We start from the raw sequence: 56108 nt of genomic DNA on the forward strand, positions 1-56108 counted from the left end.
CATCGACGGCCGCCAGGCCGGTGAGTTCAGCCTCGAGGAGGCCATCCACCACTCCTTCCGGTTCAGCCTCGCCCGCCAGATCGTCGGCGAGGTCCGCGGCCCCGAGGTCTGGAACATGCTCAAGGCCATGGAGTCCGGCCCGGGCTCGATCAGCACCACCCACGCCCGCAGCGCCGAGCACACCATCGAGAAGCTCGTCTCCTGCGCCATGGAGAAGGGCCCCCAGGTCACCCGCGATCTGGCGATCAGCAAGCTCGCCGCCGCGATCGACATCGTGATGTACCTGCGCTCGGAGGTCATCCCCAACCCCGACGGCACCTTCCGCAAGCAGCGCTGGGTCGAGGAGGTCCTGGTCGTCCAGCCCAGCATCGACGCCGCCAGGGGATACGCCACCACCCCGATCTTCGCCCCCAACCAGCTCGGCCAGGCTGTCGCGACAGGCAAGCTCGACAACTTCCTCGCCCAGGAGCTGGCGAGGCATGGGTTCGACCTCGAGGCGTACAAGGCCGAGTCCCTGGCCAACCCGGGGGTGGCCACCTCATGAGCACCGTGTTCCTGCCCGCCGTCTTCGGGGCCCTTATCGTCATCGGCCTGATCGGGATGGTCTACGCAATGATCCCGGCACCGCCCAAGCCGCAGCGGCCCGCCCGGAGCGTCACCCCGTTCGGACGGCTCGGGAGCTGGTTCGCCCGGCTCGACCGCCGCACCCGGATGCTGATGGTCGGCGGTGCCGTGGCCGGCCTCCTGGTCGCGCTGGTGACCGGCTGGGTGATCGCGATCGTGCTCGTCCCGGCCGGTATCATCGGTATCCCGCTGCTGCTCACGCCCCCGCCGGCGGCCGCGAGCATCGAGAAGCTCGAGTCGCTCGAGGAGTGGACGCGGTCCCTCTCAGGCAAGCTGACCGCCGGCCAGTCCCTGCGCTCGGCGCTCATCAGGTCCCTGCAGTCCGCGCCGGCGCCGATCGAACGCGAGGTCGGGCTGATGGTCTCCCGGCTGTGGAATAGCACCGCCAGCACCGAGGACGTGCTGCGCGCCTTCGCCGAGGACCTCAACGACTCCACCGGCGATGTCGTGGCCAGCCAGCTGATCTTGGCCGCCAGCGGCCGCGGCCAGGCCGGACTGTCGAAGGCGCTGGACGCCCTCGCCGAGACCGTCGCCTCCGATGTGCGCGCTCGCCGCCAGATCGCCGCCGACCAGGCCAAGCCCCGCACCACCGCCCGCACCGTCACCGTGATCACCCTCGGTGTGCTCGGCATGCTCGCGTTCACCGGCGACTACATCGAGCCCTACGGGTCCCCGCTCGGCCAGGTCATCCTCGCCGTCCTGCTCTCGGCCTACGTGGCGACCTTGCTGTGGATGCGCCGGATGGCGGTCGCCAAGCCGCTCCCGCGGTTCCTCGACCTCCAGGCCCGCAACGCGCACCGCGCCGCCCAGCGCACGGCACCGAGCGAGAACCAAGGCGCGCTCGCATGACCGGCCTGCAGATCGCCCTCGCAAGCGGCGCCCTCCTCGGGCTGGCCCTCGCCCTGCTCGTGTGGCGCCTCGCGCGGTCGGACCCTGATCTGGTCGACGCCCTGGACCGTCTCTCGCCCGACCACGTCGTGCCCCGACGTAGCGCCCACGGCCTCGACGACGCCGGCACCGACACCGGATCGGCGGTCGATCGGATCGGCCTGTGGGCGTTGAAGAACCTGCCCGGCGGTGCCTGGGCACACACGCCCCGCAAGGACCTGGCGCTCCTGCAGATCAGTGAGACCCGGTTCTACGGCGAGAAGGTCGTCTGGGCGATGCTCGGGCTGATCATGCCGCCGCTGCTGGCTGGGTTCTTCAGTCTGATCGGGCTCCCGCTACCGTTCGCGATCCCCACCCTCGGGTCGCTGGCCCTGGCCGCGCTGTTCTGGTTCATGCCCAACTACAACGCCGCCGACGACGCCAAGAAGGCCCGCATCGAGTTCAGCCGAGCGCTGGGCGCCTACATCGACATGGTCGCCACCGGCGTACGCGACGGATCCAGTGGCCAGCAGGCGCTGCGCTCCGCGGCCGAGGTTGGCGACACCTGGGTGTTCAAGCGGATCGAGAGCGAGCTGCGCCGCGCCCGCTACATGACCCGCGCACCGTGGGACTCCCTGCACGGTCTGGCCGACGAGCTCGGCGTCCCCGAGCTCGACGACCTCGCCGACATCATGCAGCAATCCGGCCAGGACGGCGCTCAGATCTACAACAACCTCCGAGCCCGCGCCGCTGCACTCCGCTCGGCGATGCTCAGCGCCGAGGTCGGCAAGGCCAACGCCACCTCTGAGCGCATGTACATCCCCGCCAGCCTGCTCGGCGTCGTCTTCTTGGCGATCCTCGTCGCCCCCTCGATGCTCCGCTTCACCACCTGACCGACCTAACACCGACCCCAAAGAACCCGGGTCACCCAAACCGCAACACCCGAACAACCAGGAAGGAAGAACCCCGATGTTGAAGCTCTTCATCGCCCTCCAGCTGGCGGCGCTGACCACGCTCGCCTCCCTCGAGGACCGCGTCACCAGGCAGCGCGACGAGCGCGGCTCCGTCACGATCGAGCAGGTCATCTGGGCGGGCGCGGTGATCGTCATCGTCGGCATCGTCGTCGCGGCCATCAAGTTCTTCGTGACCAGCGAGTCCGCCAAGATCAAGTAGGCCGCCATGTTCGCCAGCCTCCATCGCCGCAGCCGGGACGAGCGCGGGTCAGTGACCATCCAGATGGTCTTCCTGATGCCCGCGCTCTTCCTGCTGATGTTCCTCGGCCTCCAGGGCGCCCTGTACTACCACGCGAAGCAGGTAGCGCTCGCGGCCGCGCAAGAGGGCGCCCGCGAGGCAGGCAGCGAGACCGGCAGCCGCGACGCCGGTGTGGCCACGGCGAACACGTTCCTCCAGGACGCCGGCGGATCCGACGTGATGAGCTCCACCACCGTCTCCGGATCACGGACCACGACCACCGCCACGGTCACCGTCACCGGCAAGTCCATGAGCGTGATCCCCGGCTGGCACGTCACCGTCACCCAGAGCGCCAGCGTCCCGGTCGAAAGGCTGACGGAATGACCCCGTGGGTTCACGATTCCCAACGACGGCGCCGGGACGAGCGCGGATCGGTGGCCATCGAGGCCGCGATCGGCGTCCCGGCCTTCGGGCTTTTCGTGGCGATGATCATTCTCGGCGGCCGCGTGGAGATCGCCAACCAGGCAGTGGACGCAGCCGCCTACGAGGCAGCCCGCGCGGCCTCGATCGAGCGGACCCAGAGTGAGGCGATCAGCTCCGGAAAGTCCGCGGCCACCAGCAGCCTGAACGACCAGGGTCTGCAGTGCACGACCACCAACATCACGGTCAACGCCGCGGCGTTCAACGCCCCGTTGGGAACCACCGGTCAAGTGACCGCCACCGTGACCTGCAAGGTCGACGTCGCGGACCTGAGCATCCCCGGCCTCCGCGGCACTCGGACGATCACCGCGACCGCCAGCAGCCCCGTCGACGCCTACCGGGAGCGCCGATGATGAGCCACCGCATCCGAAGCCTCACGACGCGGCGCTCGCGCGATGAGCGCGGCTCCATCAGCGTCTGGTTCGCGACTGCGTCCTTCGCGATGATCATCCTCGTCGGGATGGCCGTCGACCTCGGTGGCAAGGTCCACACCCAGCAGCAGGCCCGCAGCGCGGCATCCCAGGCCGCCCGCACCGGCGCCCAGGAGGTCCAGGGCTCGACTGCGGTGCGCGGCGAGGACCTCCGCGTCGACATCTACGCAGCCAAGGCGGCTGCCTTGGACTACCTCCACGCCGCCGGCGTGGAGGGAACCGCGCGCGTCGTCGACGGCGACACCCTGATCGTCACCACCACCGACACCTACACCAGCAAGTTCCTCGGGATCATCGGCCTGGACACCATGCAGGTCACCGGGGAGGCGTCCGCGCGGCTCATCCGCGCCGAAGGAGGCATCGAGAGATGACTACGCCCACCCATCCCTCCCTGGGCCAGCGACTCACCGGCCTCGCGGCCTCGGTCGCCGTGCTCGGCATCGTCCTCGGGCTGCCCGCACTGTTCCTCGCGATCGGTGCCAGCCCCATCCCGGACCAGATCCCCACCCTGGACGGCATCAAGAACGCGCTTCTGGCGCCCGACGACGGCACGCTCGTCCTCGGCCTGTTCAAGGTGATCGGCTGGGTCGCGTGGGCCTTCATGGCGCTGAGCCTGGTCGTGGAGGCCATGGCACGGCTCCGCAAGGTCCAGGCGCCCCAGCTGCCGGGCCTGGGTCGGCCGCAGGCCGCAGCCCGTGGCCTGATCGGCTTTGCGGCGTTGCTGTTCATCGCCGCACCCATCGCCGCGCAGGCATCCACGATCAGCTCGGCCGCTGCGGCCCCGGTGGCGGTGGGACACGTCACCGCCGGTGCCGTCGACCAGGCGCCTGCCCAGCAGGATGTCAAGGTCGAGACGAAGCAGGAGCGCAAGGGCCCCAAGACCGTCGACCACGCGGTGAAGGCGGGGGAGAGCCTTTGGTCGATCGCCGAGGACCACTTCGGCGACGGCGCCCGCTACAAGGAGCTCGTCGAGCTCAATCGCGATCTCCTCGGCGAGCAGCCGAGCTTCCTCGAGCCCGGATGGGTCCTCAATCTGCCCGCGCTCAACGACGGGGGTCCGGCGCACGACTACACCGTGCAGCCCACTGACACTCTCAGCGAGATCGCCCAAGAGCAGCTCGGCGACGCCGACCGCTGGCCCGAGATCTACCAGGCCTCCACCGGCATCACCCAGCCCGGCGGGGCCCAGCTGACCGACCCCGACGTCATCGACATCGGCTGGAAGCTCAACATCCCCGGCGCCGAGACACCCGCTAGCCCCGAGGACCAGCAGCCGGTCGACCCGCCGGCCGAAGAGAAGCCTCCGGTCGACCCACCGGCCGAGGAGGAGCCTCCCGTCGTCCCGGAGTCCGAGGTGCCCGAGACGGCCGTGCCCGACGTCGCACCCCCCCAGGCCGAGGAGCCCACTGCACCGGCCGCGGAAGTCGACCAGGTCGACGACGCTGACGACTCGATCCTCGACGCGCCGTGGGTCCTCGCTGGTCTGACCGGCGGGGGCGTCCTGCTGTCCGGAGCACTGCTCATGGCCCTGCGGTCTCGTCGCCGCGCCGGATACCGGAACCGGCCGCCCGGCCGCGCGATCGCCGCCCCGCCTCCGGAGCTCGCGCCGGTCGAGATGACCCTGAACGCAACCGGTGCCGCGGCCGCGGCAACCGTGGAGTTCGCCGACGAAGCGCTGCGCCGGCTCGCGGCCGCCGTCGGCGCGCAGGGCACCACGATGCCGCCGCTCGCGGCCGTAGAGCTCGCGGACGGCAAGCTGACCCTGCATCTCAGCGCGCCGGCCGCCGTCCCGGCCCCCTGGGTAGGCAGCCCGGACCAGACCCACTGGCACGTCAGCACGGACACCGCCGTCGACGAGCTCGGCCCCGACACCGGCAACGTTGAGCCGCCTTATCCGCTCCTGGCCACCATCGGCATGAGCGACACCGGCGAGACGTGGCTGCTCAACTGCGAGGAGCTGTCCACCCTCACCATCAGCGGCGACCCGACCTACAGCCGGGACTTCGCCCGCCACCTCGCCGCGCAGCTGGCCTTCAACCCGTGGTCGCGGCGCGTGCAGGTCGACTGCATCGGTGTGGCTGAGGAAGCCGTCGCCATGGACGAGCGGATCAGCTACTACCCGACCGGAGCAGCCGGGTCGCCCGCGACCGCCGAAGCCCTCGCGGCCGCCGTCACCACGGTCGACCGAGCCAAGCGACACAACACCGACGTGTCCACGGCACGCACCGGTACCGTCGACGACGACACCTGGCCCGCCCGGATGCTGCTGCTCGACGCGGCAGCCGGAGAACCCGATGACCTCGAGCAGCTGCTGCAGCTGGTCAACGACCACGTCGGGCAGTCCGCCACCTCCATCGTCGTCGCCGGCGAACGCCCCAACACGCTGGGCGCCGTCCTGCACATGACGAACACCGGCCGCGTCGTCCTCGAACACGCCGGCCTTAACCTCATCGCCGTCGGCCTCACCAGCGACGAGGCCCGCGGCTGCGCCCTGGTCTACGCACATAGCGACACCCCGGAGTACGTCGACATGCCCGTGGACGAGACTGCCACCGACGGCTGGGAGGCCTACACCGACTCTTCTGGCGCCCTGCGCCGCGAGTACACCCTGCCCCGCAGCACCCCCGCCGGCGCCGTCGACGAGCCACTGGCCTCCCTCCTGGATGGCGACGACGAGGACTACATTCGCGAGAGCCCGGTCGTCCAGGAGGACCTCGACGCGCTCGCGCCCAAGGTCCCCGACCACGTCCGCGCCGAGGTCGAGAAGAAGGATCCCACCCTCGACCAGGACATCGCCGACTGGTTCTCCACCGACTGCAAACGGCCCCGACTCACCCTGCTCGGCCCCGTCACGGCCCGCGCCTACGGCAAGCCCCTGGCCAAGCGCAAGGACTACTTCATCGAGCTCCTCGCCTACCTCGCGCTGCACCGCGAGAACGGTGCTACCCGCGAGCAGATCGAAACGGCCTTCTCCATCTCCGATGGCAAGGTGCGCGACTACACCAACATCGTCCGCGACTGGCTCGGCACCAACCCCCAAACCGGTGAGAAGCACCTGCCCTACGCCGACAAGGCACCCGCCAAGAAGCTCACCGGCGTCAACGTCTACCAGGTCGACGACGGCCTGCTCGTCGACCTCGACCTGTTCAGGCGGCTCCGCAAGCGCGGCCAGGCACGAGGAGGAGCCGAAGGTCTCGCGGACCTCTGCGCCGCCCTCGAGCTCGTCGGAGAGGCCCCGCCGTTCAGCCAGAAGCGGGTAGACGGCTGGGAGTGGTTGATCCAGGAGAACAACCGCGTTGATCAGATGGCCCCGCGCTGGATCGCCGACGTCGCGCTCATCGTCGTCACAGAGGCGCTGGCCGCCGACGACCTGGTCAAGGCCCGCTCCGCGGCCTACGTCGTCAACCGGGTCGACTCCGACGCAGAGAGCACCCGCCTGTGCCTGGCGCACGTCTTGAAGGCCGAGGGCGACCAACTTGAGGCCGACCGGATCCTCCGCGAGGAGATCTGCAACCGGTCCGACGACGGCGACGCCCCGTTGGAACTGTCGGAGCGTACGAAGACCATCATCAGTACCCACGGCTGGCTCGCGAGCTGACTCGGGAAGGGAGCACCCAGCACATGACCACGTTCAACCAGGAACTCACCGGCCGCTACGTCGCGGCCGGCGGCGACCGACCCGACCTCGACGCCCGCCGCGTAGCCCGGGCCGTCTTCGTCCGCGACACCGTCCGCGCCCTCTACAACGCCGACAAGAAGTTCGGCATCGACCCAGCCGACAACGGCTCGCTGGCCGAGCTCGTCGACGCCGCCGAAGAACACCTCGAGCACATCGCCGACGACGTCAGCCAGCGATCCGTCATGGCGCCACCCAACACAGGAGGAGACACCGAATGAGGAAGCACCACTCCGTACTTGGGGGAGTGGCCCTCGCCCTCTCCCTGACCCTCACGGGCTGCTCGGACGACGGCACCGAACCCGACGCCACCGACACGCCCACCGCGACACCGAGCGAGACGCCCACCAGCGCCTCGCCCACGCCGAAGACCACCGAGGAGAAGGCAGCGGCCCAGCTGCAGACCTACCTCGAGGTCCGCGACGTTGCCTATGCGAAGCGGACCATCGACTTCAAGACCCTCAATCCCGTCGCGACCGGAGGGGAGTTCCTTGAACTGCAGGAGGCGGTCGTGGACATGACGATGGCTGACGTCACCAAGACCGGGAACTACGTCCACACGATCGGGGAACCGCGCAATCGCGGCAACTCGATCGAGATCACGGACTGCGAGGACCGCTCGGGAGTCACCGTGAAGGTCAAGGGCAAGGTCCGCACGCCCGACTACAAGGCACCGGACGGCAACCCTCTCCGCAACCCGGCGCCGGTGAAGTACACGCTGGTCAAGGACAAGGGCACATGGAAGGTGTCCGAATCTGATCTGCTCTGGGACCAGTCATGCTGAGGCGCCTTCTTGCGCTGCTGGCGATGCTGGGCGCGTCGTTCGTAGTCGTAGTCGCCGTGGCGCCCTCTGCGATCGCTGACTGTGACGTCGACGAAGAGACCGGCGAAGTCGTGTGCGAAGACGAAGACGATGGCAACGACGGGGGCACCCACACGGGCGGCTCCTCGACCTGCAAGTACGACGGGAAAGAGATTCCGTGCACAGGTCCTGAGGGGTCGGTGTGGAGCAGCAAGTACGGGTGCTGGATCGGGGAGAGGGGCCCGGACGACTTGGTCCCACCCGAGGGTCAGACCAAGGAGGACGGCTGGTGGCATGTCTGCTACTTCCCGCCGCCGGGATCGTCGTGGGAGTACATGTGGATCTTGACCGGCGAGGTCGGCATCGACCCGGTGGTCCTCGCCCAGCGAGCGATCGCCTCGATGAACCTGGACCCGATCGAGATCGGCATCGTTCCCGAGTCCGCAGCTAACCGCGCCGGCCTGGTCGGCCTGCCGGTGTGGATGTGGGTCGACCAGCCGACTGACGTCACGTTCGGTCCGATCAGTGCGTCCGCGAGCGAAGGAACGGTCTCGGTCAGCGCAACGGCCAACGTCTCCAGCATCGTGTGGGACATGGGGGACGGGACGAAGGTGAACTGCACCGGCAAGGGCACGCCGTACGCCGATCACTACGGCAAGCAGGCCTCCCCGACCTGCGGGCACCGCTACGCGAAGATGTCGGACGACCAGCCCGACGGGGCGTACCAGGTCACCGCCACCAGCCACTGGGTCGTCGAGTGGACCGGTGGCGGTCAGTCCGGAACCATCGAGTTCGACCTGACCACCGAGCCGCTCCCGATCCGCATCGGGGAGGCCCAGGTGCTCACGCAGTGAGCGGCTTCGGCAACGCGTGCCAACTTCTGCCAGACGCCGGTTAGCGGAGCTCGCCTTCATCCCGTAGGTCGGCGACATTGCGAATGTCACCTTCCTGATACACGGATCTGTGTAATGTTCCTGATACATCAAGCACGGGGATCGAGGAACGAGCGAGCATGGCAGAACCGACCGCGGCAACCGTGACGGCGACGACCGCACGCATCGTCTGGGACACGGCGGACAAGTTCCTGCGGGACGTGGTCGAGGAAGAGGACTACGGGGACTTCATCCTGCCGTTCACCGTGCTCCGCCGCCTGGAGTGCATGCTCGCCGGCACGAAGGAAGAGGTGACCAAGTTCGTCGCCTCGCTAGGCGCCCTTCCCCCGCATCTGATCGACATCGCGGTCAAGGACAAGTTCGGGCTGAGCTTCTACAACGTCTCGCCGCTCGACCTCGCCACCATCGCTTCGGTCGACGACAACGTCGACAAGTCGTTGCAGAGTTACGTGGCAGGGTTCTCGCACAACATCGCGGACATCTGGGTCGCCTTCGACTTCGCCAGGCGAGCGAAGATCCTCGCCGACGCCAACCGCCTGCACGCCGTGGTCAAGCACTTTTCGACCCTCGACCTCTCCCCGGCCGGCCTCGCCGACACCGCAATGGGCGACGTCTTCGAGGACGTCATGTATCGCGCCTTCAACAAGAAGGGCAAGGCCGCGGGGGCCTTCTACACCCCGCGCGATGCGATCAGGCTCATGGTCGACATCCTCATCACCAACGACGACGACACGCTCGCCGGCGAGAACGCCCTCCGCTCGATCTATGACCCGACCGCAGGGTCAGGCGGCATGCTGCTCGTTGCTCAGGACGCGCTGAGGGACATGAACGAGAAGATCGACATCACGCTCTACGGTCAGGAGCTGATGCCTGCTGCGTTCGGCCTCGGCAAGGCCGACCTGCTCATCCAGGGTGGTCGTCCGGAAGCGATCAAGCAGGGCAACACCCTCGTCGAAGACCTCTACGAGGGCCAGACGTTCGACTACGTGCTCTCCAATCCGCCGTTCGGCAAGGACTGGTCTGCCGACCAGAAATCCGTCCGTGAACAGGCCAAGGTGCCCGGCTCGCGCTTCAGCCACGGTCTGCCGAGCACCACGGACGGCCAGATGCTGTTCCTCGCGCACTGTGCCTCGAAGCTCAGCCCGGCCGACAAGAACGGCCAGGGCGGCCGCGCCGCAGTGGTCTCCAACGCATCGCCTCTGTTCGCGAGTGACAAGGGCCCGAATGCGATCCGCCAGTGGCTGCTCGAAGAAGACCTCATCGATGTGATCGTCGCGCTGCCGAACAGCATGTTCTACGGCACAGGAATCGGGACCTACGTCTGGATCCTCGACCGGAACAAGGATCCGGAGCGCAAGGGAAAGATCCAGCTCATCGACGGCTCCGGACAGTGGAGGTCCATGCGCAAGCCCATGGGCGAGAAGCGCCGAGAGATGAGCAAGAACAACCGGGACGTGGTGCTCGAGGCGTACAAGGCGTTCGAGCATGCCGATCCCACGATCTCGCGCGTGATGACTCCCGAGGACTTCATGTTCCGGGACGTACCCGTCTACAAGCAGGCCCGGTTCGCGACGCGCTTCAGCGATGCGGCCGTCGAGACGCTGCGCGCACGCCGAGACTTCACGGACGGGCACCTCGCGGTTCTGAAGGAGCTTGACGGCACGTCCTGGAACGATCTACCGAAGGTCTTCCCGGAAGCCGCGAGAGCCGCCGGTCTGACGGCCCCGCTCGGCCTCGTCGACGCCGTCATGAAGGCGATGGCGGAGGACGATGACTCCGCGCCACCGGCCGTCGACCGCAAGGGCAAGCCCGTTATCGCCGATGGCTGGAAGATCACCGAACGCGTGCCGCTGAGCGAGGACGTCACCGAGCACATGGAGCGCGAGGTGCTGCCATTCGCGCCCGACGCCCAATGGGACGTGACGAAGGCCAAGCACGCCACCGAGATCCCGTTTACGCGGATCTTCTACGTGCCCGAGGAGCCGCGTCCACTCGCAGAGATCGACGCCGACGTGCAGCGGCTCATGGGTGAACTCGCCACGATGTTCGAGGCGGTCAGGGAGTGAGCGCCCCCTGGCTCGATTCGATGCCATCGACCTGGCGGCAGATTGCCCTTCAGTACCTCGCGACCGTCGGAACCGGATCGAAAGATACGGTCAACGCGGTGGAGGATGGCGAGCACCCGTTCATCGTGCGCTCAGCCGAGCCTCTGGCGATCGATACCTTCACTTTCGACACCGAGGCAATCCTGACGGCAGGCGATGGCGCGGTCGGTGAGATCTTCCATCACATCAAGGGCAAGTTCGATGCTCACCAGCGCGTTTACGTGATCCATGACTTCCAGGGCATCGATGGTCGGTACCTCTACTGGTACTTCTCGTCAGAGTTCCGGCGCGCGGTTTCGTATGGCGGAGCGCAGACCACAGTTGCATCCCTTCGGCGTTCGATGTTCACAACGTTCCCCGTAGCTGTGCCACCGCCGAACGTCCAGCGTCTCATCGCCGACTTCCTCGACCGAGAGACCCGAGAGATCGACGTGATGATCGGCAAGCTGGACGGGCTCGCTGATCAACTGCGAACGCTCCACAGGACGAACCTCGTCGCCCTGGGTCACCAGCTCTGTTCTCCTGGTCCGTCCGCACGCGTCGGACTGCTGTTGACGAAGCGGTCTCGCGCAGTACGTCCAGACGACGGAGTCGTGACAGCGTTCCGGGACGGTCAGGTGGCGCTTCGTTCCCGACGGCGTGAAAAGGGCTTCACCATGTCCTTCAGTGAGGCGGGATACCAAGGCGTCGAGCCGGGGGACTTCGTCTTTCACGGCCTCGACGGCTTCGCAGGTGCGGTGGGAGTCTCGGAGGATCGAGGCAAGGTCAGCCCCGTCTACCACGTGTGCACCGCGACCCCCCTCGCGTCCGAGAGGTTCATGGCGTGGGCGCTGCGAGCGCTGGCCGCGAACGGATTCCTTGAGGCCTATGCCTTCTCCGTCCGTCAGCGGTCCGTCGACTTCCGAAACTGGGCGACCTTCGCCGGGTTGCCGATCACTTACATCCCTCTCGACGAGCAGGTCCGACTCGCCGACCGCCTCGACGAGGTCACCGAGAAGATCGACGCCATGCTGGCGAAGGTCGCCGAGTTGAAAGCACTGCTCATCGAGCGCCGCACCGCGCTCATCACCGACGTGGTGACCGGGCGGAAGGAAGTCGCATGAGCCACGCGCAGCTGATGGAGCTGGAGTTCGAGACCAACCTCTGCACGGAACTCTCCGAACGCGGCTGGCTGTACGAGAGCGACGGCAAGCCGCTCGGCTGGGACGTCGCTCTCGCGATGGTGCCGGACGACGTGCTGCACTGGCTCAGGACTCAGTACCCGGACGAGTACGAGAAGGCCGTGCCTGGCGACCTGATCGACGGGCAGAAGACCGACGCTGAGCGCAAGCTGCTCCAGCACATCACCAAGGAGCTCGCCAAGGCCACGAGGATGGACCCGACCACGGGTCATCCGGTGGGCGGGCTGCTGGGCGTGCTGCGCAAGGGCTTCACCTACGCCCAGGTCGGTCGACCGGCGGCGAAGTTCGGGCCGATGATGGCGTTCCCGCCGGCGAACCCCAACCTCACCGAGGTAGTCGAGGCGGCTGCATCGGTCCGCCTGCGGATCCTTCGCCAAGTTCGCTTCGACACCACGAGCACCGAGACTCTCGACGTCGTGCTCACCGCCAACGGCCTCCCCGTGGCGACGTTGGAGCTGAAGACCGACAACACCCAGACGGTCAACCACGCGATCCGGCAGTACAAGGAGGACCGCAAGCCCGGGAAGAACCGCCCGTTGCTCACGCCAGGCCGCGCTCTCGTGCACTTCGCGGTGTCCAACGACCTCGTATACATGACCACGAAGCTCGAGGGTGGGGACACGGTGTTCCTGCCCTTCAACCAGGGCAACGAAGGGCACGAAGGTAACCCGCCGTCGGGCACCGGCTCCTCGACGAACTACCTGTGGCGCGAGATCCTCGCCCGCCCGATGTTCATGCGCATCCTCAAGGACTTCGCGCTCTTCGAGCCGGGCAAGTCGGGCAGGAGGGACGAGGGCCGCCTGGTCTTCCCGCGGTTCCACCAGCTGCGCGCCGTCGAGCGGGTGGTCGCCGACATCGACGCGAACGGCACTGGCAAGCGCTACCTGATCTGGCACTCGGCCGGCTCGGGGAAGACGAAGACGATCGCGTGGCTTAGCCACAGGCTGATCCGCCACATGAACGCCGAGTCCAAGTCGACCTTCGACTCCGTCATCGTCGTCACCGATCGCACCGTGCTCGACGAGAACATCCGCGATGACATGACCTTGGTCCAGTCGAGCAAGGGGCTCGTCGTCGCCGTCGGAGAGAAGTCCGGGGCTAAGTCGCCGCAGCTGAAGAAGGCACTGCTCGAGGGCGACCACATCATCACCTGCACCCTGCAGACCTTCCCCGAGGTCATGAAGCTGATTGAGGACACCCAGGAGCTGCGGGGCAGGCACTGGGCGGTCGTGGCCGACGAGGCGCACTCGTCGCAGTCCGGGGCAACCGCGCGCCAGCTCAAGGAGCTGCTCGCCGACGTCGAGCTCGACGCCAACGAGGACGACATCGGCGCTGACGACCTGCTGCGGGCCAAGGACTCGGCCATCGCCGCGTCCAGCAACATCACCTTCATCGCGCTCACCGCGACCCCGAAGGCGAAGACGCTGCGCTTGTTCGGCACTGAGAGTGACGGCCGCTGGGAGGCCTTCGACACCTACACGATGGCGCAGGCGATCGAGGAAGGCTTCATCCTCGACGTGCTCACGAACTACTCGACCTACGACATGTTCCTCCGAGTGAAGAGCACGCTCGAGGGCGACGAGTCCGAGAGCGAGATCCACGTCAACACTGGCGAGGCGGTCACCAACATCGTTCGCTACGCGCGCCTCCACCCGACCGCGATCGCGCAGAAGGTCCGCGTCGTCATCGAGCACTTCCGGCGGAACGTCATGCACATGCTCGGCGGCGAGGCGAAGGCGATGGTCGTGACGAGCTCGCGCATCGAGGCGCTCAGCTGGTCGAGGAAGATGGACGACTACATCGCGGCCCAGGGCTACAACGACATGAGCACGCTGGTCGCGTTCTCCGGTTCGCTCACCGACGAGGCCGGCGAGACGGTCACCGAGGTCTCGCTCAACGCTCGCAGCGACGTTGGCAAGGCGTTCCGCGAGGAGGGCATCTACAAGGTCCTCATCGTCGCCAACAAGTTCCAGACCGGCTTCGACGAACCGCGCCTCCTGGCCATGTACGTCGACAAGAAGCTCTCTGGCGTCGCCACGGTGCAGACGCTCTCGCGGCTGAACCGAATCTACCCGGGCAAGACCGCGCCGATGGTCGTCGACTTCCGCAACACTCCGGCAAGCGTCCAGGAGGACTTCAAGCTCTACTACTCCGACGCCCACGTCGACGGGGATGTCGATCCCAACGCGCTCTACACGATCGGCGAACGGCTCGACACCGCGGGGCTCTATTCCCACAAGGAGATGGACGCGGTCGCTGACGCCTTCCTGGGCGATGCCGGTGGAGAGGCCATCGCAAAGGTCCTCTCGCCAATCAAAAACCGCTGGACGGGTCAATGGCGGCAGGCGGTGCTGTCCAAGGACAAGGCTCAGAAGGAGACGCTCGATTCCTTCCGCGCCGACGTGCTCGGATACCGCAATGCCTGGCAATTCCTCAGCCAGATCGTCGACTACCAGGACCCCGAGCTGCACCGCCGCGCGATCCTCGCCACGCTATTAGCGCGCAATCTCCACACCGACGGCAGTGCCTACGACGACAGCTACCTCGACGGCGTGCAACTCTCGGGAGTGAAGTTCGTGCCGTCGGCCATCGGTGAGGATCACTCGCTGAGCGAGGGCGGCGTCGATGGGATCAAGCTCCCGGGCTTCGACGGTGAATACAAGGGCGCGTCTGCGCCCAAGCGCGGTCCGCTCGACGAGGCCATCGACAAAGTCAACGAGATGTTCCAGGCCAAGGGCGTCGACGTGAGCCCGGAGAGCGTGTCCGGCTTCATCACGACGTTCTGGGGATTCCTCGATGCGAACGACGAGGCCGTGGCGATGGCGACGAACAACACCGTCGCCCAGCTCAAGGCATCCGAGGGATTCGGCAGCGCCGTCGGGTTGGCCGTGCTCAAGACGTGCCAGGAGTCGCAGGAGATCCAGTCGTACATGACGGACCCCGCGTTCATCACCGAGATCGCGAACATCGCTGCGGATGCACTGCACTCACGGCATCACCGTGCCTCAGATGGGAGCGCGCCGGAGACGTCGGAGTCATGAGCGTCGAGGAGCAGTCGCGACCGTCCTTCGGCCAGATCATCAGGGAGGCCCGCAAGAAGCGCGGGTGGTCGCAAGGGCAGCTTGGACAGAAGTCAGGGCTGTCTCGCCCGACGATCGCTCGCGTCGAAGCCGACAGCGACGTCACGACAGCCACCATCGGCAAGATCGCTCAAGCACTCGGGCTCACGCTCGAGCTGACCGACCGCGGCTGAAAATTTGGGCCGGCCGACCTCAGCCTGAGCGTGGGCCGGCACCTCCGGGCAGGGGTATGCATCAGCGATGCGTGGATTGCGAACTCATCGATCATGGGGCAAACGACTGGCGAGGAGGACGTCAGCGAACTGCTCCCTGGCTCGGGCCAGATCGAGGCTGCCGCCGTGCAGCCGTGAGAGCAGCTCCTCGACCGGGAGTCTCCACAGGTATCCGTGACGGGAGAAGTACCAGCCGACCGCACGAATCCGCTGCCGGTCGGTGGTGTCGGCCAGCAGATAGCCCAGGAGTTGCCACACAGTGATCTTGTTCAGCGCGGGGGTCTTCACGGTCTTCAGCTCGAGCAGTGTGCCATCGACGATGAGGTCCGCGTCCGCGCCGCCGAGGTCACTGCTGCGGTCGAAGGTGGGGTTGGAGACCACTTGCTGGTGGTGGCCGGCGAGTTCGGGCTGGCTCTCGGTGAACAGCAGAGTCAAGGTGGCGACGTCATTGACGAGCCGATCGTCGACGAGTCCCAAGAGTTCGTCCAGCCCGGCGTGGGGGCCGGCAAGGAGGAGCGGGTGTTGGGTCAGGTACGACTCCGGGACGCGGTAAAGCTGTTCGTAAAGCGCTAAGAGCCCACACAGCCTGGCGGCCCTCGTAGACGAAGGGTGCGCGCCTGCCTCGCTAGCGCCGCTCGGTCTGGTCTGGATGTCGGCGACAGCTTCAACCAGTTCGGTCCATGCGGCTGGTGACGACGGCTTGTGCCAGCGGCGCCTGAGATTTCTGGCACCCGCCGCGGCGACAAATCCGGCCGGATCCTGGGGGGCCAGTAGGAGTCGGATTCGGTAGTCGAAGGCTGTTCCGGCCGCACCCCAGTCGAATTGGCTGTCCCCTGCCAGCTCGGCTCCTGGCAACACCTTGGGCTGGCCTGGGTTGAACCGGTCGAGCGTGACAAGCGACTGGGATCGGCCGTCGATCGTGATCGACGAGGCGGGGACTGAGGTCGCCGCGAATCGGACCTCTTTGACGTGGGGGTACGTGACCTCGAAGTGACGACGGACCGCGCTCTCAGGATCGTCGAGGTGCCTCGTCAGCGACATGTTGTCGACGCTACGCGCTGGCGCCGAGCTTCGACTGATAAGTCCAGGGGTCCAGTTCTGTTGGAACAAGTGTCGGGTCGTTCAAGGTTCGTCGCATCTCGACAAAGTCAGGTGTCGAGATGCAGCGAAGATTGACCGACGTTCCGGTCCGATCGTTGACGAAGTGAGTGCCATCCAGGGTGGCCGTCAAAGTAGGTGCGCCGATCTGCGGCCTTATCAGCATCAGCGCACAGATCGTCCCGCCGGCCCCCGTGGAGGTTGTCGAGCAGGTCCCAGCGCGGCAGGACACGGAGCGCCCGCCGTCCCCGTCGTCGGCCTCTAGCGGCGACTCGTCCACCTGATCAACGCGACGACGTAGCGCGCTACCAGGCCGACCACCGCCCTGACCGCTATCGACCCGTTGGTGGGGGCGTCGGCGACGGTCTGAGCCAAGGGGATCCGCTGGTCCCCGTGGGCCACGAGCTTCTCGTAGACGCAGGCGGGGCTGGTGGTGGTCTGAACGTGCTCGAGTCGGTGGGTGGTGAGGCTGAAGCGGAGCGGTCCGGGCTCGCCGAACTTCGACGGTGCCACCACGAGGGAGACGAACAGTGCCAGCTGCGAGGCCATGACCGAGGCCGACAGCATCGCCACGTTCTGCTTCCCGGGCACGGGCTGGCCGGACCTCTCGATGTAGGTCGGGTCATCGAACAACCCGAGTCGGTCGCGGGCGACTTGCGCGGGATCGAGCTGGCCGTTGCACTGCAGGCAGGGACGGCCGGGTCGGACGATGTGGGTGCGGACTGTGGCGTTACGCATCTGCCCGGTCTCGAAGGTGTCGATCCCGATCCCGCCGTCGATGACCGGGATCAGGTCGGTGTACGCGATCTGGTTGAGGACGGCCCTGGGCCATGGCCGGTCGACGCAGGAGAAGATCACGTCGTAGTCCAGAACCGTGCTCTGGCCCCGGGTGCTGGTGACGTCGAGCTGGTGGCGGCCGAACTCGAAGGAGGCGGCAGTCGCCGCGCTGCGGCACGCTCGCTCGGCGACGTCGGCCTTGGGGACCCGGAGCCGGGCGTCACGGCGGGTCGCGGCGACCAGGCGGTCGCGGTTCACCTCCTTGACGACGTCGAAGTCGATCACCGCGACCTTCTCGATCCCGGTCGCGGCCAGCCGGATAGCCACGTCCATACCCACGCTGCCGGCACCGACCACCAGGACACGCAGACGCGCCATGTCGGCCTGCGGGCGCTCGCCCCATGCCGAAACGGTGCGCAGCTGGCTGGGCATCGGGGCTGGGACCGGGACCAACCGGTCGTTCCAGCTGACCTCGAGCCGTGCGCCCAGGACCCGGACACTCTCGGCGTCGACGTGGTCCACGGCGCTTCCGGCGGCACTCCAGCGGCGGGCCGACCACGTGTGGTCCTTGCCGGCGAGGGTTATTCCGACCAGCGGCTGGCCGGTGACCTGCTCGACCAGTTGGGCATAGGACGCCTCGGCGTCGGCGTCGAGGTCGCTGAGCTCCTGCCAACCGCGGCCGCCGGGGTGGGAGTGGAGGATCACCACGCCCAGACCGAGGTTGCGGGCTTGGCGTGCGACTCGCAGGACGTACCGGCCGGTGACGCTGGCGTTGCCGTGGACCTTCCGCTCTCCCTCGAGGGGAAGGCACGCGTCGCGGAGCAGCGCCGTGTCGCGCTCGGCACCTGTGGAAGGTGCGTACATGGCCAGGCAGAGGTCCTCCTGGCCGTCGGAGCGGATCAGGTGCCGCGTCAGGGTCTCGTCGAATGCCTTGGTCATCGCGACCGAGAAACGCCGCGGGGTCATGCGGTAGCTCCGGCGATCACGCTGCGCACGTGGGAGAGCCAGGCCATGCCGTGGTTGATCTCCTGCGCCCAGCCCTTGATGTCGCGGGAGTGACCGACCCAGCCGGGGTGGGGCGAGGCCCCGGTGTTCGACGCCGGGATGGTGACGTCGGCTGGGAGGTGCACCCAGTGGGGCGGGGTCGCTGGCCACAGCTGCGCCTCGGACTCGGCCACGCCGCTCTCGACCGGCTGGCCGGCGCGGGCACCGTGGGTGGGAGTGAGGGTGTAGGTGAGTAAACCGTGACGGAGCACGGGTGCTGCGCCGAGCGCTTCCAGGCACCTCACCATGGCGTCGATTCCGTGCTCCATCCCGGACTCCTCAGGCCACCGGGGCGCTGGCGCGCACCGTGACGAAGTCGTCGCCGTCCTGGACGATGACCTGCTGGTCGTCCTTGAACGCCCCACCATCGCCGTGCAGCTTGGCCAGGTCGTACATCGCCGGGTCCAGGCCCGCGAGGGTGAGGATGGCGCCGGCGGTCTGGTGCTTCTCGTTCACCGTGAACTCGACGTTATCGACGGTGAAGGTGATGGTTTGGGGCGGCTTCTTGTCGTTGGTCATGACTGTTCTCCTTGCTGACTTGCTCGTGGTTGATTGCTCGTACGCATGGGTGATGTCGTAGGGCACGGTGGTGCGGAGGTGAGGCTGGTCTACTTCTCGTTGCGGACGCCCTTGTGCTGCCGCGGGCTGCCGTTGAGGATCCGGCCAGTCTTCGAGTCCCGCTTGAACCAGGTGCCCTTGACCTTGAACTCGCTGCGCCCCTTGACCGCGCCGACGCGGTGGCCCTTGCCGGTGTTCTTCGCCATCTGTGGTGTCGTCTCCTGCCCGAGAGTCGTCGGGGCGGTCCCGGCGTCCTCTCAGCAGGTAGTCGAGGCGGAGGCGAAGCCTGTTAGCGGCACTCCTCGCACAGGCCGTTGACGAGCAGGTTCGGGCGGAACATCAAGAAACAGCCGCCGGCACACATGATCAGCTCGTCCTGCTGGCGCTCGCAGCGACACTTTCCACACTCCGGGCAGTGCGCCTCGTCGCAGGTCGTGCACGGGTATCCACGGACCTTCTGGGTCTGCCCGCAGCAGTGGATCTCGCGTTCTGGCCGCTGATCGAACTCACGCGCCGTGTTGGGGTGGAACCTTTCGGCGCCCCACAGGTCAGTGTCGGCGAGCACGGCGATCCACCGTCCGCGGACCTCGACGGCGTCGAGGTAGAAGTCGGCCCGCTCGCCCCACGGCATCGCCCAGAAGCTGCGCCTCCGGATGGATCCGCCTGCGCGAACGTGGTGGAGCGGGTGGCCAGCCGGGACGTCCTGTCCGGGCCACGGGTAGACCTTGGGCCAGCCCCGTTCCGGGTCTGGGCGGATGCTCGCGTAGGCCACGACTGCCGGATCCGGGGGGCCGGGGTGTTCGACGATCACTACGGCGCCGAGCCCTGGCAGTCGCGCGGCGAGGGCGATCGCACACGCGGGGATGCTGGCGTTGCTGTGCTCATAGAGGTCGAGGACGTGCCGGGCCTGCACGGGCCCGGCCTGGACGACCTGGTCGATGGACGACTGGGTCAACAGCAGCCGTTGGGCGATGCCGTCGCAGACCGTCTCGAGCTCCTGGTTCGGTTCAGGCTGCTCGAAGAGCCAGTCGTAGACCGGCGGGGTCTGGGTCACCAGCCAGTGGCCCAGCTCGTGGGCCAGGGTGAAGTTCTCCCGGCGGCTGTAGGGAGTGGGCGCAAAGAGGATCACCCGGTCCTGGAGGAAGGAGACGCCGTCGCAGGCCCCGCCATCACCGCGTCGCTGCGCGAGGTGCGGGGCCTGCTGGACCTTCAGGTCAAGTCCGTCGCGGAGCACCGTGATCGGGTCGGCGGCGAATCCGACGCGAACTTGCGGCGTGAGAACCGCGAGGGCGGCCTCGACGCACTCCTCGATCGTTCTCATTGGCCCTGGTTCGCCTCCAGGGCGCGGACGAGCTCCTCCACCGACGCCAGCATCTGCTCCTTGTCGGGCTCGTCTCCACGGTGAACCGTGGCCAGCATCCGTGACTGCAGGGCCGATACCGCCATGGTTGGGGACATCCGTTGGATCTGCGCGAACCGCTGAGCGAGGTCACGAAAGCGTGGTGTTGCTGCGACATCCTCGGCCACCGCGCGGAGCGTGTTTGGCTTCGGCTCAGCCTTTGCAACCAGACGATCAGGGTCGATGCGCACCTCTTCGGCGATCGCCTTGATCAGCGCCGGGGGAACGTCCGGCGCGGCACGTGTTTGCCACCGGAACACGTCGGTGGTGTCCACCTGCCACCCGCGTGCACTCAGTCGGGCCGCCAACGCCGTGGGCTTGACGCTGCTTGCCTTGCAGGCGCGCACGAGAGCGGCGGCGTCGAGCTGGAAGCCGGGGTCCGGCACCACGCCCAGCATCGCGGCGACGGGATCCTCCTCCAGGGGAGGGGCGGTGTGTGCTGCCTCCCACACCAGGTCGCCGGCATCGAGCAGCGCCCGGATCTGCTCGCGCTGGTCGCCGTCGAGTCGCATGAGCATCTGCTCGCGCCGCGGGCCAGGTGGTTCTTCCAGCAGTTGCTCCAGCAGTCGGTCGGTCTCTTCGTTCATAGGTCCACCTCCTTCGCCCCCAAGATCTTGATCAATTCCTTCCTCGCCTTCGCCGAGATCTGCCTGACCCGGGAGCTGGACACCCCGAGCTCGTCGGCGACCTCCTGGGAGGACCGCTCCAGCCCCGCGCACTGCCACAGAACGTGGGCCGCCTGGTGGTCCCATGCCTCCAGTTCGACCAGCGCATCCTGCACGGTCTGCACCCTGTGGTGACGTCCGATCAGCTCAACGACACCGGAAGCGGGGTCGTCTTCGACCTGGTCGCCGCCGTGCCGCTCGTCCTCGAGGGGGGTGGCCTCGTCGATCACGAGCTGTTCGTGACGGTGCGCGGCCGACTTCCACAGGTCCCGGATCTTGTTCTGGACCGCTCGGACCAAGAACGCCTCCCAGTTGCGCACCTCCTGGCGTGGTGGGTTCTTGACCATCGACATCATCACCTCACCGATCACGTCCTCGGCCCGGTTGTGCCGATCGGTGCGCAGCATGCCGAAGGCGAGGCGGTACATGGTTTCGCGGTGCTCCAGGTACACCGCAGCGAGGTCCGGGCCGACACTGGGCGCCTCGGCCTTTGATGCCTGTTGTTGTGGTTCCATTCTCAACCCCTCGAGGGCCCTCGGATCTCGAATGCTAGTTCTGGCAGGTAGTCGAGGCCGGCACTTCGCCTGTTAACGCCAGGCACGTCGTACGCGTGACCCCCCGGGCGTTGGGCGGCGTTGGGCAACCCGGGGGCTGTCGTTCGACGCAATGCCCCGAACTTGCTGGTCCGCGTGCCGCGAATGTCGGCCGCGTTAAGTCCAGCGGCCCAGTGCTCTTTGAACAAGATTCGAATTGTTCAACGTTCGCTGCATCTCGACATCTGTCGAGATGCCGCGAAGGTTGCTGAGGCGCCCGCGGTGAACCTTGGCGAGTAGAGCCTCGTGGCACTGGCCGGACAAGGTTCGGACGCGCGAGAGGGGGTGCGCGCAAGGGCGCGTGCCCACCGGTAGCCTCGGCTGGTGCCACGAGCCGAGGTCGCGGAGGCGTACGACTCCCGTGCCGACGAGTACGTCGAGAAGCTGGGCTCGCTCCACCAGATGGCGGACCGAGATCGGGCCACCATCGAGCAGTGGCGCGACAGCACGGCAGGCCGACTGCTGGACGCTGGCTGTGGTCCAGGGCACTGGACCGACGTGCTGTCTGAGCGTGGTCGCCGGGACGTCTTGGGGATCGACAGGTCGACTCGATTCCTCGAGTCCGCACGAGATCGCTTCCCAGGAAACCGATTCATCGCCGGCGACCTATCCGCTCTCCCGGTCGCGTCGCGATCCCAGGACGGCATCCTGGCCTGGTACTCGATCATCCACACCCCGCCGACGGACCTGCCCCAGATCCTGGAGGAGTTCGCACGCACTCTCGCGCCAGGCGGTTCGCTCCTGCTCGGCTTCTTCGCGGGCGACCCCGGAGTCGCGTTTGAGCACGCGGTTACGACGGCGTACTACTGGTCCGCGGAGGCGCTGACAGATCTGCTTCACCCGCACGGCTTCACCGTCGAGCACGCAGAGACCCGCACAGACCCCGGCGCACGACGCACACACGGCGGGCTGCGTGCCAGGCGGACCGCGGCTTTGGGCCGCTAGTCCCAGACGCTCAGCTCATCCGCGCGTGGACCTCGTCGAAGAACTCGTTGAGCATCGTCTCCGCGCCTGGCTGTCCGAGTTCGTACCCGCCGAATCGGAAGACCTGGTATCCGGCGATCTTGAGCCGTCGGTCCTCGGCGACCATCTCGGAGTAGAGCCGAGGGGTGGCGGTTTCGCCGACGGCGTAGTGCTGCTTGCCGTCGACTTCAATGACGACGCGTTTGCGGTCGCTGAACAGCATGAGGAAGTCCATCCGCTGGCGCGCGAGAGGTGCACCGTTCACCGATGCCCGGCGGGTTCTTTGGTCGAGCGGGTCGTAGTGGAGATAGACCTGCGGCACGAGCGCGATGACGTTCGGGTTGTCCTTGAACCGTGCGTAGTAGGTCCTGAACAGCAGGAGCTCTGGCGGGCTCGCGAGTGACGCGGCCAGCCGCTGATACAGATGGCGGGCGACGCCGGGGTCGTCGAGGTCGGACGGACAGGACGGGTGGGCCGCCCACCACGCCACGAGATCGCTGAATTTCAACCCGCCATCGGGCAACGGCTGGTCGTAGATGAGACAGGTGTCGCCGTTCGCGACGACCTCGATGTCGTTGCTGACGGCATCCCTGAGCACCAGGTCGGGCTTCGGGCCGGTGCTGGCGAAGATCAGGTTCTTCGTCCTGCCTTGTACGCCGTCTCCTTGCTCGTATGCGTCCACCAGGGAAGCCAGTTGCTCCTGGTTGAGTTTGTAGAGGTCGGCGTAGGTGCTCAGCCGTTGCGCGAGGGATGCCAACTGCGCGATCGACCAGTCCTCGATGTAGCCCGTGATGAGGTCGCGTTTCGTCTCGGCCTGGCCGGGCTCGGCCCCCTCACGCCGCCATTCCAGTCGGAGTTCCTCAGGCAGGACAGACTCCAAAGCGGCCCGGGTGTACCGATCGATCAGCGCATTGCAGATGGCAGCGGTGAGCGTGCGCTTCGACGCGACGGCCGGCAGCGGGTTCACCTCCGTTGGGCGGAACCATCCGTCGAAGTACTCGGCCACGGGACCCAGTCTGTGGTTTGACGCCCCAGACGTGGTTCATCCAACCGGGTCAGCCGTTTTGAGCGTGCAGCTTCTCCAGGTGCGGGCCGAGGAGCTCGACGAGCTGACGATGAGTGGCCTGGTCAGCGGCGGCGATGAGGCCACGACCGGTGTGGACGGGGTCGCCGGCGAAGTCTGTGACGATGCAGCCGGCAGCCTGGCAAATCGCGATCCCGGCGGCGAAGTGCACGCTGCCCGCCAGGTGTCCGTCGGTGACGTAGGCCGCCCGGCGCCCAGCTGCGACCCAGGCGACGGCGAGGGTGCTCGACAGCACGCGTGGGGCGAAGACGTCACGGAAGGCTTGGTCGGCGATCAGCTGTGCGCCGACGAACAAGGCGTCGCGTTTGCCGTCGCAGTTCACGTCGACGATCAGGGAGCGCGGAGATGGTTCCAGCAGCCGATCCGTGCCGCCGTGCCGCACCCAGGCGCCCGAGCCATCGGTCCAGAAGAACTCGTTCGCAATCGGATCAGCGGAGACCGCGGCCGTGACACCGACCGGGGTGTCGAGAGCGACGTTGACCGCCGCAAGCGGCGTCGCGGCAGCGAAGTTCAGGGTCCCGCACAAGGGGTCGACAAGCCAGCGCCGGTCGCTATGGCCGGCCTTCGTCCCGGTCTCCTCCCCCTCGAACCCGTCGCTGGGTCGTGCGGCCGAGATGACGCGGTGGATCTCCTCCTCGGCGGCGAGATCGGCCTCGGTCGCGAAGTCAGTTGGCGACTTCGCGAGCTGCGCCAGGTCGGTGCCGTACCGGCTCCTGACTGCGGCGGCACCGGCTGCAGCTGCTGCCAACGCGACCTCGACATCGGTGTGGTCGCTTGGCATCGTCGAGGTACTCCTCATTCGTGGGCGGTCCATCCGGCTCAGGCGGAGGGCCGCCAGGTCTGGCGGGGTGCGAAGCCCGTGCGGCGTAGCCAGTGTTCCGTGTAGAGGATCCGGTGCGGGGTGATCACCGTCAGGGGGTCGGTGGGCGGCTCGCTCGGTGGTCGCCCTCGTTCGACATGATCCGACTGCCAGCGGAACGCCTCCCAGTAGTCGTCGCTCGCCGGGTCGCCCCGTTCCAAGGTGCGTGCGGTTCCGAACAGCTGCGCGCCCCGGCTGCTCGCTTGCCCGACGAGCGGCGCGAAGATCCCAGCCGAGACCCTGGCGTCACGCAGGAGGTTGCGTGACTTCACGGAGGCGTTCCAGCTCGTGAAGAAGATCTCGAACCCGAGGCTGTAGTAGCGCACTGGCGTGGCGGCCGGCGAGCCATCGCTGTTGATGGTCGCGATCACCGCCATGTTCTGGATGGAGAACAGGTTGAGGATGCGCTCCTCGAGAGCCTCTTGAGGCAGCACCGCGTCCGGCGATGGTCCAGCGAGCCAGGGGTTGGTCAGCGGCATACCCGATTCTCTCAGCACCTCGAACCCAAACACGGCGCGGCGCACTAGCGCCTACGTTCGGGGGTGGGAGGCACGACCGCGGCAACGGTCGCGCGCCAGCGAGGTAGCCGCCCGCCCTCTCGCGGCCGACATCGGGCGCCGGGTCGAACGCCGACCACTCCCGCGTGAATCCCTACCGATCCAGTCTTCTTGAGGCGAAAGTTCGATCGCCTCGTTTTCGCTGCATCTCGACAACATCAGGCCGCGCAAGGGGTGGGCCGAAAACTCTTTCAACTTTCGGGGGGACGCCCTCTGACCTGCGGAAACGTGCGTCCCCCCTCTGCGTCCCCCTCCCAATCGGGGGTTTGGGGGGACGGATGCGGGGACGCCCGCTCGCGACCTTTCTGCCGTGCACAGACACGGACGAAAGGAGCGAGTGCGATGAGTGTGGGCGACCAGCTCGGCCTCGACGACAACAGCGAACTGCTCGACCAGGCCCGCCAGAAGTGGGCGGCCTGGGTGGCCGCTGATCCACGGCTTGGAGTCGTCGAGGAGTTCGACGACCTCCGGGCCTGGCTGCCCTCGGTGGACAGCGCAGCCTCTGACGAGGTCCTCCTGGCGCTGGCCATGCTGGCGGCTCCCGATGGCGGTGACGACATCGCCGCCGCGGCCGCGCTCGCCAAGTGCCTGCTGCCCGGCGCGTGCCGGCTCGCCGGCTGGCTGAGCACCCTCCCTCCCCGCGAGGTCTTCCGTGACAGCCAGCCCGTCGCGGCCGGTTCCTGGTCGGCCGTGGAGCGGATCGACGAGCTCGTGGCCTCCCAGCTGTGGATCGAGGTCCGGACCTTCAAGTGGCGCCGACTGCGCAAGGTCGCCGCGAACATCCTGATCAACACCCGCGTCGGCGTCCTCCGCGAAGTCGGCGACTTCTTCTACGTCTCCCGGGCCGACCGCACGTGGGCGAACACCACCCTCGTCGAGTCCTTCTCCTCCGGCGACCTGGCCGACGGTGACGCAGGAGCCTGGAGCGCTGCAGCGATGCCGACCGAACGGGTTGCCGGCGCCCTGTTCCACCGTCCCGAGATCCTCGCCGACGCCGGCCCGGAGCAGGAGGAGCCCTCGGCCACCGAGGAACTGCTGGAGCTGCTGGCGTGGGCCTGCGAGCACCAGGTGATCAGCCCGGCCGACCGCTACCTGCTGCTGTGCCTGGTCGACGAGGCCGACCGGGTCGAGACCCGCAACCTCGCCCGCGGCTACGGCGGCCTGCTGAGCAACGAGGTATCCAGCCGGGTCGCGCCGCGGGTCGGGGTGTCCGAGGCAACCGTCCGTCGCCACGGCTCGCGCAGCATGCGCGCACTCGCCGCGGCCGCCCCGAGGAAGTTCGGCCATGACGAATGAGCGCAACGGTGATCGCTCCCACCGCCCCACGACACACAGGCGACTGGAGGTGGTGAAGCCCATGACAAACACCCAGGACGACGGCGAGAGCCGGACGCCGGAGAAGATCGCCGAGCTGTTCGCGATCGCCGGCCGCGAAACCGAGGCGATCGAGCAGCTCACCGGCTGCGTCGCCCAGCTGCACGAGGTACAGGCCGCCAAGGCACAGCTGGCCAGCCTGACCCCGGCTGAGGTCCGCGCCGCGCTCGAGTTCCGCCGTGGCGGCATCGGGGAGGCCCAGTGAGCACCCAGACCCCGAGCCGCCCCGTCGGCGTCGACGAGCTCAAGCGGGCCTGGAGCGCCGTGAACGCCGGCGAGTTCCGCACCGGCCCGGGCACCGGCAAGGGACCCCGCGGCCGCGGCACCGCGGCCGCGGCCGACTGGTCGCCCGCCGCGGGGGAGCACACCATCGCCGTGATCGGCTGCGCCGGGTCCGCAGGTGCCAGCACCATCGCCCTGGCCGTCGGCCTGGCGGCCGCCGGCCTGGTCCGGGTGATCGAGTGCTGCTCGGTCACCGCCTCCGGTCTCGCCGCGGCCAGCACCGCCGAGCTCGGCCTGCACCCGACCGACTGGCGTCAGGGCAAGCGCGACCACGTCCTGCTCGAGAGGGCCAGCGAGGTCTTCGCCGGCGTCGACGAGGTCCCGCTGCCGATCGACGCCGAGAACGAGACCCAGCTGACCATCCTCGACGTCGGCTGGGAGGCCGGCCAGCTGCTGGCCACCGACTGCTGGCTCGCCGAGGCCGTCCGCACCGCCGACCAGGTCGTCCTGGTCACCACCGCCACCGTCCCCGGGATGCGCCGCGCCGGCGTCGCCATGGACCTGCTTGCCGGCCACTGGCAGCCCGAGCAGATCGCGCTCGCCGTACGCGGGCCGCGTCGCAAGAAGTGGCCCCGCGGCCTCGAGCACGCCGGCGGCCCCGCCGTACGTCGCGCCCTGGACGCGGACCGGTGCGTGGAGATCCCCGAGGACCGCGAGCTCGCGGTCAACGGCCTGGACTCCCGGCCCGTCCCGGCCCCCCTGATCTCGGCAGCCCGCCAGCTGCTCGAGCCCGCACACCTGCCCACCAACACCAGCGAAAGCGCCTGACCCGCACCGGGTCAGCAACCCAGAAAGGAAGTCCACCCATGGACGTCATGACCGCTCTCCTCCCGATGGCCGCCCAGGTCTGCCCGAAGGCGCCGCCCGGTGCCGTCGGACCCACCAACGAGATCACCAGCTACGTGCTGTGGGGCGTCATCGTCCTGTTCGGTCTCGGCATCATCATCGCCATCGGCGCGATCATCGCCGGCCGTGTGTTCTCCCTGCCGCACGCCTCCAAGGTCGGTGTGATCTCGGTGGTGGTGGTGTTCGCGTGCGCGATCGCCTACCTGGTGCTGCCCGGCATGCTCAATGGGATCCTCGGCAAGGGCTGCATCTGATGCGGCGCGCAGCCACGAAGAAGGCAGAGGCCACTAACGAGTGGAGCCGTCGACGCCTCCTCGGGATCTTGGTGCTGGCCGTCGTCGTGGCTGCGCTCCTGCTCGGCGGCCTCGTCTACGGGAGCTATCTCGCCCTCGCCGGTATCGGTGATGAGGCCAACGCCGCCCCCGAGGTGGCTACCGGCGAGACCGATCGCTCGCCGGTGGCCCAGGGTGCTACGCACCGCGACGAGATCGCGGCCGAGCCCATGCTGACCGTTCCCGAGAGCGCGGCCTTCCCGGCCGAGACCATCAGCTCCAAGGCGCCCGTCATCAAGATCCCTGCCGGTACCGGCGTGAACGGACCCGCGTTCGTGATGACCGGGTTCCCGCACACCCCCGAGGGCGCGATCGGGCAGCTCGCCCAGATCGACCTCGCGGTACTGCAGTCGATGAGCCTGATCACCGCCACGGAGGTCTACAACGCCTGGGCACTGCCCGGCGGGGTCCGCGCGGAGGAGTGGTGGATCACCGCCAGCGTCCGGGCGTTCCTGACCAGCACCGGAATGGGCGAGGTCAAGGACCCCAGCTCCTCGGTCTCCCTCGAGCCGGCCGCCGCGCTCGTGAAGGGAACCGACGGGCCCGACTGGGCCACCGTCTGCGTGCTGATGAAGGTCACCGCCTCCTACAAGCAGGAAGGCCAGATCGCCTTCGCCCACTGCGAGCGCATGCAGTGGGTCGGCGGACGCTGGATGGTCGCCCCCGGCGCCCCGCCCGCACCTGCCCCCGCGACCTGGCCCGGCACCCAGCTCGCCCACGAGGCCGGCTGGAGCACCTGGTCGACCGACGACACCACTGACCCTGACCACATCGACGGGGACCACTGATGAAGAACCTGACGACCGGCAACGACGACTCGCGGGCCACCCTGGTGCGCATCGGCATCCTGGTGGCGATCGCCTGCATGGTGGCCACCGTCGTCTGGCTCGGTGCCCGCAGCCGGGCCGACGACACCGGGGGCACGACCGGCGGCGACAACTCGAGCCAGATGGTCGAGAACGCCTCGGTCGAGCAGGTCGCACCGGACACCGCCCCGGCCGACGGCGTGGTCATCCCGACCGCCGCCGACCAGGTCGACGGCTACCCGACCGGGTTCCCGGCGACCGATCTGGGCGCCGTGGCGCTGCAGGTCGAGGTGGCCAAGGCCCAGGTCGGGTTCGACTACGACCAGGCCGTCACCGTCGCCGGCCTGTACGCCGACCCCGAGGCCAAGGCCGTCTTCGAGGAGCGCGCCCGCGCCGCGGTCGCGCTGCGCCGCCAGCAGGCCGGCGTCGCGAAGGAGGGCGACGTGCCCGCGCCCGCGTCCTATGCCGTCACCCCGGTCGCCTACACCCTCGAGCAGCTCGACACCGGCTACTACGCGGTGAACCTGCTCAGCTACGTCACCCTCACCACAGCCGACGGCAAGGTCAAGGACAGCCTTTATGCCGGCACCCAGCTGGTGCGGTGGCTCGACGGTGACTGGCGCCTGGTCCGGGGCAGCGAAGCAGACATCGAGCACCTGGTCTCGGAGGGCCAGCCGCAGGCTGTGGCTCCCGGCACCCCCGAGTTCGAGAAGGCTGGCTGGATCCGGATCAACGGAGCGCCCCAGTGAGCGCCACCCTCCTCACCACCGCGCGCCGGGCGAGCCGACTGGGCATCGCCGCTCTGGCGGTCCTGGTGCTCGCCACGCTCCTCGGAGCTGCCTCGACCCTCCAGCCGCCGGCCGCCGCCGCGGCCAGTGGGCCGGCCGCCAGCACAGCGAACCTCGCCCCGGTCGCGACCACCGGCACTCTGCCGACCCGCAACGTCAAGATGGGCTGCCCCGGACCCGACGCCCTGTGCGACCTCGGTGGCGACGCCGTCGACTGCGCCAAGGACCCGATCGATTGCGGCAAGGACGCCGCCGGCGACGTGAAGGACGGCGCCGGCGACCTGCTCGACGGCGCGGGCGATGTGCTCCCGGACGGCTGCGGGATCCTCGACGCGATCTGCGGCAACATCGGCGGCCTGCCAGGGCTGCCGGGCGTCCCTGGGCTGCCCGGCATCCCCGGTCTGCCGAACGTCGGTGACCTCTTCGGTGGCGGCATCCCCGGTCTCGGTGACATCCCCAACCCGTTCGAGGCCATCGGCGACGTCATCGCCAAGGCCGCGGCCGACGCCTGGACCGCCGCCATGCTCGCGATCTGGAGCTCCGGCCTGTTCGTGCTGCGGATCGTGCTCACGTTCAGTGAGCTGTTCTTGACCCCGGACCTGAGCGCCGACGGACCCGGCCGGGACGTCTACGCCTTCGCGCTGTGGCTCGCACTCGGGCTGGTGGTCATCTTGGCGATGATCCAGCTCGGCGCCGCGGCCTTCAAACGCGAGGGCAAGGGCCTCGCTCGAGCCTTCATCGGCGCCGGCCAGTTCGTCATCATCAACGCCTGCTGGTTCGGCTACGCGGTGACTCTCATCGCTGCCTGCGGCGCGATCACGCGGGCACTGATGAAGTCGCTGCTCAAGGTGCAGACCTGGCCCGACTGGGATCCGCTCGGAGGGCTCGGGGTCGACGACATCACCGACGCCGGCGTGGCCACCGCGCTGGCCTTCCTCGGCATCTTCCTGTGGCTGGCCGCGATCGGGCACCTGCTGGTCTACCTCGCACGGGCAGCGTCGCTGCTCGTCCTCACCGCCACCGGCCCGCTCTCGGCCGCGGGCCTGGTCCTCGAGGCCACCCGCTCCTGGTTCTGGAAGAGCCTTCGGTGGCTGCACGCCGCGGCGTTCACGCCGGTGCTGATGGTGATGGTGCTGGGCATCGGTGTGCAGTTCGCCAACGGAGTCGCGGCCCACCTGGCCGAGGACACCGGCAAGGCCTTCGGCACCGCGCTGCCGGCGGTGATGACGATCCTTATCAGCGTCGTCGCGCCGCTGGCGCTGTTCAAGCTCCTGGCCTTCGCGGACCCCGGCACCCCGAGCGGTGCGTCGTTCCGGCAGAACATGGCCATCCAGGGCGGCCTGCAGGGCCTGCTCGGCGGCGGTGCCGGTGGGGGTTCGTCGGCCGCGTCGACCACCGACGGCAACGGTCGCTCCTCGGGCGAGCAGAACGCCGAGGCCTCGACCGGCGACCGGTTCAACAAGTCCACCCAGGGCTTCTTGGGCAGCTTCGGCGGCGCCGGCCAGGCCTTCGCTGCCGGGCTCGGGATGATCAACTCCGCCGGCGCCAAGGCCACCTCCCTGATGTCGGACGAGACCAACCAAGCCGGTGTCGGCCAGAGCACCTACGGCCCTGACTTCAGCGGCATGGGCGGCCGGCAGTCCGGTGGCGACCAGTCCGGCGGACAGGGCGGCACCCACCCCGGGTCGCAGAACGGCGACGAGAGCGACGGCGACTCGTCGATGCCGACCCCGCCCACGCCTCCTGCACCGCCCACCCCGCCGACGCTGCCCACCGGCGGCGGACCCGGCGGCGGACCCGGTGGCGGACCCGGCGGCGGCTCCGGCGGTCAGGGCGGCGGAGGGGGAGCGGGCGCAGCTCCCAAGACCCCGGCCGCAGGTGGCGGGGGAGCGGCTGGGGGTGCCGGCGGCGCCGGCGCAGCAGCTGGCGGCATCCCACCGGTGGCGGTGTAGCCGATGCGCCAGCCGGCCCACCTCGAGCACCGAGCGACACCCACCGACCGCACTGACCGCATTGACCAGGAAGGAAGCCGACGATGACCACCTACGCCGACTACCAACGCGACCGCATCGGCTGGTTCTTCGGCCTCTCTGGAGGCCAGCTGATGTTCCTGGCGCTGGCCAGCTTGCCGGCGTTCTGGGCGATCAGCCGCACGGCGTGGTTCTCCGCGTTCTTGCTCGCCCTGGTCTGGCTGTTCCTGCTGGCCATCACCGTGATCCCGGTGCGAGGCCGCTCGGCCACTGGCTGGGTGTTCGCCTCGACGATGTACGCCGTCGGTGGCCTGTTCGGCTGGACCTCGTTCCGTGCCAAGGCAACCCAGGGCCGCGCCGAGGACCTCGACACCCCGGATCTGCCGGGGGTTCTGCAGGGCGTCCAGATCCACGACGGACCGCCGCACGGTTCGCAGCTGCAGCGCGTCGCGATCGTCGAGAACCACGCCATGAAGACCTGGGCGGTCACCGCATCGATCGTCCACCCGGGCATCGGCATGAAGGACACCGCAGAGCGTGCCCGCTACGGCGAGGCGCTGGCCGGGCTGCTCGACGTCGCCGGTCGCACCGAGAAGGTCGACGAGATCCTCTTCATGGTTCGCACCGTTCCCGAGGACGGTGCCGAGCGCGACCTGTGGGTCAACCGGCACCGCCGCCCCAACGCCCCGGAGCTGTCGGAGGTGGTCAACAGCGACCTGGCCCACGGCCTCACCCAGGCGTCGGTGCGCACCGAGCAGTTCGTGACGATCGTCGTCCCGGAGACCCGGATCGCGAGGTCGGCCAAGGAGTCCGGGGGCGGCTTCGAGGGCCGCTGCCGCGAGTTCTACCTGCTCATGGGTGAGATCGAGGCCCAGCTGCGCGGCCCGATGGGGATGACAACGGTGCGCTGGCTGACCAGCCCCGAGCTCGCGCTGGCCTGCCGGACCGGGTTCGCCCCCGGAGACCGCGCCGGCATCGTCGAGGCGCTGTCCCTGCGGGAGAAGGACCCGAGCGTCAACGCAGACGTCCCGTGGGCGATGGCCGGCCCCTCGGGCGCCGACGCCACGGTGCGGCACTACAGCCACGACGCCTGGAACTCGGTCAGCGCCACCATCAAGCTGCCGACCCGCGGCGTCGCGATGGGTGCCCTGGCGCCGATCCTCACCCCCAGCGAGTTCGGTGAGCGGCGCTCGTTCGTCGTCGCGTACCCGATCGTGTCCCAGTCCAAGGCCGACCGGCAGTCCGGCAACGCGGAGTGGGCCGCGGACCTGGCCGAGGGGATGAACGAGAAGCTCGGCCGCAAGACCCGCGCCAAGCAGCGCGACGAAGCCCACAAGGCGCGCGGTCTGGACGCCAAGCTGGCCCGGGGCAACTCGCTGACCCGGCCCTACGGCGTGTGCACCGTCACCGTCCCCAAGTCGATGCGGATCACCGAGTTCGGGCGCCGCCTGGACGCCTCGATCCGCCGCGCCGGGTTCGCACCGCTGCGCCTCGACCTCGCCCAGGACGTCGGGTTCACCGCGTCCACCATCCCCCTTGGCGCGAGCCTGACCCGAAGCGGAGACGCCTGATGACCACCACCCGTCGGAACCGCCGCGGCGGCGGCCGCGACATGGCTGCCCTGCTCTCGGACTTCGGGCACGACCTGCCCACGGTCCCGACCCTCGCCCGGGAACCCAAGGAGCCCCGGCTCTTCCGGTACACCCCGCGCCGCGGTGCCGCCCGCCCCGGCCGAGGCTGGGCCGCCGCGACCGCCCCAGCGATGGCCTGGCGGATGACCAGCGACCAGGCCCCGGTGTTCTGGCCGTTCGTTTCCGCGCCCGGGCTGCCGCCGACGGGCGCGCAGATGGGCGTCGACCAGCTCTCTGGCGGCAGCTTCTACTGCGACCCGTTCGGGTGGGTGCTGCGCGACGACGTACCGGTGACCAACCCGAACATCTTCCAGTTCGCCAAGCCGGGCAGCGGCAAGTCCGGAACCACCAAGGGGTTCTGCACGCGGATGATGCCGTTCGGCTACCGCACCCTGGTCACTGGCGACGTCAAGGACGAGTACGAGTCTTTGTGCCGCGCGCTCGATGTCGAGCCCTTCGTCATCGCTCCCGGCTTCTGGGCCCGGGTCAACCCGCTGGCCATGGGGCCGCTCGGCGACGGCTGGGAGAAGCTCTCGGCCGAGGAGGCGCAGCGACGCGCCACGATCATCTTCAAGCGGTGGCTGGTCCTGGTTCGCGGCCTGGTCGGCAGCATGAAGATCGACGACGAGCGCCGGGTGCCGTTCGGCCCCGACGAGTCCGACGTCGTGCGCAACGCGCTGGTGATCCTCACCGGCTACGCCGCCGGCAACAGCGTCCTGGCCGAGACGACCATCCCGCGGCTGTGGGACCTGCTGCGCAACCCCACCGAGGAGCTCGTCCGGGCCTGCGAGTACGCGAACACCCGCCAGTTCCTCGACGAGACCCGCCTGCTGCGCAACGCCCTCGGCGAGCTGGTCACCGGCACGCTGGCCGGCCTGTTCGACGACTTCACCAACATCGAGGTCGACTGGCGCGCCCCGATCCAGTCGTTCAGCCTCTCCCGGCTCGACGGCCTGGGCGATGAGGCCGTGGGCATCGCGCTGCTGTGCATGAACTCCTGGGGCCGCGGCCTGCGGGAGATCGCCGAGCCCGGAGACCTGCGCATCGTGGTGCGCGACGAGGTCTGGAAGCAGATGCGTCTCGGAACCGCCGCGGTGGCGAGCTTCGACGCCGACCTGCGGCTCTCACGCGGCATGGCCGGCAAGGGCGGCGACATCCAGTTCTGCAACCTCCACAAGCCCTCCGACCTGCTCTCGGTCGGCGACGCCGACTCCCAGGCCGCGATGATCGCCAAGGACCTCCTCGAGCTGGCCGACATCAAGATCCTCGGTGCCCAGAAGCCGCGTGTCGCCCGCGAGCTCGACTCGATGCTCGGCCTCGGCCCGATCGCCCAGGACCTCGTCTCCGGGTGGGCCATGCAGGACAAGGGCCGCGCGCTGTGGTGCATCGGCGACGCCACCTACAAGGTCCAGACGGTGCTCCACCCGCTGGAGAAGAAGCTCTACTACACCAACGAGGCCATCGAGTCCGCTCTTTAGAAGTTCGCGCGAATTTTGACGGTTCTGCGACGAACCTGAGCATACGCAACGTCCTCGAGCCTGTGCGGACACTCAGGTTCAGAGACGCCGCAACGGGAAGCGTGTGCCGGATCGGGAGCCGTCACCGAGAAGGTCACCGGACAGGTGATCCGGGACCCTTGAGCAGCGGCGAGCGCGCCGGCCAGGCGGCCTCGGAACCCCGTACCAGCCCAGCCGAGCCCTTCCCACTCCATCAGGTCGCGCAAGGCACCGGAGGCACAGTGCTCGGCCTGACGGTGCGGATAGTCGAGGACCACTTCGGCCATGACCTCACCCTGCCTTCATGCGGCTCCATCACTCGCGGAAGCAACGGGAGCGCAGTCCCCATACATTTATGCACGCATGTAACCCGCGGAGGTGCACCTGCGTTCAGATGCGAGGAGGACCGCTCGGCTGCAGAGCGTGGCGTCCTCCCGGATGCCACCATCACGTGCTTGGTCGAGCTCGGCTGCGCCGGCACCGCTGGCGCGGCGGTTGCGCAGAAGGCCGGGCTGTCGCGGGGCGCCCAGCCGCACCATTGCGGGGACCCGCGACCAGTTGGTGGTCGCCGGGTCGAGCATCTGGCGCAGAAACGGCTGCGGCAGGTGCACGAGCAGGCGACTGAGCTGGCGCGCTCTGCGGAACCGCGCGCGGAGGCGAATGCGAGCTGCGCATTGGGCACTTTTGCTCATTGGGTAGGGACGGGCATACTGGGGGCGTGGATCGTGGGTTGCGGGATCTCAAGCGCGAGGCGACTGCGGAGGCGCTGGCCAAGGCGGCGTTCGATCTGACCCGTGAGCGCGGCTTGTCGGGGTTTGTCACTGCGGACGTGGTGGAGCGGGCGGGGTACTCGCGCCGTACCTTCGCGAACCACTTCTCCTGCAAGGAGGAGGCAGTTGCTTCGGTCGCGTTCGGTGGTGTCGAGGACGCGAGTGCGATCCTGACCGGCCTTCCCGCTGATCTGTCCCTGCTCGATGCCCTGCTGGCCGTGATGAGGACGCAGTTCACCGCAGACGCGTTGGTGAGGATGCGCGAGCTGATGGCGATGGCGCGGCAGTACCCGACCCTGGAGCCCTACGTACTGGGCGTTCAGCAACGCATGCGCCATACCGCCCAGGACCTCTTGGCCTCGGTGGCGGGAGACCGGTACCCCACCGTCTACGTGCCCCTGCTGTTCGGTGCCGTGTACGGCGCCGTGATGGCCGCCCTCGAGGGGACCCTCGATGTGCACCTCGGCGGTGAGAGCGACCTCAGCTCTACGTCGATGGACTACAGCTCATTCCTCGATATCACATTCGACTACCTGCGCCACGGCTTCTAGACGCCGCCCCACTTGCCCTCAAGGAGCACCAGGCCCATGTCCACTTTCTTGTACCGGCTCGGACGAACTGCGTTCGGCAAACCGTGGCTGTTCATTGCGGGCTGGCTCGCCGCCCTCGCAGTGGTAGTCGGCGCGGTCGCTATCAATGGGGTGAGCGTCAGCTCGGAGATGAAGATTGAGGGCACCGAGGCCCAGACCGTGCTCGACCGCGTAGCCGACGAGCTCCCCGCCGCCTCGGGGGGCCAGGCCAGTGTGGTCTTCACTGCCCCGGACGGTGAGCGGCTCGACACTCCGGACCGACTTGCGGTGATCAGCGGCACCGTCGGCGACGTCTATGACCTGGAGAAGGTCGTCAACCCCCTGGACGCCGCTCTGGGTACCGGGGAGCAGGGCGGACCGGGCACTCCTCAGGAAGATGCGCCGGCCGATCCCCCAGCCGGGTCGGACCAGGGGCAGGCGCCTTCCTACCAGCCGCTGGTGGTGGACGGGACCCCGGTGCCCGGCGTGCTGGTGTCCACGGACGGGCAGGTCGCGTTGTTCCAGTTCCAGTTCACAGTCGCCTCGACCTCGTTGACAGCTGACGACGTCACCTCGGTGGTCGAGGTGGTGGAGCGTGCCGAGGAGGGAACGGGGATCACCGTGCTCCCGAGCGACTCGCTCAAGGCCATCGAGATCCCGGTCGGAATCGGCGAGGTCGTCGGTCTCGCCGTCGCCGCCCTGGTGCTGGTGCTCACCCTGGGCTCGCTGATCGCGGCCGGCCTGCCTCTGATCACCGCACTGGTCGGCGTCGGCATCGGCGTGGGCGGCGCGTACGCGCTCTCGACGGCCGTCGAGATGAACTCCGCCACCCCCGTGCTCGGTCTCATGGTCGGCCTCGCCGTCGGCATCGACTATGCGCTGTTCGTGGTCAACCGGCAGCGACGGCTGATCCTCGACCAAGGCCTGACCGCGCGGGAGGCGGCCGGCAGAGCGGTCGGCACCGCGGGTAGCGCGGTCTTCTTCGCCGGACTGACCGTCCTCATCGCGCTGAGCGCGCTGACCGTCATCGGTATCGCGATGCTGTCCACGATGGCCCTGGTCGCGGCGTCCACGGTGGCCCTGGCCGTGCTCATCGCCCTGACCCTGCTGCCCGCACTGCTGGGTCTGGTCGGGGAGCGGATCTGCTCCGACAAGGCCCGATCCCGACGCCGCGCAAGGGTGGAGGCGGAGTCGCACAGCGTCGCCGACCACTGGGTCAAGGGTGTGATCAGGTTCCGGTGGCCCGTCATCGCGGGCGTGGTCGCGATCCTGGGCGTGATGGCGATCCCGGCGGCCAGTATGAACCTGGGTATCCCAACCGGCGAGACCGCGAACCAGGACACCGCCGCCCGGCAGAGCTACGAGGCGGTCTCCCAGGGCTTCGGCGAGGGATTCAACGGCCCCCTCCTAGTCACCGCAGAGCCCACCGGCACCGCAGGCCGCGTCACACCCGAGCTGACCGCGAAACTCCTCGGGGAGTTCCAGGACCGAGACGACATCGTGCTAGCCGCCCCCGTTGGCGTCAACGAGGCCGGCGACCTGGCCGTGTTCAGCGTCATCCCCACCTCCGGCCCCAGCGACGAGGCCACCAGCGACCTCGTGAAGTCGCTGCGCGAGCCCGACAACGCGATCGCCCAGGACAACCAGGTGCAACTCGGCGTCACCGGGTTCACCGCCATCGGCATCGACATGTCCGACAAGCTCGCCGACGTCCTACCGCTCTACCTCGGCATCATCATCGTGCTCTCCGTCCTGATCCTGATGCTTGTCTTCCGCTCGGTCGTCGTCCCACTCAAGGCCACCGCCGGCTTCCTGCTCAGCATCCTGGCCACCTTCGGTGCCACCACCGCCGTCTTCCAGTGGGGCTGGCTCAGTGGCCTCTTCGGGTTCGACACCGGCGGCCCGCTGATGAGCTTCATGCCGATCATCGTGACCGGCATCCTCTACGGGCTCGCCATGGACTACGAGGTCTTCCTGGTCTCCTCGATGCGGGAGGCACACATCCACGGCCAGCCGGCCCGCCAGAGCGTCGTGCGCGGGTTCGACCAGGCCAGCCGCGTCGTGGTCGCGGCCGCGATCATCATGGTCGCGGTGTTCTCCGGCTTCATCTTCAGCCACGACATCATGATCAAGCAGATCGGCTTCGCTCTCGCCGCCGGTATCCTCATCGACGCCTTCATCGTCCGGCTGACGCTCGTCCCGGCCCTGATGGCCGTCTTCGACGAGCGCGCATGGTGGCTGCCCCGCTGGCTCGACCGCGTGCTGCCCGACCTCGACATCGAGGGCGACAAGCTGCTGACCATGCTCAACCAGCAGGCCGAGGCCACCGACCGACAAAGCATCGAGGTCCGCAACTGAGCGAACCGAAGCATCCAGAGCCGGACTTCTGGGGAACGTTCAGGACCCCCCGCCGGCAATCGGACCAGCGCTCCCGTATTCCCTCCAATTCGCTGGGCAGGAAACGTCGCTGCCTCGGCCATTCGGCGGCTATCACGGCCGGACTGACCTGAGACCCTTCCGCGAGCGTGGCGGAGGTGTAGCGGTCGTCGTCGGCGAGCATCGCCGAACTTGACCGACAGACGTCGGGTCCCGGCATCGTTCAGGATGGCCGGCCCGCCGTCGGATGGGAACTCGACGCTCCCGACATACATACATTCGTGCCTGCATGTAAGGTGTGGCTGTGTCAGTGCAGGCAAGGCGGCAGGAGGAACGCTCCGCAGCCACCCGTCACGTGCTGTTGGAGGCCACCGTGGCGTGCCTGGTCGACCTGGGCTACACCGGTACCACGAGTGCCGCCGTGGCCGAGAAGGCCGGTCTGTCACGGGGCGCACAGCTGCATCACTTCGGGACCCGAGACCAGTTGGTGGTCGCGGCGGTCGAGTATCTGGCACAGAAGCGCTTGCGGCGAGTACGCGAGGCGTTGGCCGACCTGTCCCCGGCCACGCCTCAAGGGGCGAAGCGTTCTCGGAGTCGGATCGAGCCGCAGGAGGCTGCGCTTGGGCTGTTGGCAGAGGCTCTTTCGGGTCCGCTGTACGCCGCCACCCTGGAACTGTGGGTGGCCGCCCGCTCACATCCCGATCTGCGAGCCCAGTTGATCCCAGCCGAGGAGCGCGTCAACGAGGAGCTTGCGCAGATCTGTCGCACCTACGTCACCGACGACCCGGTCACGATCCGGCTCACCCTCGACCTCCTCCTCGGCAGGGGGGTCAGCGGCCTGCTCACCTCCCACCCAGGCCACCGCCAAGAACAGGTCCTCGCAGCCTGGGCCCAACTCCTGAGAGGCCGTCCATCCCATGACTGACCTGAAATCGATGCTTGCCACCTGGGCTGAGAAGTTCCGGCCGCACGCGGAAGGAGTCGACCTGCCGCCCCACCACGAGCAGTGCCTGGGCTGCGGACCCGACAACCCGCACGGCCATCACCTCCAGGTTCGCCGCTATGGGGACGGCGTCGTGGCCGAGCACACCTTCGACAACCGGCACGTCGGCGCTCCCGGCATCGCCCACGGCGGCGCAGTCGCCACGGTCATCGACGACCTCTACGGATTCCTGCTCTACCTCGTCGGCGCACCCGCGGTCACCCGCCAGCTGACGGTCGACTACCGAGCGCCGGTCATGATCGGCACCCCCTATCGGATGGAGGCGGGCGTGACGAATCAAGAGGGCCGCAAACTGTTCCTCGCCGCCAGCCTGACCGACCGCGACGGGTTCCTGGTCGCAACGTCGACAGCGGTGTTCGTCACCGTCGGTGTCGACCACTTCACCCGGGGTACGCAGTGACCGCAGCATCGGGCGGGTGAACAACACGCCGTTGCCCGAGGCGAACAGCGGGACCCGCTGCCCGTCAACGCAAGGATGGTTCCTCATGCTTCACAACGCTCTTCCGCTCTGGGCGGTACGCGCGCTCGCGGCCCTCGTCGCGCTGGTCCTCCTCGTCCTGACCCTCGGACTCGCACTGCTCCTCCCCCATATCCCCGGCCTCGCCAAAGCCGCCACCCGCATGCCCGAAACCCTCGAGGTCGTCGACCGAGCCCCCGACACCCTCGACCAAGTCCAGCGGATCGACCGCAACGTCAAGAAGGTCACCCCGCCGGTCGTCAGAGCGACGAAAGACCTGTCCCTGGTCGCGCCGCACATCGAGACCCTCGCCGGCCAGGTCGACCGACTTCTGCGCGACCTCGAGACGCTGCAACGCACCTCCAAACCCCTCGGCGAGGCCGCACCCAAACTCGCGCGACTGTCCGGCCAGCTCGGCGACCTCCAGACCTCCCTGCGCCGGCTCGACGGCCGCCTCGCCAGCCTCGACCAAAGCCTCGTCGAACCATTGGACAAGATGGAACGGCCGCTGCGCAGTCTCGCCTCCACCACCGGACCACTGCCCGGAAGTCTGGACCGGCTCAACCGAAGCACCGCCGTCCTCGAAGAACTCCCCGGCTACTTCGAGAACCTCCAACGGACCCTGCGAAGAGTGGAGCGGCACGTGCGCAACCTCGACGAGAAGACCGGCCCCAACATCCGCTGACCGAATGGGACCTCAACACCACGATCCGTAGTCTCCGGGCACGCCCAGGCGTTTCGCAGTGACGCGCTCGATGCAGGTGAACCGTCAGCCGTCCGAGCACCGGGGCATGCTGGACTGCGAGGAGCACGGACACCGCGGCGATCCGGACCCCCCGCGCGTGCGGGGCTCGCTCGCTCCCTTCACCCTCGTGACCCATCGCGCAATCGGCCGCCGTCATACTCATCTGAGAGACGGCATGATTGTCGTAAGTGAGTAGCGCAGCAACACGGTGCCGGCCTTGTCACCTCAGCACGGCCGGTGATCTGGGCAGCGGACTGGATGCCGATGGCCAGACGCTGCGGCCTGCGCCGCTCCAGGCACGGAGGGTCACAGACGTAGGTGACGGATCGGGGCGAAGACCACCGAGGGGTCGGCGAGCCACTCCTCCGTGGCCATCACGTCGACGTAGAGCTCGATCTCGTGCCCGTCGGGGTCGGCGATGTAGAGCGAGTGGGTGATCGTGTGGTCGCTGGCCCCCTGGATCTGCACCCCGTGCTCGGTCAGGTGACGCACGACCTCGCGGAGGTCGTCGTCGTTGTCGCCGACCTTGAGGCCGAAGTGGTACAGGCCCACACGGTGCCCCGGGGGCATCGGCGCCGCGGCCGGGCCCACCTCGATGAGCAGCAGCTCGTGGTGGGTGCGTCCGGAGGAGAACGCCGCCGCGGGGACCGGCAGGGGGACCTCCCCGCGGATCTCGTTCCAGCCGAGCACGTCTCGGTAGAACCGCCGTGAGCGCTCCAGGTCGCGGACGTAGAGCACCAGGTGGCCGAGCTCGTGGATGCGCATGATGGCTGACTCCGATCTTTGTTCGACTGGTCCGGACCCGAGTGGCCCGGATGCCGGTCACGTCGGCGCTCTGTCAGTACGGCTGGTCAGGCCGGGGCGTTGGTGGCGTACTCGAAGGCGGCGGTCACGATCTGGGCGACCAGTTCTGCCTCCTCCTCGTCGCGGGGTGCGTAGATCATCACCGCGCCCGAGGTGATCAGGCCGCGGCGGGCGACCGGGTGATGCTCTGCCCAGCCTGTCTCGATCACGCGGGAGGCGAGGTCGGGCGGCAGCACCAGGTGCAGTGAGTGGTCCGGTGCGGGGTGCAGGTGAGCGAACTCGGTGCCGATCATGAAGGCCTCGGGCGGGCCCTGCGCGGCGTCTTCCGGCAGGGTCAGGGCGCGCGCTCCCGGGACCGAGATCATGCTGGGCCGCCAGACCACGCCGGGTAGCTGGGCGAGCCGCTCCTCCAGGAGGCGGCGCGGCCGATCGTCCTCCGGTTGTTGATCGAGCTGGGTGTGCGGATTGCTCGGGGTAGTGCGCGGCCTGGCGCCGCCGCGGGCGGGCAGGTCGACTAGCAAGCCGGTCACAGCGTGAACACCGGGCCGAGCACGAGCAGGCCGAGCTCGTCGCCCGCGGAGGCGAAGAACGCGAACAGGGCGAGCGCGGCACCCGCGAGGGACAGGTCCTTGAGGAACTGGGTCTGCTCGTTGGCCTTGCTCGCCGGGTCGGTCTCGCGCCAGAAGCCGTGCATCAGCACCGCCGTCGGCACCAGGAAGGCGACCAGCAGCAGGGCGCCGAGGTCGGGCCAGACCCCGACGGCCACCATGAGGCCGCCCAGGATGCTCACCGCACCAGAGAAGGGCACCATCAACCCTGCGGCCGGCACACCCTTGCTCGCCGCGTAGCCGGTCATCATCTCCCGCTGGCTGAAGTGGCCCATCCCGGCGCCCAGGAACAGTAGCGCGAAAAGGATCCGGCCGATGAGGACCAGAACGTCCATGAGAGCTCCTCGTATGCGAAGTAGTCACTTACTCTTTGTAAGTGACTCTAGGAGTATCATTCCGGGAACGGCGTTGGCAAGAGTCAAGGTCCGGCGACTCGTCGGCCGCGGAGGTTGTCTGCATGGACGAGACACAGGGCTACTGTCCGGTCTTCCACCGCGCGGTCGAGTTGATCGGGCGGCGCTGGAACGGCCCGATCATCCGCGCACTCCTCGACGGAGCCGACCGCTTCGGCGAGATCCGCTCAAGAATCCCCGGGCTCACCGATCGGCTCCTCGCCCAGCGGCTCCGCGAGCTCGAGCGCGAGGGCGTGGTGGAACGCGCCTCCTCCGCCACCACCGTGCACTACACGCTGACGACCAAGGGCCACTCCCTGGCGCCGGTGATCGAGTCCATAGCCCAATGGGCTGCGGCGTGGGAACCTCCAGGATCGACCAGCTCGGCGCAGGGCCGCAGCGCCGCGGACTCGCGACGCCGGTAAGCAGACCGACCACGAACGCTTGTCGCGCCGAGCTCCGCGAGAAGTGGATCCGCTTGCGGGACTCCTCCTCCACCACTCGAGCCACCGGCTCTGGAATCTCCTTGATGTTTCGGGGGGACGCCGCCTGACCTGCATAAACGCGGTGTAGGGCGCCACGTCCCCCCGCCATTCGACGGTTCGGGGGGACGGATGCGGGGACGCTGAGCCGCCACGCTGCGGCCCGTGACCAAAGTCAGCAGCGCCAGAATGTCCGAATCGTGCGCGCTGCGGTTGCTTATCGGTGGCGTGAGGATGTTGCGACAACTCTCGACCCGCGCCGCGCGGTACGTAAAGACACGGTCATGGTCGGGTGCCAGGCTGGTCCTCGTTCCTCAGGTCGGGGTGCTCGACGGTCTTCAGGTAGCGGGTGGCGCCTTCGACGCTGAGGCCGAAGAGGTCATAGATGCGGCGTACGTCGCCGCCGGTGGCGTGGATCTCGTGCAGGATGCGGTCTTCGCGCAGGGCCCGTGGGCGGATGCGGCTTTCCTTCCAGGGAAAGGACGGGCCGCTGGGGACGAGGCGCGGCGCGGTGCGTCGGTTGATGAGCAGGTATGGGTTCGCGGTGGCCGGCCAGGTTCGGTTGCGGTGGTCGAGCCAGGCGGCGAGCCGGCTCCTGACGGGTGCGGCGAGCGGGATGTCGCGACCGCCGAGGTGGAGGCGACCGTCGACGATGTCGGTCAGCTGCAGCTCCCCGACCTGCTTGCCGGTCAGTCCGTGGAAGGCCACCAGAGCCACAGCGAGCGCGACGGCCGGGTTCGGCGAGTCCAGTTCGGCCCGGATCACTGCGGGGTCAAGCGGCAGCGGAAGGCTCGTGGCGACACGGGTCAGGTCGATGCCCCTCATGGGGTTGGCGAAGACGAGTCGGCGGCCCTTGAGGATCTTGAACAGCGACATCAGCCCGTTCTCGGCGAAGTGGCGGTGGCTGGTGCCGGCGGGCAGGGCCGCGAGGGCGGCCAGGATGTCGTCCTTGCTGATCTCGGCGAACGACTGGCGCCCGGCTTCGACCCACGTCTGCACGACGGGCACGAGGCCCTGGATGTGGAGCTCGACGGTCTCGGGTTCGCGAGGCAGCTGGCGCGGTGCTTGCCGGGATCCGCCGAGCATGACCTGAAGCCACAGCTGGAGGTGCTCCCGCATGGCGTCCGGGAGGGCGCCGGACTCGATGAACTTGGCGTTGAAGTACCGCTCAACCCGGGTCGGGACGTCCTCGATCAGCAGGTCGGCTTCGGCGAGGACGTCGAGGGTGGAGGTGATGGTGCCGTCGTAGCGGCGCAAGCACACGACGTCACTAGCGCGGACCTTCGCGGTGGGAGTGGGCCGCAGGATCTGCAGCAGCCGCAGGGACTGGATCACGGCATTGCGCTGCCTGACGCTCCAGCCATAGCGGCGGGCGTGGTCGGCGACGATGGCCGCGCAGTAACGCGTCAGTTCGCTGTCCTCCACCAGGAGGCGTTGGCGCAGAACCTCGGGGTCGGGGTCCATCTCAAACAGGGCCAGCTGCTCAAGCGCGTGATCGTTGAACCTGGTGCCTGGCTGGTAGGGCAGCTGGTTCTTGTTCTTCTTCGACCAACGGCCAGCCCAGCTGACGTAGTCAGGCACCGGCGTCGCGCGTCGCTTGAAGACCATGTTGGCGAAGAACAGCTGCTGGCTGTCCTTGTTCCCCGCGGCGACATCGGGTGCCCGCCCGGGTTTCTGTTCGAGGCGGGCATTCTCGAGGCAGAGGCGACAGGCTTGTCGGTCGCTGACGTGGCTGGCGCGGCCGCAGTAGGTGCAGGTGCCCTTCGGGTAGTGGGTCTGCCACCAGCGGCAGGACCAGCAGGTCCAGTTGTGGCGGGGGTAGACGCCCCAGGCCAGGCAGCCCTTGCAGGACCCGATGTGCTCCGGGCTGCGGGGGTGACATCGACTGCACAGACCCTGACTGAAGTAGTCGTTGCGAGAGCCGCAGCCCGTGCACGATGGTGCCGCGAACGGGCCACCGGGCAGGCACCGATAGCAGAAATCAACTCTGGGGCTGGTCCACGCAACCCGGCGGTCCTGGCAGGAGCTGCACTTGGGCGGCAGCCGCATGGGCGCGTTCGGTCCGGGCGCTGGCATGCCGTGCTCGTCGTGTCCGTGGCAGGTGTGAGCTGGGCCTACAGCGGCGGCGTAGAGCGTGGCTTGCCGAGCCGCGGGTTGACCGTCGGCGGCTTGCTGGCCCTGTCGGTCGGCTCCCCGCTCTCGTTGCTGCCGTTTCCGTTGGCTGCATCGGTGCTGCGAGGACGGCGCGCGGCGACCTTGTCGGGCTCGGGGGTCATCAGGTCATTGGGCGAGCACTCGAGCACGGTGCACAGCACGTCGAGTTCCTCGAGCCGCATGGTCGGTGGGGTACCGGCCCACCACGACGACATCTTCCCGGCGCTGATTTCCAGTCCGGCATCTGCCAGCATCCGCCGAAGTTCTGCGGACTTCCAGATCCCTCGTTCGGCGGCCCGCAGCCGCAAGCTCCACTGCATCTGGATCCTCTCCTTCGATTCGGTTGGGTCAGTCGGTACGGAGGCCCAGGCGGGCCTCGACGCGGTCGCTCGCGCTGTTCCACGCGCGCTCGATGTGATCGCTGCGGACGTGGAGGTAGCCCGAGGTCGTGGCCAGCCACTGGTGGCCAAGGAGCTCCTGGAGGGCCTTGATGTCCATCCCGGCCGCGTACAGCGACGATGCGCAGTAGTGCCGCAGCACGTGTGGCGTCATTCGCCCCGACCACGCCGGCAACCACTCGTCGACCTGGATCCCCAGGGCGCGGCGCAGCGCGTTCGCACCGACACGTCCACAGCGGTCCAAGTCCCTGTCGAACCGCTCAGAGGGCAGCAGTGGCGCGTCCGGGTCGGCCCAATCCTCGCCGTACTGCGGACGGACCTCGGCCAGCCACCAGTCGATCAACTGGTTCGCGCCGTTGATTCCGGGCACCAGCCGCGGCTTCGGTCCGCGGCCGCCCGAGCCCTTGCCGTGGCGGACGTGGAGCTTGCCGAACTCACCCAGATCGGGGCGCCAGTCGCGGATGTCGAGCATGACGGTCTCGTTGATACGCAGCCCGAGTCGGCGCCACAGCGAGGCGGCGAAGTAGTCGCGGGCCGCGGGAAGGTACTTGCGTGCCTGGGTGACCGACCCGCGCCAGGCGGTGAACAGCGAGTCGATCTCCTCATCCGACGGCGGAACCCGGACCTTGCCCAGCGATGCCCCGGACTGGCGATTGAACTCATCGATCGGCTGCTCGACCAAGACACCGGTCGTGCGGCGGATCGCGCCCTCGTAGCGGGCGATCACGAACTCGTAGAAGCCCGCCAGCGCGCCGGCCTTGCCGGCCCGGGTCGACACGCTGAGCCCCATCCGCCGCTGCTGGGCCAAGAACGCGTCCGCGTCCGCACAGGTGGCCTCCCACAGCGGAGTCGACAGCGAGCGAGCGAACTCGATGACGATCGCCCGCGTCCCGCCGATGTGGCGGTCCGTCAGACCTGCCGCCGACATCGCCAGCGCGTACTGGTCCACCAGCTCCTGCTCGAAGTCCGCGGCCGCCTGCGCACCTATAAGTGCCGGATCAACAGCGCTGCCGCCCGGCAACGCCACCAAACCCATCAGTCACCGACTTCAAGGGAAGCGATCATGCATCGATGCTACAGCCAAACCGTCGTTCGAGGTGACGCTTTGTCAATTCAGGCCCGTTGGAGAGCTGAACCGACGCCACCTGCACAAACGCAGATCGGAGCGCATGGACGCCTGATCGAACCTGAGTTCCTAGAGATTGCCGCCTGAGCGCGTGCGACCTCGGGACTGACCTGTCATGAAGAAGCTGCTGCTCGCAGGGCTGCCCGTCCTGATCATCTTCATGGGGCTGCCGTTCCTGGTGACGCTCATGGTGGTGATGACCACCACCGCGGCCGCCGAGTGCCGCACCCAGAGCAGCCAAGGCACCGCGCCCACCGAGCTCGGTGACCTCGGAGCCATCGACGGGCCGGTGGGCGGCCCGGTCAACGGCACGATCACCTTCGCCCATGCCAACATCCCGCGCCGCTCCGGCCTCGACGGGTTCCGGGCATCCATGCCCAAGGTCCTGTCCAAGAACCCCGAGTTCGTCACGCTCAACGAGGCCGGCGGCTGGAGCCTGGAGCAGATCGAAGCAGCTGCCCCCGGCTACTCGGCCTTCCGGGTGTCGGCGCCGGCCGGCACCGGCGACGGCGCCGAGCAGGCCATGGGCAACGTCGTGCTCTGGAAGAGCTCGACCTGGACGAAGGTCAACGGCGGCCGGGTCCAGCTCGTCGACGACGACAAGACCTTCTACGACGGGCGTCCGGTCACGTGGGATCGCTTCGCGACGTGGGTGATGCTGCGGCGCGCCGACGGAACGGTGGTCTCGGTGGTCTCCACCCACCACATGACCAACCCGCACCGTTGGCCGAAGCAGCACGGCAACCCGCCGCTGACCCGGCACCAGCAGTACGGCGCAGGAATGGACATCCTGCTGCAGCTGCGCAACTCCCTCGCCGCCCACGGCCCGGTGTTGATCGGCGGCGACATGAACACCCAGGCCTCCTACACCGACATCCCCTGGACGGCCGCCGCGAAGATGAAGGCCGCCGGCTACGGCTGGCACAACCACGGAGTCGACTTCATATTCTTCCCGCACCACCAGGGCGCCCGCCTCGAGCAAGGTTGGGACGGCACGATGGTGTCGGACCACCACTGGCTCTCGGCCCGCATCGCGATGAACGGCGCCGGCCCGGAGACCGTCCCCGAGACCACCACCGCCGACGACGGGATCGTGCCCGCGGCGCACACCGCCAAGACGGCCGCCGAGCCGCCGACCGGCGACGTGCTCGCCCAGCTGATGCGTCTGCGGTTCGCGTCCAACTACCCGACCATGACCGCCGAGCAGGCCCGCAACGCGATCACCATTGCCCAGGTCGCCCGCGACCTCCAGGTTCCCCGCTACGGGCTGCAGATCGCGATCGCCACCGCGATCCAGGAGTCGAAGCTGGTCAACCTCACCGGCGGTGACCGCGACTCAGGAAGCCTGTTCCAGCAGCGTCCCTCGACGGGCTGGGGGAGCCGTGCCGAGGTCACCAACCCGGTGCTCGCTGCTCGTGCGTTCTTCGGCGAGGCCCAGCACACCGGCAATCCCGGCCTCCTCGACATCCCGGGCTGGCAGGACATGCCGCTGACCCAGGCCGCCCAGGCCGTGCAGCGCTCGGGCTACCCCGAGGCCTACGCCCAGTGGGAGGGCGTCGCCGGTGACATGACCGATCTGCTCGGCGGCGACCTGCCGGATCTGCCCGACGACGGCTCCACCACGAACGTCGCCGACTGCCAGGGCGAGACGGTCAACCCGATCACCCTCGGCACACTCAACCTGCTCGGCGCCGGCCACACCGACAAGCCGGGGGAGCGGCCCGGGTACGACACCTGGGACAAGCGCCTCCCCGGCGCGATGCGCACGATCGAGAACGCCGGCGTTTCGATCGCTGGCCTCCAGGAGGTGCATGGCCCTCAGGCCAAGGCGCTGGAGAGCCAGTACGCGGCCAAGTGGGGGATGTACCCGGCCAGCGGGACGGCACAGAACCGGGTCATCTGGGACCGCAACGAGTGGGAGCAGACCGACGGCCGCCTCGTCGACATCCCCTACTTCGGCGGCAAGGACGTCGGCATGCCCCTGGTGCAGCTGAAGTCGACGACCACCGGCCAGGTGATCTGGGTCTGGAGCATCCACAACCCGGCCAACACTCAAGGGAACGCCGCCGGGCACCGCCAGGAGGCTCTGCGCCGCCAGCTGGCCACGATGAGCGACCTCGCTGGCACCGGCACCCCTGCGGTGATCCTGGGCGACTTCAACGACGGCAAGGACGGCAACAACGCCTCGCACTGCGCACTGACCCCTGAGTTGAGCAACGCCTTCGGCGGATCTGCCGAGCCCTGCAAGATGCCCAAGAAGGACGCACCGATCGACCACGTCTACGGTGCGAACCTCACCTGGGCCAGCGCCGAGGTCGACACCAGCACCCAGGCCAGCAAGATCGCCGACCACCCGCTGGTGACCGCCACCACCGCCGGCAGCAGCGCCGGGTGCGCCGTCGACTCCGGCACTGCTGAGGCCAAGTACAGCCTCGGGCCGGTCAAGCCGCAGCTGACCCAGTTGGTCAACATCCTCGGCCCCATGTTCGACATCAAGACCGTCGGCGGCTATCGCGCGAGTGCCACCGACCCGAACGGCCACCCGGCCGGTCTGGCGGCTGACTTCATGGTCCCGCTGACGCCCGCCGGCAAGGCCCAAGGCGACGCCCTCGCGGCGTACGCCCAGGCCCACGCTCGCGAGCTCGGGATCGACTACATCATCTGGTACCAGCGGATCTGGTCGGTCGCGCGAGCCGACGAGGGCTGGCGGCGGATGGAGGACCGGGGGTCTACCACCGCCAACCACATGGATCACCCGCATATCAACGTGCTGCCCGGCGGCAAGGTCTCCCCGGTCGGCCTCGAGGGCGCGTCCTGCGACGAGGTGGTCTTCCCGGTGCCAGCGCAGTACGTCGGGACCGACAACCACAACTGGCACGAGACCGGCCCCTACTGGTCCAAGTGGCATACCGGCACGGACTTCTCTGCGCCCTGCGGCACGACCGTGTACGCCGCCCACGCCGGCACGATCGAGATCGACACCACCCAGCGTTCCTGGGCCGGGCCGCAGTTGGTCAAGGTCACCAGCGGCGGCGGCCTGACGACCTGGTACGCCCACATGCAGACCGTCAGCGTCAGCCGTGGCCAGACGGTCGCCGCCGGCGAGCCGATCGGCCAGGTCGGCCAGGAGGGCAACGTCTCCGGCTGCCACCTCCATTTTGAAGTCCACCTCAAGAACGGCTCCATCTACGGCCCCGACAACGTCGATCCCTCGACCTGGCTTGCAGAGAACGCATCACGCCCGAGTAGCGCCGTGTGATCGCAGCGGAGTCCTGACGGCACATAGGTGACCAGCGAGGCCCTACGACCCACGACCGCCTGGAGGTGGCCAGACCGATGCAGCGTGAGCGACGACGAGACCCCTACCCGTGGACCTGGGAGATCCCCGTTGCGGTGGCGTTGGCGACGCTGTTCGTCATTGTCATCGGCATCCAGCTCGGCCGATCGGTCGCGAACCTGCTCGCCGGCGCCGGATGGACCTGGCCTGACGCCAACGCCGGCGCGTTCCCCTCACCCATCGGCACCGCCTTCTGGACCAGCCTTCCCGGCGTCCTCGGCGGCCGCGCCGACGCCGGGCTGCCCAGCCCCATCCCCGACGGTCTGGCCGGTAGCGGTCTGGTCTGGGGCAGCCTCGCCCTGACCGAGGTCGCGCTGCTGACCGCGACCATCTGGCTCGGCGCGTGGGCCTACCAGCGTTGGGGCCCGGGCCGCATGCGCGGCATGGCGACTGCAGCCGAGGCCGAGAAGCTGCTCGGCGTCACCCGGCTCCGCAAGGTCGCCGGCATCGTCCGGCCCGACCTCTACGGCAAGCACGCCTCCGCGACGCCGGCACCTGCCCAGCGCGCCGCCGGCGACTTCACCGAACAGCCCGGCCCGCAGCTGGGCCACGGCCTCAGTCCGTGGCTCCTGGACGGCCGCCGAACGAAGGAAGACCGATGAGCAACGAGACCCCTCTGCGCGGCAGGCCGACACTCCGCACCCGCGCCCGCCGCCGCATGGGCGTCATCATCTGCCGCCGTTGCCTCGAGCCCTGCGGGGACACGATCCCGGAGGTGACCCGATGAAGCTGAGGTTCGACCCCTGGGATGTCGGCTGGCGCATCGGTGATGCCCACGAGCCGCGAGGCGGCGAGCTGTGGGTGCCGTGGGACCGCACCGCCGGCGTGATCGGCCCGCAGGGATCCGGCAAGACCCTCGACCTGCTCACCCCTGCGCTCCTCGGCGCACCGGGTGCCGCTCTGGTGACACTGACGAAGGTCGAGGACCTGCTGCTCAGCCTCACCGAACGTTCCCGCGATGACCGCCCGTGCGTGGTGCTCGATCCCTTCGGCCTGGCCGAGGGAGTCGTCGATGAGCTGATCTGGGACCCGATCGCCGGCTGCGTGGACCCCAAGGTGGCCGAGCGGCGCGCCAAGGCGTTCACCGCCGGTACCGTCAAGGGCGCGATCACCGGCGGCACCGGCGACGATGCGGCGCGGTTCTACGCCGCCGAGTCCGCGAAGGTGCTGCAGGGCTACTTCCATGCCGCGGCGCTGACCGGTAGGACTCTCGAGGACGTGCTGCAGTGGGTCGCCAACCCCAGCGCAGCTTCCCAGCCGATGGAGATCCTGCGGCGGCACCCGCACGCCGAGCCGTTCTGGCACGGCCTGCTGCACGGTGCGCTGAACGGTGACGATCGCACGGCGGGCAACACCGTCACTACGGTGCAGCAGGCGGTGTCGCTGTTCTTCCAGGCCGACATCCGCCGCCGCTGCATTCCCAGCCCCGGTCGTCCCGCCACCGATCTGGCCGACGTGATCCGTCGGCGCGGCACCATCTACCTCCTGGGCCGTGAAGACCCCTACGCCTCGGCCAGCCCGCTGATGACCGCCGTGGCCGAGCACGTCTTGGACACCGGCCTGCTGTTGGCCAACAGCTCGCCGTGGGGCGGCCGGCTGTGTCCGCCCCTGGTCTCGGTGCTCGACGAGCTGCCGTCGACCGCCCCGTTGCCGACGCTGCGCACCCGGATGGCCAACGAGCGTGCCCTGGGGTTGTCGTTCATCTGGGCCGCCCAGACCCGGCCCCAGCTGACCAGCATCTTCGGTGAGCACGAGGCCCGGGCACTGCTTGGCCTCACCAACGCCCTGGTGATGTTCGGCGGTTCCAAGGACGTCGCCTTCAACCAGGAGATCTCCGACCTCCTCGGAACGGTCCGCATCGGCCGGGTCACCCACTCCACCGGCGGAGCCAGTGGCGGTGGGCGCAGCTTCTCCGGCGACGACATCCCGATCATGCGGCCTGAGGAAGTCCGGCAGCTGCCTGAACGCCAGGCCCTGGTGGTTGCCGAGAACGGCAAGCCGATCATCGCCAAGCTGCACCGCTGCGTCGAAGGCAAGGCCGGCGAGCGACTGCTGGCCGACCAGCGGGCGCTGCGCGAGCGCCTCACCAACGACCGGCGCATGGTCATCACCCCCGAAGCTCGCGCTACCGCCGCGCTCGTCGAGGCACGCCGTCTCGGCTTCGTCGACGACGAGACCGACCACTCAAGGAGTGAACTGTGACCACCGAGCAGCAGACCCGCCGGGCGGCACCCGCGCTGATGGTCTTCCCGTTCCCTGTCCCCGGGGACCATGTCCGCCTCGCCTACCGCGAGCTCCACATCGCCATCAACGGCACCGAGGAGGAGAAGAAGGCCCTCGGCAACCACGCGCTGCTGTCGCGGCCCTGGGAGCCGGCGACCTGCCTGGACCCCGAGCTGCGTCACGACCTGTGGGAGTGGCTCGACGACGTCGTGATCTGGCTCAACCGCGAGTACACCTGGGACGTTTCCGGGCTCATCCCCAGCTGCTGGCCTCTGCACCCGCACCTGGTCCATGAGATCGCCGTCCTGGCCGACCAGCGCCGGCGGGCCGGCCTGGCGATGACCAGCGACGCGCTCGAGGAGTGGCACCGCTACTGCTTGCCGTCGTTCACCGACCGCATGCGCAACAGGCTGCGCACGCACTGCGACGACGAGCACAAGAGCTGGCCGGCCAAGCCGCGCCACAGCGAGCACCTCGGCGAGACCAGCACCCAGCGGCGTGAGAACGCGTTCGCCCACGACATCGACGCTCTTCCCGTCAACCGGCGAGCACACGAACAACCGCCTGCCGGTCCACCGCGGCTTGGCCTGGTCGACCTCGACACGGGCGAGATCCAGGACGACGAGACGGGCGGACCTGAGCCGCGCACCCGAACCGAGAAGGGACCGAGGGAATGACAGAGGCAACGATGCAGGTGAAGGAGCGCTCGGAGGCCATCGGCCGAGCCCAGCGCGCACTCAAGGCTCTCGGCGAGCACCCGCGCTCGAGCAAGAAGGAACTCGGCCACGCGCGCGAACACGTCAACGCCTGCTACTCCCACGGCTCGGGTGAGTATGTGTGGAACGCGGTAGCGCAGGTCGAGGCGATGGCCGAACGGCGCTACGGCGTACCGAGCACCGAGGAGCAGCGTCAGGTGGTCGAGGCGGCCGAGGACCTCGCGGAGCCGGCGACAGCCGCCCGGGGCCGAGCGGCCGAGGACCGGGCAATCCCGTCGACGTCGTCGACCACGGACGTGGAGCTCGCGCCCACTCCATCGCGATGAAGTGCGCCAGACGGGCTCGAATCGGCCTCACGGCGCCGCTGAGAGACGCTGAACCCCGGATTGTGGGCTCTCCCGCCCGTCCGGTTGTCAGGGAGCGATTCTGAGCGCCCTGTTCGCAACCAACCCTCTCGCATAGAACGTGTCCGATCCCGTGGCCTCAGCGCTCCTCCTCATCGTGGCGATCGCCTACCTCGTCGGCGCCTTCGTGGTGATCATGGCGCTGACGAAGGTCCTCTCGGCCTGGTCCGCCAGCTGGCGCACGCGCGGCCACGCTGGACCGGTCGACGACGTACTGCAGAACCAGGCCGCCGCGGCGATGGCGTCCGTCGCTGTTCTGGCGAACGTCACGCCCCCGGCGACCCACGTCGTCGCCTACCTCGGTACGCCCACCGGAGACGACGACCGTCCCGTGGGCGATGGTGGTCTGGCCGTGACCCGTTTCCGGGCCGGGCGCCCTGCCACCGTGGTGTTCGCGCAGGCCGCGCTCACCGGCCTCAGCCCCGCCGCGGTGCAGAGTCTGGCCGCACACGAGCTCGCCCACGTCATCCGGCGCGAGCGCTCCTCGGCCGCGGCTCGCTACAGCTGGCTGGTCGGCTACCTGGCTCTGATGCTGGCCGGCGTCGGGATCACCGTCACGGCTCTCCTGGCCGCGCCCCAGCTGGCCGCGCCGGCCCTCCTCGCCACGATGAGCGCCGCGGTGGCCTTCCTCGGTCTCCGCGTCGCCTTCGATCGGCGCGAGGAGATCGCCGCCGATCTGTTCGCGGTTGAGCTGACTCGCGACCTCGAGGCGGCCGCCGAGCTGATGGGTTTCTACGAGCAGAACGTCGCGAGGCCACTGCCCGCCGGCGGTCTCGGCCGCGCGTGGGCGCTGATCGAGCGCCGCTGGTTCGCGACCCACCCGGACCCCGAGGTCCGGCTCTCAGCGATGCGTCGACACCTGGTCGACCAGCAGGCCGACTAGCTCTCGGCGCTTCCCTCGGCCGCTGCCAGGGACCGCGGCTCCGCCCTGTAGGTCAGCACGCCCTCGCTCGCTAGCAGGCGGATGATCCTGGCGCGCAGCGACGGCGGCCAGCCCAGCTCGTCGCCCAGCTCGGTCCAGGTCGGTCCCGCACCGGTGCGTTGCCACACGCCGGCGACGTGGTTCGCGGCCCGTTCTGCGTCGCGCGTGGCCGTGTCGCGAGCCGCGGAGGAGGCCTGTTCTCGTGCCTGCTGCTGCTCTCGCCAGGCGTCCTCGAAGTCCGACAACGCGGGGGCGGCCCATCCCGGGGACTGTGCGGTCAGGTGCACCGCCAGCCGATGACGCGGGAGCCCGGGTCGGCCTGCGGCGCCGACCAGGTCGACGTACGCGGTGACCAGGTCGGGGGAGTGCCTTCGTAGCCGGCGGCCGCGAGGAACTGCCGTACCTGGGTACGCGTCGCGCGGCGGGGCTGCTTCGGGTCGGGCATGGCACCTTGATCGGCCGGGGGCTGGGCCGCCCAAGGCTAGCGACCGGCGCGGTCCTCGGCCCGCTTTCAGCGACGCGGAGTGCCGGGGCGGGGCGGCCGCGGACGGTTCACGTCCTGCCGGTCGCGAGCCGCTCCCTGCGACTGGGTCGGCGCGGGTGCGCCTTCGCCTTCGATCGGGAGCTCGAGGCGGGACACGATCCGGTAGCGAAGGTCACGGGCCGGGCTGTCTCCCAGCGGCTTTTCAGCGACCAGGCCGCGCGTGGCGGCACCGACGTCGTGACCCTGCTCGTGGGCCTGCTGCAGCATCGCCGCGGTGGCCGGCCAGTCGCCCTGCTCGAGCAGCCGCGGGTCGAGCTCGCGAGCCAGCGGGGCCCACCGCTCGGCCGGGGTCTTCTCGGCCGCGGCCGCGAACCGTGCGCGGACCTCGCTGCTCTTGTGCAGCTCGGCCAGCGCCGCCTTCCGCGGGTCGGCATCCCAGGTCTTGACCGCGTCGCGCAGGTCGCGTCGCGCCTGCAGCTGAGAGAGCTGCAGCCGGGCCCGCACCTGGTTGACGCCCGGCTCCCAGGCGCTACTGGGACGTGCCGAGATGACCCGCATGGCGGCCATCTGTGCCTGCTCCGGGGCGAGGTTGTCCAGCCGCTCGTTGAGCAGCTGGTCACCGAGTGAGCGGAAGGCCGGCTGGCCACTGGCCACCGCGGCGGTGAGTGCCGCGGGCCCGCGCTGGGCCAGCAGGTCGGCCGGGTCGAGGCCGTCGGGGAACCGCGCGAAGCCGGGGTCCATGCCGTGCGGGGTGAGCATCCAGAAGTCGCGCTCGGCCGCGACCTGGCCAGCCAGGTCGGCGTCGGTGGCCACGATCGGGTCACGCCCGACGGCAGCCAGCTGGGCGGCCTGCTCGTCGGTCAGCGACGTGCCGAGCGGCGCCACACCGACGTAGAGGCCGGCGCTGGCGATCGTGACTGCGACGGCGTCCATCGGGCCCTCGACGATCACCGGGACCGCACCCTCGGCGAGCAGCTCGTCGACGACACCGAAGAGCTGGGCGCCCTTGTGGAACAGCGGGGTGTCGGCCGTGTTGAGGTACTTCGGACCGCCCTTGTCGGTGTCGGTGAGGTCGGGCCGGCGTCGGCCGACGAAGCCGAGGACCTCGCCTTGGTGGATCACCGGGAACATCACCCGGTCGCGGAACCGGTCGATGAGCCGACCGGTGCTGGCCTCGGTCGCGACGCCGGTGGCCACCATCTCGACGTCGCTGACACCACGGCCGCGCAGGTGGTCGACCAGGTTGGTCCACCCGGCCGGCGCCTGACCGGGACGGAACCGTTCGTCGCCGGCGAGGTCGACGCCGAACCGGCCGGTGAGGTAGTCGCGGCCCCATGAGTCGGTGAACCGGCCCTCGAAGAAGGCCCGCGCCATGTCGTTGATCTCAAGCATGCGCTCACGCGAGACGGGGGAGGAGTGCCACTCGTCTGCTCGCTGGTACATGAGCCGGAGATCGGCGTCGGTGGGCTCCAGC

Annotated in this window: 58 protein-coding genes (2 of these 58 only partly in view); 37 read left to right on the forward strand and 21 right to left on the reverse strand. The window is 68.7% G+C overall.

Going from position 1 to position 56108, the window contains the following annotated elements; genetic code table 11:
- From IEX47_RS02230 to IEX47_RS02300, 15 genes are all read left to right on the forward strand, one after another.
- Nucleotides 1-544, forward strand: partial view of a TadA family conjugal transfer-associated ATPase gene (locus tag IEX47_RS02230; RefSeq protein WP_188782342.1) — the 3' end only. The gene continues 1133 nt to the left of window position 1, outside the view; 544 of the gene's 1677 nt are visible here — the last part of the coding sequence; the start codon falls outside the window, past its left edge; it ends in the stop codon at nt 542-544.
- Nucleotides 541-1473: a type II secretion system F family protein gene (locus IEX47_RS02235; protein ID WP_188782343.1), complete on the forward strand. Its 933-nt coding sequence runs from the start codon at nt 541-543 to the stop codon at nt 1471-1473. The genes IEX47_RS02230 and IEX47_RS02235 overlap by 4 nt, the downstream gene beginning before the upstream one ends.
- Nucleotides 1470-2384, forward strand: coding sequence for a type II secretion system F family protein (locus tag IEX47_RS02240; protein WP_188782344.1), 915 nt, complete (start codon nt 1470-1472; stop codon nt 2382-2384). Before IEX47_RS02235 ends, IEX47_RS02240 begins: the two co-directional genes overlap by 4 nt.
- Before the next feature lie 76 nt (nt 2385-2460).
- Complete coding sequence (locus IEX47_RS02245) at nt 2461-2664, forward strand: hypothetical protein (protein WP_056890682.1); 204 nt, start codon at nt 2461-2463, stop codon at nt 2662-2664.
- Nucleotides 2665-2670: 6 nt separating this feature from the next.
- Entirely contained in the window at nt 2671-3066 is a 396-nt protein-coding gene (locus tag IEX47_RS02250) for a TadE/TadG family type IV pilus assembly protein (protein WP_188782345.1), read from the forward strand.
- Nucleotides 3063-3515 carry a TadE/TadG family type IV pilus assembly protein gene (locus IEX47_RS02255; protein WP_188782346.1) on the forward strand — a complete coding sequence of 151 codons (453 nt, stop codon included), beginning with the start codon at nt 3063-3065 and terminating at the stop codon, nt 3513-3515. The genes IEX47_RS02250 and IEX47_RS02255 overlap by 4 nt, the downstream gene beginning before the upstream one ends.
- Nucleotides 3515-3964 carry a TadE/TadG family type IV pilus assembly protein gene (locus IEX47_RS02260; RefSeq protein WP_229662554.1) on the forward strand — a complete coding sequence of 150 codons (450 nt, stop codon included), beginning with the start codon at nt 3515-3517 and terminating at the stop codon, nt 3962-3964. Before IEX47_RS02255 ends, IEX47_RS02260 begins: the two co-directional genes overlap by 1 nt.
- Nucleotides 3961-7191: a LysM peptidoglycan-binding domain-containing protein gene (locus IEX47_RS02265; RefSeq protein WP_188782348.1), complete on the forward strand. Its 3231-nt coding sequence runs from the start codon at nt 3961-3963 to the stop codon at nt 7189-7191. The genes IEX47_RS02260 and IEX47_RS02265 overlap by 4 nt, the downstream gene beginning before the upstream one ends.
- Nucleotides 7192-7214: 23 nt before the next feature.
- On the forward strand, nt 7215-7490 hold the full coding sequence (locus IEX47_RS02270; RefSeq protein WP_188782349.1) for a hypothetical protein: 276 nt from the start codon (nt 7215-7217) through the stop codon (nt 7488-7490).
- Nucleotides 7487-8053, forward strand: a complete 567-nt coding sequence (locus IEX47_RS02275) for a hypothetical protein (RefSeq protein ID WP_188782350.1) — start codon at nt 7487-7489, stop codon at nt 8051-8053. Before IEX47_RS02270 ends, IEX47_RS02275 begins: the two co-directional genes overlap by 4 nt.
- A gap of 269 nt (nt 8054-8322) precedes the next feature.
- The gene (locus IEX47_RS02280) at nt 8323-8925 is read left to right on the forward strand and encodes an ATP/GTP-binding protein (protein WP_188782351.1); all 603 of its coding nucleotides are present in this window, start codon (nt 8323-8325) and stop codon (nt 8923-8925) included.
- Nucleotides 8926-9083: 158 nt separating this feature from the next.
- On the forward strand, nt 9084-11030 hold the full coding sequence (locus IEX47_RS02285) for a type I restriction-modification system subunit M (protein WP_188782352.1): 1947 nt from the start codon (nt 9084-9086) through the stop codon (nt 11028-11030).
- Entirely contained in the window at nt 11027-12172 is a 1146-nt protein-coding gene (locus tag IEX47_RS02290; RefSeq protein ID WP_188782353.1) for a restriction endonuclease subunit S, read from the forward strand. The genes IEX47_RS02285 and IEX47_RS02290 overlap by 4 nt, the downstream gene beginning before the upstream one ends.
- The gene (locus IEX47_RS02295) at nt 12169-15291 is read left to right on the forward strand and encodes a type I restriction endonuclease subunit R (RefSeq protein WP_188782354.1); all 3123 of its coding nucleotides are present in this window, start codon (nt 12169-12171) and stop codon (nt 15289-15291) included. Before IEX47_RS02290 ends, IEX47_RS02295 begins: the two co-directional genes overlap by 4 nt.
- On the forward strand, nt 15288-15503 hold the full coding sequence (locus IEX47_RS02300; RefSeq protein WP_188782355.1) for a helix-turn-helix domain-containing protein: 216 nt from the start codon (nt 15288-15290) through the stop codon (nt 15501-15503). Before IEX47_RS02295 ends, IEX47_RS02300 begins: the two co-directional genes overlap by 4 nt.
- Before the next feature lie 84 nt (nt 15504-15587).
- On the opposite strand, the gene IEX47_RS02305 is transcribed toward IEX47_RS02300, so the two are convergent.
- The 8 genes from IEX47_RS02305 to IEX47_RS02340 all read right to left on the reverse strand — a co-directional run bounded on the left by IEX47_RS02305 (nt 15588) and on the right by IEX47_RS02340 (nt 21598).
- Nucleotides 15588-16583 carry a hypothetical protein gene (locus IEX47_RS02305; RefSeq protein ID WP_188782356.1) on the reverse strand — a complete coding sequence of 332 codons (996 nt, stop codon included), beginning with the start codon at nt 16581-16583 and terminating at the stop codon, nt 15588-15590.
- A 318-nt stretch (nt 16584-16901) separates the two neighbouring features.
- Nucleotides 16902-18383, reverse strand: coding sequence for a HesA/MoeB/ThiF family protein (locus IEX47_RS02310; RefSeq protein WP_188782357.1), 1482 nt, complete (start codon nt 18381-18383; stop codon nt 16902-16904).
- Complete coding sequence (locus IEX47_RS02315) at nt 18380-18730, reverse strand: hypothetical protein (protein ID WP_188782358.1); 351 nt, start codon at nt 18728-18730, stop codon at nt 18380-18382. Before IEX47_RS02315 ends, IEX47_RS02310 begins: the two co-directional genes overlap by 4 nt.
- 10 nt (nt 18731-18740) lie before the next feature.
- Nucleotides 18741-18980 (reverse strand): hypothetical protein, encoded by a 240-nt coding sequence (locus IEX47_RS02320; RefSeq protein WP_188782359.1) that lies wholly within the window; start codon nt 18978-18980, stop codon nt 18741-18743.
- Between the two features lie 89 nt (nt 18981-19069).
- A complete protein-coding gene (locus IEX47_RS02325) occupies nt 19070-19225 on the reverse strand; it encodes a hypothetical protein (protein WP_188782360.1) in 156 nt (51 codons plus the stop codon).
- Between the two features lie 83 nt (nt 19226-19308).
- Nucleotides 19309-20340: an ImmA/IrrE family metallo-endopeptidase gene (locus IEX47_RS02330; protein WP_188782361.1), complete on the reverse strand. Its 1032-nt coding sequence runs from the start codon at nt 20338-20340 to the stop codon at nt 19309-19311.
- On the reverse strand, nt 20337-21005 hold the full coding sequence (locus tag IEX47_RS02335; protein WP_188782362.1) for a hypothetical protein: 669 nt from the start codon (nt 21003-21005) through the stop codon (nt 20337-20339). The genes IEX47_RS02330 and IEX47_RS02335 overlap by 4 nt, the downstream gene beginning before the upstream one ends.
- A complete protein-coding gene (locus IEX47_RS02340) occupies nt 21002-21598 on the reverse strand; it encodes a sigma-70 family RNA polymerase sigma factor (RefSeq protein WP_188782363.1) in 597 nt (198 codons plus the stop codon). Before IEX47_RS02340 ends, IEX47_RS02335 begins: the two co-directional genes overlap by 4 nt.
- Before the next feature lie 402 nt (nt 21599-22000).
- Between IEX47_RS02340 and IEX47_RS02345 the strand changes: the two genes are divergently transcribed.
- Nucleotides 22001-22621 (forward strand): class I SAM-dependent DNA methyltransferase, encoded by a 621-nt coding sequence (locus tag IEX47_RS02345; RefSeq protein WP_188782364.1) that lies wholly within the window; start codon nt 22001-22003, stop codon nt 22619-22621.
- 10 nt (nt 22622-22631) lie between these two features.
- On the opposite strand, the gene IEX47_RS02350 is transcribed toward IEX47_RS02345, so the two are convergent.
- From IEX47_RS02350 to IEX47_RS02360, 3 genes are read right to left on the reverse strand one after another with little or no spacing between them, the layout of a single operon-like run.
- Nucleotides 22632-23645 carry a putative endonuclease domain-containing protein gene (locus tag IEX47_RS02350; RefSeq protein ID WP_188782365.1) on the reverse strand — a complete coding sequence of 338 codons (1014 nt, stop codon included), beginning with the start codon at nt 23643-23645 and terminating at the stop codon, nt 22632-22634.
- 49 nt (nt 23646-23694) lie between these two features.
- Nucleotides 23695-24504, reverse strand: a complete 810-nt coding sequence (locus IEX47_RS02355; protein ID WP_188782366.1) for an inositol monophosphatase family protein — start codon at nt 24502-24504, stop codon at nt 23695-23697.
- Nucleotides 24505-24542: 38 nt separating this feature from the next.
- Complete coding sequence (locus IEX47_RS02360) at nt 24543-25061, reverse strand: pyridoxamine 5'-phosphate oxidase family protein (protein WP_188782367.1); 519 nt, start codon at nt 25059-25061, stop codon at nt 24543-24545.
- A gap of 420 nt (nt 25062-25481) precedes the next feature.
- Here IEX47_RS02360 and IEX47_RS02365 point away from each other — a divergent pair, with 420 nt between their 5' ends.
- From IEX47_RS02365 to IEX47_RS02405, 9 genes are all read left to right on the forward strand, one after another.
- On the forward strand, nt 25482-26435 hold the full coding sequence (locus IEX47_RS02365) for a hypothetical protein (protein ID WP_188782368.1): 954 nt from the start codon (nt 25482-25484) through the stop codon (nt 26433-26435).
- A gap of 61 nt (nt 26436-26496) precedes the next feature.
- On the forward strand, nt 26497-26718 hold the full coding sequence (locus IEX47_RS02370) for a hypothetical protein (protein WP_151578547.1): 222 nt from the start codon (nt 26497-26499) through the stop codon (nt 26716-26718).
- Complete coding sequence (locus tag IEX47_RS02375) at nt 26715-27563, forward strand: hypothetical protein (RefSeq protein WP_188782369.1); 849 nt, start codon at nt 26715-26717, stop codon at nt 27561-27563. Before IEX47_RS02370 ends, IEX47_RS02375 begins: the two co-directional genes overlap by 4 nt.
- 38 nt (nt 27564-27601) lie before the next feature.
- Nucleotides 27602-27895, forward strand: a complete 294-nt coding sequence (locus IEX47_RS02380; protein WP_056890610.1) for a hypothetical protein — start codon at nt 27602-27604, stop codon at nt 27893-27895.
- Entirely contained in the window at nt 27895-28761 is an 867-nt protein-coding gene (locus IEX47_RS02385; protein ID WP_188782370.1) for a hypothetical protein, read from the forward strand. The genes IEX47_RS02380 and IEX47_RS02385 overlap by 1 nt, the downstream gene beginning before the upstream one ends.
- Complete coding sequence (locus IEX47_RS02390) at nt 28761-29528, forward strand: hypothetical protein (protein ID WP_188782371.1); 768 nt, start codon at nt 28761-28763, stop codon at nt 29526-29528. The genes IEX47_RS02385 and IEX47_RS02390 overlap by 1 nt, the downstream gene beginning before the upstream one ends.
- Nucleotides 29525-31519, forward strand: a complete 1995-nt coding sequence (locus tag IEX47_RS02395; RefSeq protein ID WP_188782372.1) for a type IV secretion system protein — start codon at nt 29525-29527, stop codon at nt 31517-31519. The genes IEX47_RS02390 and IEX47_RS02395 overlap by 4 nt, the downstream gene beginning before the upstream one ends.
- An 83-nt stretch (nt 31520-31602) precedes the next feature.
- A complete protein-coding gene (locus IEX47_RS02400; RefSeq protein WP_188782373.1) occupies nt 31603-33108 on the forward strand; it encodes an SCO6880 family protein in 1506 nt (501 codons plus the stop codon).
- Nucleotides 33108-34646, forward strand: a complete 1539-nt coding sequence (locus IEX47_RS02405) for a putative type IV secretion/conjugal transfer ATPase (protein ID WP_188782374.1) — start codon at nt 33108-33110, stop codon at nt 34644-34646. Before IEX47_RS02400 ends, IEX47_RS02405 begins: the two co-directional genes overlap by 1 nt.
- Here IEX47_RS02405 and IEX47_RS02410 read toward each other — a convergent pair.
- Nucleotides 34643-34951 (reverse strand): hypothetical protein, encoded by a 309-nt coding sequence (locus tag IEX47_RS02410; protein ID WP_179652846.1) that lies wholly within the window; start codon nt 34949-34951, stop codon nt 34643-34645. The genes IEX47_RS02405 and IEX47_RS02410 overlap by 4 nt on opposite strands.
- A 431-nt stretch (nt 34952-35382) precedes the next feature.
- Between IEX47_RS02410 and IEX47_RS02415 the strand changes: the two genes are divergently transcribed.
- The 5 genes from IEX47_RS02415 (at nt 35383) to IEX47_RS02435 (ending at nt 40524) form a co-directional block, all read left to right on the forward strand.
- On the forward strand, nt 35383-35985 hold the full coding sequence (locus IEX47_RS02415) for a TetR/AcrR family transcriptional regulator (RefSeq protein WP_188782375.1): 603 nt from the start codon (nt 35383-35385) through the stop codon (nt 35983-35985).
- 168 nt (nt 35986-36153) lie between these two features.
- A complete protein-coding gene (locus IEX47_RS02420; protein ID WP_229662555.1) occupies nt 36154-38361 on the forward strand; it encodes an MMPL family transporter in 2208 nt (735 codons plus the stop codon).
- Between the two features lie 322 nt (nt 38362-38683).
- Complete coding sequence (locus IEX47_RS02425; RefSeq protein WP_188782377.1) at nt 38684-39304, forward strand: TetR/AcrR family transcriptional regulator; 621 nt, start codon at nt 38684-38686, stop codon at nt 39302-39304.
- The gene (locus IEX47_RS02430) at nt 39297-39782 is read left to right on the forward strand and encodes a PaaI family thioesterase (protein ID WP_188782378.1); all 486 of its coding nucleotides are present in this window, start codon (nt 39297-39299) and stop codon (nt 39780-39782) included. The genes IEX47_RS02425 and IEX47_RS02430 overlap by 8 nt, the downstream gene beginning before the upstream one ends.
- A gap of 16 nt (nt 39783-39798) precedes the next feature.
- A complete protein-coding gene (locus tag IEX47_RS02435; protein WP_188782379.1) occupies nt 39799-40524 on the forward strand; it encodes a hypothetical protein in 726 nt (241 codons plus the stop codon).
- A 366-nt stretch (nt 40525-40890) separates the two neighbouring features.
- Here IEX47_RS02435 and IEX47_RS02440 read toward each other — a convergent pair whose 3' ends face one another.
- The 3 genes from IEX47_RS02440 to IEX47_RS02450 all read right to left on the reverse strand — a co-directional run bounded on the left by IEX47_RS02440 (nt 40891) and on the right by IEX47_RS02450 (nt 42331).
- Nucleotides 40891-41349 carry a VOC family protein gene (locus IEX47_RS02440; RefSeq protein WP_188782380.1) on the reverse strand — a complete coding sequence of 153 codons (459 nt, stop codon included), beginning with the start codon at nt 41347-41349 and terminating at the stop codon, nt 40891-40893.
- Between the two features lie 86 nt (nt 41350-41435).
- Nucleotides 41436-41909 carry a luciferase domain-containing protein gene (locus IEX47_RS02445; protein ID WP_444544072.1) on the reverse strand — a complete coding sequence of 158 codons (474 nt, stop codon included), beginning with the start codon at nt 41907-41909 and terminating at the stop codon, nt 41436-41438.
- A 5-nt stretch (nt 41910-41914) separates the two neighbouring features.
- Nucleotides 41915-42331 (reverse strand): DoxX family protein, encoded by a 417-nt coding sequence (locus IEX47_RS02450; RefSeq protein ID WP_188782382.1) that lies wholly within the window; start codon nt 42329-42331, stop codon nt 41915-41917.
- A gap of 122 nt (nt 42332-42453) precedes the next feature.
- Here IEX47_RS02450 and IEX47_RS02455 point away from each other — a divergent pair, with 122 nt between their 5' ends.
- The gene (locus IEX47_RS02455) at nt 42454-42813 is read left to right on the forward strand and encodes a winged helix-turn-helix transcriptional regulator (RefSeq protein ID WP_179652831.1); all 360 of its coding nucleotides are present in this window, start codon (nt 42454-42456) and stop codon (nt 42811-42813) included.
- Between the two features lie 339 nt (nt 42814-43152).
- Here IEX47_RS02455 and IEX47_RS02460 read toward each other — a convergent pair whose 3' ends face one another.
- The 3 genes from IEX47_RS02460 to IEX47_RS02470 are packed head-to-tail and all read right to left on the reverse strand — an operon-like array spanning nt 43153 to nt 46458.
- On the reverse strand, nt 43153-44946 hold the full coding sequence (locus IEX47_RS02460; protein WP_188782383.1) for a site-specific integrase: 1794 nt from the start codon (nt 44944-44946) through the stop codon (nt 43153-43155).
- A 38-nt stretch (nt 44947-44984) separates the two neighbouring features.
- On the reverse strand, nt 44985-45344 hold the full coding sequence (locus IEX47_RS02465; RefSeq protein WP_188782384.1) for a helix-turn-helix domain-containing protein: 360 nt from the start codon (nt 45342-45344) through the stop codon (nt 44985-44987).
- Nucleotides 45345-45372: 28 nt separating this feature from the next.
- The gene (locus tag IEX47_RS02470; RefSeq protein WP_188782385.1) at nt 45373-46458 is read right to left on the reverse strand and encodes a tyrosine-type recombinase/integrase; all 1086 of its coding nucleotides are present in this window, start codon (nt 46456-46458) and stop codon (nt 45373-45375) included.
- Nucleotides 46459-46663: 205 nt separating this feature from the next.
- On the opposite strand from IEX47_RS02470, the gene IEX47_RS02475 reads away from it, so the two are divergent.
- The 6 genes from IEX47_RS02475 to IEX47_RS02500 all read left to right on the forward strand — a co-directional run bounded on the left by IEX47_RS02475 (nt 46664) and on the right by IEX47_RS02500 (nt 54111).
- Entirely contained in the window at nt 46664-49807 is a 3144-nt protein-coding gene (locus tag IEX47_RS02475; protein WP_188782386.1) for a VldE C-terminal domain-containing protein, read from the forward strand.
- Between the two features lie 77 nt (nt 49808-49884).
- Nucleotides 49885-50487 (forward strand): hypothetical protein, encoded by a 603-nt coding sequence (locus IEX47_RS02480; RefSeq protein ID WP_188782387.1) that lies wholly within the window; start codon nt 49885-49887, stop codon nt 50485-50487.
- Between the two features lie 121 nt (nt 50488-50608).
- Nucleotides 50609-52087: a type IV secretory system conjugative DNA transfer family protein gene (locus tag IEX47_RS02485; protein ID WP_188782388.1), complete on the forward strand. Its 1479-nt coding sequence runs from the start codon at nt 50609-50611 to the stop codon at nt 52085-52087.
- The gene (locus IEX47_RS02490; protein ID WP_188782389.1) at nt 52084-52785 is read left to right on the forward strand and encodes a hypothetical protein; all 702 of its coding nucleotides are present in this window, start codon (nt 52084-52086) and stop codon (nt 52783-52785) included. Before IEX47_RS02485 ends, IEX47_RS02490 begins: the two co-directional genes overlap by 4 nt.
- Complete coding sequence (locus IEX47_RS02495) at nt 52782-53150, forward strand: hypothetical protein (RefSeq protein WP_188782390.1); 369 nt, start codon at nt 52782-52784, stop codon at nt 53148-53150. The genes IEX47_RS02490 and IEX47_RS02495 overlap by 4 nt, the downstream gene beginning before the upstream one ends.
- A gap of 139 nt (nt 53151-53289) precedes the next feature.
- Nucleotides 53290-54111 carry a M48 family metalloprotease gene (locus IEX47_RS02500; protein WP_188782391.1) on the forward strand — a complete coding sequence of 274 codons (822 nt, stop codon included), beginning with the start codon at nt 53290-53292 and terminating at the stop codon, nt 54109-54111.
- Here the strand turns inward: IEX47_RS02500 and IEX47_RS02505 are convergent.
- The 3 genes from IEX47_RS02505 to mobF all read right to left on the reverse strand — a co-directional run.
- Nucleotides 54108-54395, reverse strand: a complete 288-nt coding sequence (locus tag IEX47_RS02505) for a hypothetical protein (RefSeq protein WP_188782392.1) — start codon at nt 54393-54395, stop codon at nt 54108-54110. The genes IEX47_RS02500 and IEX47_RS02505 overlap by 4 nt on opposite strands.
- Nucleotides 54396-54427: 32 nt before the next feature.
- Complete coding sequence (locus IEX47_RS02510) at nt 54428-54595, reverse strand: hypothetical protein (protein WP_188782393.1); 168 nt, start codon at nt 54593-54595, stop codon at nt 54428-54430.
- 66 nt (nt 54596-54661) lie between these two features.
- A protein-coding gene (gene mobF / locus IEX47_RS02515) for a MobF family relaxase (protein ID WP_188782394.1) crosses the window boundary here: on the reverse strand, nt 54662-56108 show its final stretch. It continues 4445 nt past the right edge of the window; only the last 1447 of its 5892 coding nucleotides appear in the window; the start codon falls outside the window, past its right edge; its stop codon occupies nt 54662-54664.

It is taken from the genome of Nocardioides phosphati (assembly GCF_014646375.1).
In the GTDB taxonomy this organism is placed as follows: Bacteria; Actinomycetota; Actinomycetes; order Propionibacteriales; family Nocardioidaceae; genus Nocardioides; species Nocardioides phosphati.

Coding starts and splice junctions, on each gene's coding strand:
- IEX47_RS02340 (WP_188782363.1), bottom strand. CDS start 21,598: ATGGAACCACAACAACAGGCATCAAAGGCCGAGGCGCCCAGTGTCGGC.
- IEX47_RS02480 (WP_188782387.1), top strand. CDS start 49,885: ATGCAGCGTGAGCGACGACGAGACCCCTACCCGTGGACCTGGGAGATC.
- IEX47_RS02450 (WP_188782382.1), bottom strand. CDS start 42,331: ATGGACGTTCTGGTCCTCATCGGCCGGATCCTTTTCGCGCTACTGTTC.
- IEX47_RS02250 (WP_188782345.1), top strand. CDS start 2,671: ATGTTCGCCAGCCTCCATCGCCGCAGCCGGGACGAGCGCGGGTCAGTG.
- IEX47_RS02235 (WP_188782343.1), top strand. CDS start 541: ATGAGCACCGTGTTCCTGCCCGCCGTCTTCGGGGCCCTTATCGTCATC.
- IEX47_RS02495 (WP_188782390.1), top strand. CDS start 52,782: ATGACAGAGGCAACGATGCAGGTGAAGGAGCGCTCGGAGGCCATCGGC.
- IEX47_RS02405 (WP_188782374.1), top strand. CDS start 33,108: ATGACCACCACCCGTCGGAACCGCCGCGGCGGCGGCCGCGACATGGCT.
- IEX47_RS02295 (WP_188782354.1), top strand. CDS start 12,169: ATGAGCCACGCGCAGCTGATGGAGCTGGAGTTCGAGACCAACCTCTGC.
- IEX47_RS02385 (WP_188782370.1), top strand. CDS start 27,895: ATGCGGCGCGCAGCCACGAAGAAGGCAGAGGCCACTAACGAGTGGAGC.
- IEX47_RS02390 (WP_188782371.1), top strand. CDS start 28,761: ATGAAGAACCTGACGACCGGCAACGACGACTCGCGGGCCACCCTGGTG.
- IEX47_RS02400 (WP_188782373.1), top strand. CDS start 31,603: ATGACCACCTACGCCGACTACCAACGCGACCGCATCGGCTGGTTCTTC.
- IEX47_RS02465 (WP_188782384.1), bottom strand. CDS start 45,344: ATGCAGTGGAGCTTGCGGCTGCGGGCCGCCGAACGAGGGATCTGGAAG.
- IEX47_RS02245 (WP_056890682.1), top strand. CDS start 2,461: ATGTTGAAGCTCTTCATCGCCCTCCAGCTGGCGGCGCTGACCACGCTC.
- IEX47_RS02335 (WP_188782362.1), bottom strand. CDS start 21,005: ATGAACGAAGAGACCGACCGACTGCTGGAGCAACTGCTGGAAGAACCA.
- IEX47_RS02270 (WP_188782349.1), top strand. CDS start 7,215: ATGACCACGTTCAACCAGGAACTCACCGGCCGCTACGTCGCGGCCGGC.
- IEX47_RS02440 (WP_188782380.1), bottom strand. CDS start 41,349: ATGCGCATCCACGAGCTCGGCCACCTGGTGCTCTACGTCCGCGACCTG.
- IEX47_RS02410 (WP_179652846.1), bottom strand. CDS start 34,951: ATGGCCGAAGTGGTCCTCGACTATCCGCACCGTCAGGCCGAGCACTGT.
- IEX47_RS02275 (WP_188782350.1), top strand. CDS start 7,487: ATGAGGAAGCACCACTCCGTACTTGGGGGAGTGGCCCTCGCCCTCTCC.
- IEX47_RS02305 (WP_188782356.1), bottom strand. CDS start 16,583: ATGTCGCTGACGAGGCACCTCGACGATCCTGAGAGCGCGGTCCGTCGT.
- IEX47_RS02455 (WP_179652831.1), top strand. CDS start 42,454: ATGGACGAGACACAGGGCTACTGTCCGGTCTTCCACCGCGCGGTCGAG.
- IEX47_RS02360 (WP_188782367.1), bottom strand. CDS start 25,061: ATGCCGCTGACCAACCCCTGGCTCGCTGGACCATCGCCGGACGCGGTG.
- IEX47_RS02380 (WP_056890610.1), top strand. CDS start 27,602: ATGGACGTCATGACCGCTCTCCTCCCGATGGCCGCCCAGGTCTGCCCG.
- IEX47_RS02470 (WP_188782385.1), bottom strand. CDS start 46,458: ATGGGTTTGGTGGCGTTGCCGGGCGGCAGCGCTGTTGATCCGGCACTT.
- IEX47_RS02325 (WP_188782360.1), bottom strand. CDS start 19,225: ATGGCGAAGAACACCGGCAAGGGCCACCGCGTCGGCGCGGTCAAGGGG.
- IEX47_RS02330 (WP_188782361.1), bottom strand. CDS start 20,340: ATGAGAACGATCGAGGAGTGCGTCGAGGCCGCCCTCGCGGTTCTCACG.
- IEX47_RS02310 (WP_188782357.1), bottom strand. CDS start 18,383: ATGACCCCGCGGCGTTTCTCGGTCGCGATGACCAAGGCATTCGACGAG.
- IEX47_RS02265 (WP_188782348.1), top strand. CDS start 3,961: ATGACTACGCCCACCCATCCCTCCCTGGGCCAGCGACTCACCGGCCTC.
- IEX47_RS02255 (WP_188782346.1), top strand. CDS start 3,063: ATGACCCCGTGGGTTCACGATTCCCAACGACGGCGCCGGGACGAGCGC.
- IEX47_RS02355 (WP_188782366.1), bottom strand. CDS start 24,504: ATGCCAAGCGACCACACCGATGTCGAGGTCGCGTTGGCAGCAGCTGCA.
- IEX47_RS02430 (WP_188782378.1), top strand. CDS start 39,297: ATGACTGACCTGAAATCGATGCTTGCCACCTGGGCTGAGAAGTTCCGG.
- IEX47_RS02485 (WP_188782388.1), top strand. CDS start 50,609: ATGAAGCTGAGGTTCGACCCCTGGGATGTCGGCTGGCGCATCGGTGAT.
- IEX47_RS02365 (WP_188782368.1), top strand. CDS start 25,482: ATGAGTGTGGGCGACCAGCTCGGCCTCGACGACAACAGCGAACTGCTC.
- IEX47_RS02475 (WP_188782386.1), top strand. CDS start 46,664: ATGAAGAAGCTGCTGCTCGCAGGGCTGCCCGTCCTGATCATCTTCATG.
- IEX47_RS02315 (WP_188782358.1), bottom strand. CDS start 18,730: ATGGAGCACGGAATCGACGCCATGGTGAGGTGCCTGGAAGCGCTCGGC.
- IEX47_RS02240 (WP_188782344.1), top strand. CDS start 1,470: ATGACCGGCCTGCAGATCGCCCTCGCAAGCGGCGCCCTCCTCGGGCTG.
- IEX47_RS02320 (WP_188782359.1), bottom strand. CDS start 18,980: ATGACCAACGACAAGAAGCCGCCCCAAACCATCACCTTCACCGTCGAT.
- IEX47_RS02285 (WP_188782352.1), top strand. CDS start 9,084: ATGGCAGAACCGACCGCGGCAACCGTGACGGCGACGACCGCACGCATC.
- IEX47_RS02460 (WP_188782383.1), bottom strand. CDS start 44,946: ATGCCAGCGCCCGGACCGAACGCGCCCATGCGGCTGCCGCCCAAGTGC.
- IEX47_RS02370 (WP_151578547.1), top strand. CDS start 26,497: ATGACAAACACCCAGGACGACGGCGAGAGCCGGACGCCGGAGAAGATC.
- IEX47_RS02420 (WP_229662555.1), top strand. CDS start 36,154: ATGAAGATTGAGGGCACCGAGGCCCAGACCGTGCTCGACCGCGTAGCC.
- IEX47_RS02510 (WP_188782393.1), bottom strand. CDS start 54,595: ATGCCCGACCCGAAGCAGCCCCGCCGCGCGACGCGTACCCAGGTACGG.
- IEX47_RS02300 (WP_188782355.1), top strand. CDS start 15,288: ATGAGCGTCGAGGAGCAGTCGCGACCGTCCTTCGGCCAGATCATCAGG.
- IEX47_RS02260 (WP_229662554.1), top strand. CDS start 3,515: ATGAGCCACCGCATCCGAAGCCTCACGACGCGGCGCTCGCGCGATGAG.